The sequence below is a fragment of the Undibacterium sp. Di26W genome, assembly GCF_049340265.1.
Lineage (GTDB): Bacteria > Pseudomonadota > Gammaproteobacteria > Burkholderiales > Burkholderiaceae_D > Undibacterium.
Window position 1 is genome coordinate 1 of the sequence record NZ_JBMPOR010000004.1, and the last position, 56714, is coordinate 56714.

Below are 56714 nucleotides of genomic sequence, written 5' to 3' on the forward strand. Positions count from 1 at the left end.
ACGAAACACTGACAGTCAACAGCGCAGGCGCCAACAACTTCATCGGCACACTGAACCTGCCAATGGACACAGGCTCTGCTGGTAAAGTCATCATCACAGGCAACACCAACCTGAACCTGGGTTCTACCACCAACGTCGTCAACGCAGCGGTTGGCACGATTGAATCCGTCAACTACCAAGGCGGCATCCTGCAAGCTGCAGGTCGTCTGTCCACAGTAGATGCATCCGCTTTCACCGGCAACCTGTTGATCAACCTGGGCAACGGCATCTTCACCACTGGTAAAGCAGACACATCGGGTCAAACCCAGGACGTCTCCATCATCGGCGGCAAAGGTGCTGACACCTTCATCCTGGCTGACACCGTCGAAGCGGGCGACAGCATCACTGGTGGCGATGGTAACGACACACTGATCGTGGTCAATGGCGGTAACGTCACAGCCACCTCCAGCGTCATCACCAAAGTTGAAGCCGTGCAAATGTTGTTGAACAATGCATCACAAGCCATCGACTTCAGCAAACTGCCAGATGTCACCGGCGTACTGGTTCGCAACGTCTCCAACACCAATGCAGTTGCTCCACTGGATTCCGCACCAGTAGCGGGTACGTCCATATTTGCCCTGAACAAACTGACTGTAGCGCAAGCCGCCAACATCTCCATCCAGCACAGTGACACAGGTTCCAACGGCATCGGCCAAAGTCAACTCAATGCCCGTCTGGCCACAGACACCGGCACTAGCGACACCGTTGCCGTGACCATCGTAGAAGGCTTGAACACCGATCCACGTTTCAACTTCACCCTGACTACAGGCGCAGCTGAAAACCTGACCATCGTTGATGCTGATTCTGAAAGCAACACTGTTGCCCTGGGTAGCGTTGCTGCGCACACAGGCACCGTGACGATCGGTACTGCAGCTGGTACAGGTAAAGCAGGCGGCTTCATCAACTTCGATACAACCACAGCTGGCGCCAATGGCGGCCTGACACGTATCGACGTCACTGGTGCAGCAGCAGCAGACATCACAGGTGCAGTTGACCTGTCCCTGACAGCTGGCCAAGTCAAACTGGTTGCCGCAACCATCGATGCCTCCGCAGAACTGGCCAACGTCACTATCCGTGTATCTACCAACGTAGCAGCACTGAATGGCGCACAAAAAATCACCATGGGTGCCGGTAACGACACCGTGATCTTCGATAACATCCAGGACACACGTGCTGGTCTGTCTATCTCCGACACCGTAGCCGGTGGCGCAGGTACAGGCGACACGCTGGTGATCGACGGTGATTTGACAGGTGCTAACCTGGGCGACACCATCGCTCTGGGCGCGTCTGAATGGACCAACGTTTCTGGTTTCGAAACCATCCGTCTGATCGGTACTTCCAACAACGCTGGTACTGCCGGTGCTGGTAACTACCGTCTGACATTGACCGATGCCCTGATCGCTGCCAACAACAACGGCGGTGTACTGGCCATCGTGAATGACAACGATACAGCCAATGATGCCAATAACACTGCTGACACAGCGGGTACAGGTATTGAAAGTGCAGCCGTTATCGATGCCCGTACCCTGAGCGCCACAAGCCGCTTCAGCTACAACGGCGAAGAAGGTGCATCCCGTACAGCTGACCGCATCATCTTCACTGATGCCAACTTCAATGGCTCCCACGCTATTGACGGCGGTGCTGTGGACAACAACACCACCAACAACACGTTTAAAAACGACGACGTCATCGAACTGCGTAATGCAACTAACGCATCCATCGGCGACTTCAACGGCATCAAAAACATCGGTAACATTGAACTGACCAACGACACAGCGATCACTCAAGTGTCCCAAATCCAGTTGAATGACACCATCGTTGATGCCCTGGTTGACAGCTACCAAGCGTCTAACAACACCACGCATATCGAACGTCTGACGATTCGTGCGATCGACAACATCAACGTTACTGGTGCAACAGTTGGCGTGTCCATCGATGCAGGTGCCTTGACAGACAAATCTGCACTGGACGTCACACTGGCCCGTGGCGCCAACTTCCTGAGCCTGGGTGCTGGTGCTGACCGCGTTGTGCTGCTGGGTAACTATGTTGCCGGTACCTACGCTACAACAGAAAACGGTGTGAACGTGAATGCACAATCTACAGCAACTGCTGTAGCACGTGTAGTGACAGACACTATCAACCTGGGTGGCGGTAACGATACACTGGTCACTTACGGTGCGCTGAACCTGGCAGGTGCTACATTGTCCGGTATTGAAACCATTGCAGCGAACTCTGCTCTGGTCATCACGGCTTCTCAGTACGCTGGCCTGGTCGCTGCTCGTACAGCATTGAGCCTGAGCACACCAGTGATCACTTTCAGTGGCAGCATGGTGCATCAACTGACGATCGTTGATGATATCGTTGGCGCCAATAACATCGATCTGTCCCTGATCTCTGTTACAGGCGGCTCGTTGATATTTGACGTAGTCAATCAGTCCAATGCAACGGGTGGTGGCGTGAACAACACGACCACATCCAACGCAGTGACAGTTTCTGGTGGTGCATCCGCTGGTGCTGGTACAGTCGGCCTGACGCCAACGAACGGCGGAAATGCTGCCCTGACTTCGCCTAACACATTGACGAACGGTGTTGATCTGTTCAACAATGCAACACTTGGTCTGTTGAATGCAAACTTCGGTGGTATTGCTTACGCAACGCCAACCATCAATGCAGCAACCACATTGACTACAACACAAGCCAACTTGACGGTTAGTGATGTGATTAATTTCGGTACAGCAACGACAGATACACTGGCATTCACTGGTGCGGTAACAGCGTTGTCAGTGGTGACTGGTAACGTTATCAATGGCGTCGCAGTAGGTGGTGTGGAAGTTCTGCAACTGGATAACACGATCAACTCTGTTACCATGACGTCTAATAATAACGCTGCGTTGATAGTGAACGGTGGTTCAGCATCTGACGCGGTTACATTTGTTGGTGGCGCTAACGGTACAGTCACCGTTAATACTGCTGCTGGTAACGACGTAATCACTTTGACAGCAACTTCCGTTGCCACTGAAACTCTGAACCTGGGTGACGGCGACGACACATTTAACTCTGTGACATTCGGTGCAGCTACTGTTAAAGCTAACGGCGGTAACGGTATAGATACTTATGTATCTACTAAAGCAGCTGGCTTTACTGATGCGGATGCAACACTGTTGAGTAACTTCGAAATATTGAATGTTGTCGGTGGTTATACTCACAATTTGGATACTTTTGCAGCAATCGCAGGTTTCCGTACTGTACAGCTGTCTACAAATGCAGTGACTACAGTAAGTTCCTCCCTGGCATATAAGGCAATCGCTACTGGTTTCACTGTCAACGCAGCAGCTTTGGCTCCAGATACAGTCGCGTTGACTTTGGCTGCAACCAATGGCGCAGCACTGAATGTGACTAATCTGTCTTCCAATTTGATTGCGACTGGCGAAACTGGTACGTTGTCTGTTGCTTTGGTTGATAACACAGTTGACAATGCGTTCAGTGTAGCTACCGGCAACGGTGCTGTTACATTCACTGGTGGTCATGCAACTGACACAGTGACAGTGACAGGTACAGCTTCCTCTATCAATGCAAGCGGAGCAGTATCCAAGTTCAATATCACTGGTGGTGTAGCGAATGAATTGATTGTTGGTGGTTCTGCTGCCGATACAATCGCTTCTGGAGCTTTCGTTACAACAATCACTGGCGGTGCCGGTGTTGATTTGATCACATTGACTGCCGGTACAGCACAGACAGTAGTCTTGGCAAATCTCGCAGTTAATGCCGATCAAATCACAACCTTCACTGCAGGCGAAGATAAACTGCAAGTCTCCAAAGCCTTGTTTGCTGGCTTGACTTCTGTTGTCGGCAATGGCTTCTCTGTTGCAGCTGAGTTCGTTGCTGCTGCTGGCGGTGCTGCTGTTGGTACCAATGCACAATTTGACTACAACACCACAAATGGTGTTCTGTCTTATGATGCAGATGGTACTGGTGCTGGTGCTGCAATTGTTGTTGCAACCTTGAATGGTTTCCCAGTAATAACAGCTGCCGATATCGTTATTGTTGCTTAATAACACAGGTAGTTAAAACGTGTTGTGACCTTAGCTACTTTTTAGGCAACATCAAAAAGTAGCTGAGTAGTGACACAAATTAAGGCCCATCTCCTTTAAAGGGATGGGCCTTATGTTTATTGAGAACGTGTTGGGCTTTGGTCCCTTTAGGGACGATAAGTAAAGACGTTAAAAATAAACATGCGCTCAGCGCTTGAAAATTATTAAGCGCGCCCTTATTTGTTAGCGACGATCTAGTAAAACATCTAGAGTGCGCGAGTCAGCAACAAGTGAAGTGATCAGCACCAATGCAGTGATTTATTTTGCAGTGCTAGCCATTTTAAATGTGAGTATATTTTTTGGAGTTGTAAAAATGTTTCTAAATGCTCAAACCCTGGACAAGACCCTGCATGGCTCTTTACGCTTTCAACCCGCAGCCGATTTTGCGTTTGCACGTAGCTTGGCTACTGCACCATTGGCTCCAATAGAAATTGCAGAAGCAGCCGAGTTTTACCCTGTTCTGTTCACGCCTAATGGCTTGTTGAATGCGGTTGCGGTTCTCGGCTTAAGAGAGCGTAATGTGTTCCTGAATGAAAAAAATCAATGGCTCGGTACCTATGTACCGGTACATGCACGTCGTTATCCATTCATTTTGGGTCGCGTTGGCGATACGGACGAGTATTTGCTGGCGGCGGATATGGATGCGCCGCAATTCAATACCACAGAAGGCGAACTGGTATTCACAGACAAGTCTGAACTGAATCCTTATTTCGATAAAGTGATTGAGTTGCTCAACACGTATGAAAAAAACCTGCGCGAAGGCCGTGCGGTAATGAACGAACTGGAAACAAGCGGCGTTCTGGCCTCCAAAGACCTGAGTTTCCGCGAAGGCCATGAAGTACATGTGATTGGTGGTTTCCGTGTGGTTGAACGCGAAAAAGTCATGGCCCTTGACGATGCGACCCTGGCACGCTGGGTACGTAACGGCCTGATGGCCTTGCTGGAGCTGCACTGGGCTTCTTTCCGTCACCTGCCGAAAGTGGCTCTGGCTTCTTCTCGCCCAGACCAGGTTCAATAATTGACATGTTGTCGTGAGTGACGTCAAAATGGGGCAAAGTTTGCCCCATTTTCTTTGGCTCAATGCTCTCAAATGAATAGTTTGAAATTACTCCATGTTGGCTGCGGGCCGCAAAACAAGGCAGGAACTACACCGTATTTCCAATCCGATGACTGGCAGGAAGTGCGGTTTGATATTGATGTAAGGGTAAACCCGGATATACAGGGCACACTGACCGATATGAGCGCGGTGGCGACCGGTTCCATTGATGCTGTCTACTCCTCACACAATATTGAACACCTGTATCCGCATGAAGTCGCTGTCGCCCTGAAAGAAATATTACGTGTGCTGAAGGATGATGGTATTTTCGTCGTCACTTGCCCGGATTTAATGTCAGTCTGCAAGCTGGTTGCCGAAGACAAATTGCTCGAACCCGCCTATATTTCACCTGCCGGACCGATTTCACCGCTGGATATCCTGTATGGCCACAGAGCCGCCATGGAAAAAGGTAATCTGTACATGGCACATCGCTGCGGATTTACCCAAAAAGTATTGATGAATGTCCTGGCTGGCGCAGGTTTCAAAACCGTAGTCGTTGCCTCACGCGCAGCAGCGTTTGATTTGTGGGCGGTTGCCAGCAAGAATGCCAGACCGATCTCTGAAATGGAAAGTCTATTGCGCGCCCAGCTGAAATAAGCGGCTCTGCATAGGTCGCGATGCGAAAAAATCCTGTCCTGCGAGACGTCCCCGAGGAGTCATTAACTCCAGGGATATCTTGGGAACTGCAAGCTATGCAATAGTGCATGGATGTTCTGGCTATGTTTTTCGTGACTGATAGCGGAAATGCCAGGTCGAACCAGAAATGGCATATTCATGACCATCATTTGCGCCCGGACGGCGTGCTGAAAGCATGCAAACGCCTACCTATCTGCAATCGGTGCAGGCTAGATTGACCTGGTTTTCAGCATAATCACTGAAGTCAATGCGCTGTTTGACGTTTATAGTGTGATAATCAAGTTTGTTCGTTATCCTGCCTATCCGCACCATGAAAATACTGTTTGTTCATCAAAACTTCCCGGCTCAGTTCACCCATCTGGCACCAGCGTTAGCGGCCGATGCGTCGAATGAAGTCCTGGCCCTGACGTTGCAGAAAAACGCTCCAGCGTTATGGAATGGCGTGAAAATCGTTTCCTATCAGGTGGCGCGCGGAACGTCGAAAGAGATTCACCCCTGGCTGGCAGACAGTGAACCCAAGGTCATCCGTGGCGAAGCGGCCATGCGTGCTGCCCTGCAATTGCGTGAAGCAGGATTTAGCCCCGATATCATCATTGCCCATCCGGGTTGGGGCGAGAGCTTGTTCCTGAAAGAAGTCTGGCCGAATGCCAGAATGGGTGTCTATGGCGAATTCTTTTATCACCCCAGCGGGGCCGATGTCGGGTTTGACCCGGAATTTCCCACAGACTCCATCGATCAGGTATGCAAGGTCCGGCTCAAGAATATTAACAACCTGCTCAATATGCCACTGGCAGATGCGGCCATTTCACCGACACACTGGCAAGCCAGTACCTTCCCCAGTTCATTCCGGGAGCGTATCAGTGTCATTCATGACGGCATTAATACCGATTTGATTGTTCCTGATCCGGGAGTATCCATGAGCCTGGGTAATGGCCTGGTCCTGACTCGCGATGATGAGGTGATTACCTTCGTCAATCGCAACCTGGAGCCGTACCGCGGTTACCATATCTTCATGCGCGCCTTGCCACAGATCTTGGCCGAACGTCCTAATGCCCGGGTCTTGCTGGTGGGAGGCGATGACGTCAGCTATGGTGCCAAATCCGCTACCGGGCAATCCTGGAAAGATATCTTCTTCAATGAAGTGAAGCACCTGATGCCAGAAACAACACTGAAGCGCATTCACTTCCTGGGCATTATTTCTTACCAGCACTTTATTCCCTTGCTGCAGTTGTCACGGGTGCATGTTTATTTGACTTACCCTTTTGTGCTGTCATGGAGCTTGCTGGAAGCCATGAGTGCCGGTTGTGCCATTGTTGCATCCGATACACAACCTCTGCGCGAAGCAATACATCACGATGAAACTGGTCGCCTGGTGAATTTCTTCGACGTTGCAGGGCTGGCAAAAGAAGTGTGTGACTTGCTGGACCAGCCTGATGCCAGACAAAGGTTGGGGGCCAGTGCAAGGCGTTTTGCCCGGGAATTTTATGATTTGCAGCGCGTTTGCCTGCCCGCACAGCTGGAATGGGTGCAGCGCCTGGCAACCGAAACAAAAGTTAACAATGCTGTGGATATATCGGAACAATCGCTGGTAAACACGGCCGGAATTGAGTTAAAATAAATCTATAGCCAGCAAGACCATTAAGAACTCGCGCCCCACAACGGATATTGTGGGGCGTTTTTTTATTTGGTGTCCGACTTCTACCGCATAGGCGCTACCCCTTCATCACATGAAATTATGCATGGTTTCTGTGACTCTGATCACAAAAATGTCGAATATTTTCTCTCGGAAATAGCCTGTCTATGGTCGTTCTTTACATTTCCCCCTTCTTTTTTCAAAAAAAATAAAATGGCAGGATGTGGGAGTATGTCGCTAATTTCGTTGGAAATTATCTATATACAGGGGGGGGTATATGAAATTTGCAAAGAAGCGCCAACAAAACACATTTAAAATCAAATTTACTTGTGTTACGCTTTCGAAAAATGTGATGTAGGTCACATTTAATTGATTTGTGAACAGGGATAATGCGGCCTTGTCTTGAAGCGCACTATAGTGACATGTAGTGACCGTGCATCTTCATCGTGGCATCAGGCGGTATCCCAATTAAATTGGCTGTTTTTAGCACTTGAATGTGCAAAGAATACAAATGATCTCGAAACTTAAAGCCCCACAAACTGAAATTGCACAAGTCTTGATGACTTTCAGGAGTGCATTTAGAACCGTTGGCATTTTCAGTGCCATCATCAATTTACTGATGCTGGCGCCATCCCTGTATATGTTGCAGGTATATGACCGCGTTTTGCAAAGCCGCAATGAAATTACTTTGCTGATGTTGACCATGTTGATGCTGGGTGCCTATGCATTGATGAGCGCGCTGGAATATATCCGCAGCTTCGTCGTGATACGCCTGGGTGCCAAGCTAGACATGCAAATGAACAAGCGTGTGTATACCGCAGCGTTTGAACAAAACCTGAAACGTGGTGGCGGTAATGCCGGCCAGGCTTTGCAGGATTTGACGCAAATTCGCCAGTTCCTGACTGGTAGCGGTTTGTTCGCCTTCTTTGATGCACCCTGGTTCCCAATTTACCTGGCGGTCATTTTCATGTTTGACGTCTACCTCGGTTTGTTCGCTCTGGGTGCGGTGATCATCATGGTGATCCTGGCGTATGCCAATGAAGTGGTGTCCAAAAAACCTCTGGCAGAAGCGAATGCCATGGCGATTATTTCCAGCAATCTGGCCACCAACAACTTGCGTAATGCAGAAGTGATTGAAGCCATGGGCATGTTGCCTAATCTGATGTCACGCTGGTTCAAATTGCATGGCCGTTTCCTGCAATTGCAGGCAGAAGCCAGTGAAAAGTCCGGCATTATCACCGCGATCAGTAAATTTGTACGTGTTTCGGTACAGTCGCTGGTACTGGGTTTTGGTGCGCTGCTGGTAATCGAAGGCAAAATGTCACCAGGTATGATGATTGCCGGTTCCATCCTGCTGGGTAAGGCAACCGGTCCTATCGATCAATTGATCGGTGTTTGGAAACAATGGAGCAGTGTCAAGAGTGCCTATGACCGTCTGAATGAATTGCTGGGCGCAAATCCTGCTCGCAAGGCCGGTATGGATTTACCTAAACCACAAGGTGCCCTGTCTGTTGAAGGCGTCACAGCAGCGGCTCCAGGTTCTACTGTGGTCGTGTTGAAAGGTCTTGGTTTCGCATTGCAACCAGGTGATGTACTGGGTGTGATCGGCCCTTCAGGTTCTGGTAAATCAACACTGGCACGATTGCTGGTGGGTGTGTGGCCTGCCGCTGTCGGCAAAGTGCGTCTGGACGGTGCCGATATCTATCAATGGAATAAAGACCAGTTGGGCCCGAATATCGGTTACCTGCCGCAAGACATTGAACTGTTTGGCGGTAGCGTCGCAGAAAACATTGCCCGTTTTGGTGATGTGGATTCAGAAAAAGTCATCCTGGCGGCCAAGCGCGCCGGCGTGCATGACATGATCCTGCATTTTCCTCAGGGCTATGACACCCGCCTGGGTGACGGTGGTGCAGGTTTGTCAGGTGGCCAGAAACAGCGTATCGGCCTGGCGCGTGCCATGTATGACGACCCTTCGCTGCTGGTTCTCGATGAACCGAATTCCAACCTCGATGATGTCGGTGAACAGGCACTGGTGATGGCGGTTAACGATTTGCGTCAGCGTGGCAAAACCATCGTGCTGATCACCCATCGCACGACCATCCTGGGTGCTACTACCAAATTGCTGCTGTTACGCGATGGCGCTGCCCAGGCTTTCGGCCCACGTGATCAGGTATTGGCTGCACTCAATCAGGCTAATCAGCAGCAGTTGCAACAAGCACAGCAAGCGCAGGCGGCAGCGCAGCAGCAGGCAGAAGCACAGCAGGCGCAAGCTCAGGGCGGTCTGCAGTCTGCAGCGTCGGAACCTCCGGCAGATACACAAGCAAGAATTGATGCCAGCGTCCTGGCACAAACGGATGCTACAGCGGAACAGGAATAATCATGAAAAACGCACTGGTTAAGAAAAACATAGTCACCGATGTGGCAACCCGGCCTGTAGAAGTGCTGGAAGTGAATACGGATGCACGTAGCTACTCTCGCCTGGGATGGATCATCATCCTGGTTGGCGTGGTCGGCTTCCTGTTGTGGGCATCGCTGGCCAAGCTGGACAAGGGCGTGCCGATGAGCGGTAACGTGGCTGTGGCATCCAGCCGCAAGGTCATTCAGCATCAGACTGGCGGTACCGTGGATGAGATCCTGGTCAAGGATGGTGATGTGGTTCAGGCTGGTCAGGTTTTATTGAAGATGAACAACGTCAACGCCAAATCTGCGGCAGAAATCGCCCGTGTACAATTGTTCACGGCGCAGGCCATCGAGGCACGTCTGACTGCCGAGCGCGAAAATGCCAAGGCCATCCGTTTCCCTAAAGAACTGGATGAAGCCAAGAATGATCCGCGAGTAGCCAGCAATATGCTGTTGCAGCAACAATTGTTCACTACACGTCAAATCTCCATACAAAGTGAACTGGGTGCGCTGGATGAAAACATCAGTGGCCTGAAGTCGCAGTTCAAAGGCCTGGAAGAATCCATGGTCAGCAAGAAGCAGCAACTGGTGTTCCTCAAAGAACAGCTCGACGGCATGCGTGATCTGGCCAAAGATGGTTATATTGCCCGTAACCGCCTGTTGGATATGGAGCGTACTTATGCCCAGGTGAATGGCAGCATTTCTGAAGACATAGGCACCATGGGCCGTGTATCCCGTCAGGTGACTGAAATTACCCTGCGCAAATTGCAGCGTCAGCAAGACTATCAAAAAGAAATCCGCACCCAGTTGTCGGATGTGCAGAAAGAAGCAGAATCCCTGCAAAACCGTTTGACTGCGCTGGATTTTGATCTGGGCAATGTCTTCGTCAAAGCACCGGTAGCAGGCACCATCGTTGGTTTGAATGTATTTACCCAGGGTGCGGTAGTGCCTAGCGGCTTCAAATTGATGGAACTGGTTCCGCAAGATGACAAGCTGATTGTTGAAGCGATGTTGCCAGTAAATCTGGTTGACAAGGTACACAAAGGCCTGAAGACAGAGCTGATTTTCTCTGCCTTCAATACCAATACCACACCGCATATTCCCGGCATCATTACTCAGGTATCAGCTGACCGCACTGTCGACGAAAGAACCGGCCAGGCATTCTACAAAGTACGTGCTGAAGTTGCTCCTGAAGGCATGAAGCTGGTTGCAACCCTGAACATCCGTCCGGGTATGCCAGTAGAATTGTTCGTCAGCACGGGTGACCGCACGATGATGAATTACCTGCTGAAGCCAGTGATTGATCGTGCCAAAACCGCGATGACGGAGGATTGATCATGACTACATCCAGGATGCGTCTTAAACTGGTTGCGGCTGCTTGCGGTATCTGCCTGTTGTCTGCCGGTTCGGCGTCGGCGATAGGCCTGATGCAGGCGTATGAATCAGCTCTGGTGAATGATCCGACCTACCGCTCGGCGGTGTCGGAAAACATCGCAGGCAAGGAATTCAGGAAGATAGGCCGCGCTGGCTTACTGCCTACCGTGCAGTATAACTATGGCACGGCCAAGAATAAGGCTGAGATTACCCAGCCTAATCCTTATGTATCGATACAGCCTGGTGTTCCGACTATCACCAATAACTATGATTACACCAGCCTGACGAATACGCTGTCCTTGCGCCAGACCTTGTTCAGTCTGGATACGACAGCTCGTTACAGGCAGGGTATTGCCCAGACCAATTACAGCGATGCGATTTTTACCGCACGCAGTAAGGATCTGATGATACGTCTGGTTGCTTCCTACGCCGATGCCAAATATGCTGAAGACCAGGTAGAACTGTTCCGCGCACAGCGCAATGCCTATGCAGAACAGAAACGCATCAATGAACGCATGTTTGAAAAAGGTGAAGGCACCAAAACAGACATGCTGGAAACCCAGGCCAAGCTCGATGTTGCAGAAGCACAGGTGATTGAAGCGCAAGACAATCTGCTGACAGCACGTAATACCCTGGCAGCCATCGTTGGGGCGGAAGTGACGCAGCTTGACGGTTTGCGTCCGGATTTTCATATCATGTCAGTGGTACCCGCCAGTTTTGACGAGTGGATGAATATCGCGAATGAAAGCAATCCTGAAATTATTGCCGGTAAATATTCGATCGAAGCTTCTGAAGAGGAAATCAACAAGAGCAAGGCTGGCCATTCACCACGCCTGGAATTGAATGCAAGTTACAACCGTTCGATATCCGACAGTCTGGTCAACCGCAGTCAGGATCAGACGGTCAAAAGCATTGGTGTGCAACTGGTCATTCCTTTGTATTCGGGTGGTTACGTGAACGCGATCAGCAATCAGGCGGTCGCCAATCGCGACAAGGCCAGGGCTGAACTGGATGCAACACGCAACAGGATTTCCATCGAATTGCGCAAGCAATTCAACGCCATGCAGACGGGTGTCAACAAAATCGAGGCCTTGCAGAAATCAGTCAACTCGGCAACTTTGCTGGTGGAAGCGACCAAGCAAAGCGTCAAAGGGGGCGTGCGTATCAATCTGGACGTACTGAATGCAGCACAGCAACTGGTGGCAACAAAACGTGATCTGGCGCAAGCAAAATATAACTACCTCATCAGCTTCCTGAAATTGCGCGTGGCTGCAGGTAACTTGACGATGGATGATTTGCAGACTGTATCAGCTTACTTTTCACCTATGAATTAATCCTTGCTCGCCAGGTTCACCAGATCAGCACGGCCTGGCTTGGCAAGCAGCAAATAAAAAACGCAGCTAACAAGCTGCGTTTTTTTTATGCCAGCCTTGATTAACCCGCCAGTTTCTTTTTCAGTAATTCATTCACCTGGGCCGGGTTGCCTTTACCCTTGGTCGCTTTCATCGCCTGGCCGACCAGAGAGTTGAACGCCTTTTCTTTACCCGCGCGGTATTCGTCGACAGATTGCTGATTGGCAGCCATGACTTCGTCGATGATTTTTTCCAGCGCACCAACATCAGAAATCTGCTTCAGGCCTTTGGCTTCAATCACCTGATCTGCCAGATTGGCATCCGCTGTCGGTGCCTGCCACATTGCAGAAAACACTTCCTTGGCAATCTTGTTAGAGATCGTGCCGTCGGCAATACGCTGCAAAAGCACGGCCAACTGCGCTGCCGTTACCGGGATGGCGCTGATGTCCAGGCCTTCGCGATTCAGGGTTGCTGCCACATCACCCATCATCATGTTGGCGGCTGGTTTGGCTTGTGCTGCACCGGCGATGGTCACCACGGTTTCAAAATAAGTGGCCATGCCTTTGGATTGCGTCAGCACAGTGGCATCATATTCGGGTAAACCATATTGCTCGATAAAGCGCTGGCGCATGGCAGATGGCAGTTCCGGCATGGTGGCCCGTACTTGTTCTACCCATTCGCGGCTGATCTTCAGTGGTGGCAAGTCGGGATCAGGGAAGTAGCGATAATCCATCGAATCTTCCTTGTCGCGCATCTTCACGGTAATCTTTTTATCCGGGTCGTACAGGCGCGTTTGTTGAATGACCTTGCCACCATCTTCAATCAATCTAATCTGGCGGCGCACTTCATAATTGATCGCCTCTTCCAGGAAGCGGAAAGAGTTCAGGTTCTTGATTTCGCAGCGCGTGCCAAATTCTTTTTGACCAACCGGGCGTACAGAAACGTTTGCATCGCAGCGGAAAGAACCTTCCTGCATATTGCCATCACAAATGTCCAGCCAGGTGACCAGCGAATGCAGGGCCTTGGCATAGGCAACCGCTTCAACGGCGCTGCGCATGACCGGTTCTGTGACGATTTCAAGCAAAGGTGTGCCGGCACGATTCAAGTCTATGCCTGTCATGTTCTGGGCTGCGCCGTGCGTGGATTTGCCGGCATCTTCTTCCAGATGGGCGCGCGTCAATTCGATGTTCCTGAATTCCGTCTTACCATCTTTTTCAAAGACGCAAGGGACAAACCCACCTTGCACCACCGGGATTTCAAACTGGCTGATCTGATAGCCTTTTGGCAGATCAGGATAGAAATAGTTTTTACGCGCAAAGATGGATTCCGGCGCGACAACAGCACCTACCGCCAGGCCAAACTGTATGGCTTTTTCTACCGCGCCCTTGTTCATGACCGGCAATACACCAGGCAAGGCCAGATCAACCGGGCTGGCCTGGGTATTCGGTTCGGCACCAAACTGTGTCGACGAACCGCTGAAAATTTTTGAGTGGGTCTTGAGTTGAGCATGTGTCTCAAAACCGATAACGACTTCCCATTGCATAATAATTCCTTGTCTTGTTGCCTGATGTTGCCTGCTATTTACCGGTGTAAGAAACTGGGTAGGAAACCGGATAAGAGGCGCATCAATTAATTTTATTGATCATACTTGCAACTGCCGGTTTTCACATCCACCGTCAGTGCTGAAAAATTCTTGCGTGAACCACACAGCGTAGGGCAACTGGGCTTGATATGCAGCGCATCGCCTTCCTGTTCCAGACGTATGCTGCATTGATAACCGCGGTCAAAATCATAACCACGCTTAGTCCTGGCTGCCATCGCATCCTTGAGTCTGATACGCCAACCCTTGTCTGTCAGTTCTGCTTCCAGTCCATCGTTCATGTCGATACTGCATTCATGGCCGTGATTGGTGCGAAAAACTGATGATTCCCATTGAAACTCGGTGATCTGCGTACCGTTTAACTGGAAACGTGCCTGATCACTCAGTATCAGACGTTCACCAACGCCATCTTCCAATTGGGTCAGAGTACAGACTACGCGGGTATCCAGCACCTGTGCCGATGCCAGATTGCATAGCAGGTACATGGCACCAGCCAGGAGGAATTTCAAGTTCATTGCGGTGCGCGGGCATGCCAGTCTGTCGCCTGCTGGAACTGGTGCGCGACATTCAATAATTTCGCTTCATCGAAATAATTACCGATCAATTGCAAGCCGACCGGGCGTTTCGCATTTTTTTCACCTTGTCCAAAGCCGCAAGGGATGGACATGCCGGGCAAGCCCGCCAGGCTGGTCGATAAAGTGAAAATGTCCGCCAGGTAGTTGGCCACAGGATCATCCGCCTTGGAACCCAGGTCCCAGGCTACTGTCGGTGCCACCGGCCCCATGATGACATCGCATTTCTCAAAGGCCGCAGCAAAGTCTTGCGCGATCAGGCGGCGTATTCTTTGTGCCTGCAAATAATAGGCATCATAGTAACCATGTGACAGCACATACGCACCGACCAGGATACGGCGCTTGACTTCGGCACCAAAACCTTCAGCCCGCGATTTTTTGTACATGTCTTCGAGGTTTTCGTAATTTGCCGCGCGATGACCATAACGCACACCGTCAAAGCGGCTCAGGTTCGAAGACGCTTCTGCCGGTGCAATAACGTAATACACAGGGATGGACAACTCGGTTTTCGGCAGGGAAATTTCCACCAGCGTTGCACCCAGTTTTTCATATTCTGCCAACGCAGCGCGTACGGCCTGTTCCACATCCGCTGCCAAGCCTGCAGAGAAAAATTCTTTCGGCACACCTATGCGCAGGCCTTGCAGCGACTTGTTCAGGTCACGGTTGAAATCTTCCTTTTTACGTTCCAGCGAAGTGGAATCCCTGGCGTCGAAGCCTGTCATGGCATTCAACAAGATGCCGCAATCTTCAGCCGTCTGGGCGATAGGGCCACCCTGATCCAGGGAAGATGCAAAGGCGATCATGCCATAGCGTGATACGCTGCCATAGGTAGGCTTGATACCTGTCACGCCGCAAAACGAAGCCGGTTGACGGATGGAACCACCGGTATCGGTCGCCGTGACAGCAGGTGCCAGGCGTGCAGCAATCGCTGCTGCCGAACCGCCGGAAGAACCACCAGGGACGGCAGTCTTGTCCCAGGGATTTTTTACCGCACCGAAATAGGAATTTTCATTCGATGAACCCATGGCAAATTCATCGCAGTTCAGCTTGCCCAGGGTGACCGTGCCAGCCTTGTTGAACAGATCAACCACGGTAGCATCAAAAGGGCTGACATAATTTTCCAGCATGTGTGAACCGGCAGTTGAGCGCCAGTCGCGCGTCACGAAAATATCTTTGTGCCCGATAGGGATGCCAGTCAGTGTCGTAGCATCGCCAGTGGCCAGGCGTGCATCAGCCGCAGCAGCTTGTTTTAATGTCAATTCCGGATTGACATGCAGGAAGGCATTCAGGTCACTGGCAGCAATACGTGCCAGGTAATGTTGGGCCAGTTCAGTGGCAGATACCTGCTTGCTGTGCAGCAGGGCGGATAATTGCGAAATAGTCTTGGTATGCATAAGTGAATGTAAGGCTTATTCAGTCTCAATAACCTGGGGTACGAGGTAGAGGCCATCCTGGATGGCAGGCGCGGGTTTCTGGTAGTCTTCGCGATGATTGCTTTCGCTGACCACGTCTTCACGCAGGCGCAATGCCAGCTCTGGCAACAGCGCCGCGATTGGGTGGCTCAGCGGGGCAACGCCGGTGGTATCAACGGCTTTCAATTGCTCTACCAGCGAAAAAATGCCATTCAGTTTTTCCAGGGTGGAGATTCGCTCCGCTTCTGAGGTTTCTATTTTTGCCAGATTGGCAATTCTTATCACATCTTCAAGTGTCAGCGACATAGGTCAGGGGCGCAAAGCTGCGCGAAAAAGAGTATCAAAAAATACAAAAACCGATAGTCAACAGAAAGCTGAATTTTTGGTGTTGATATCGAATAAATTTATACAGATTATAAGGTAGAATGCCGGGTTAATGCCCCAAATGCCTCGCTAAAATCCCTTAACTTGTTCAGATAGTCGCTTGGACAGATGACGGCAGGCAGGTGACAGGTGAGCCTGGGGCTAAAAGTTCGGTAGCGCGTTCCTTCAAAACATGGGCGTGCCCACAATCAGTTAAATACAGGACAATACATGTTTGGTTTTTTACGCAGTTATTTTTCAAATGATCTGGCGATCGATCTGGGAACAGCCAACACGCTGATTTATGTTCGCAGCCAGGGTATCGTACTCGACGAACCGTCCGTTGTGGCAATACGCCAGGAAGGCGGCCCTAACGGCAAAAAAACCATCCAGGCGGTGGGTAAGGAAGCCAAGCAGATGCTGGGCAAGGTGCCTGGCAATATTGAAGCCATCCGGCCGATGAAAGACGGCGTGATTGCCGACTTCACCGTCACCGAGCAGATGCTCAAGCAATTCATCCGCATGGTGCACGATACCAAATTTTTCAAACCTTCGCCGCGCATCATCATTTGCGTACCTTGCGGTTCTACCCAGGTTGAGCGTCGCGCGATTCGTGAATCGGCACTGGGCGCGGGTGCTTCCCAGGTCTACCTGATTGAAGAACCGATGGCGGCGGCGATCGGTGCCGGCTTGCCGGTGTCTGATGCAACCGGTTCCATGGTGGTTGATATCGGTGGCGGTACGACCGAAGTCGGTATCATTTCCCTGGGTGGCATGGTCTACAAAGGTTCTGTACGCGTTGGTGGTGACAAGTTTGATGAAGCCATCGTCAATTACATCCGCCGCAATTACGGCATGCTGATCGGTGAGCAAACCGCAGAAGCAATCAAGAAAGCGATCGGCTCGGCTTTCCCCGGTTCCGAAGTCAGGGAAATGGAAGTCAAGGGACGCAACCTGTCCGAAGGCATCCCGCGTTCTTTCACCATTTCCAGCAATGAAATTCTGGAAGCCCTGACAGACCCGCTCAACAACATCGTATCCGCCGTTAAAAACGCGCTGGAACAAACACCGCCAGAACTGGGTGCAGATATTGCCGAAAAAGGCATGATGCTGACCGGTGGCGGCGCACTCTTGCGCGATCTGGACCGTTTGCTGATGGAAGAAACCGGCTTGCCAGTCATCGTGGCAGAAGACCCGTTGACTTGCGTGGTGCGCGGTTCTGGCATGGCGCTGGAGCGCATGGATAAACTGGGTTCGATTTTTTCATACGAATAAAAACAATCGCATGCGGGCGCGACAGCAGATTGAAAATCTGCTTTGCTCCCGGTGCCATTGCCAATACGTGAATACGTGATAAGAGCCGCTACTGCGGTTCTGACCAACTGAAAAAACCTCGATCAGGCTATTTCTGCTTATAAAAACTGGTTAACACTGGTTATTGAGACTCACCGGTAAAGTATGGATTACAGCCCACCACCACTCTTCAAACAAGGCGCGTCTGCCCGCGCCAGAGTGGTCTTCTTCGCCGTCCTGGCGATTTTTCTTCTGGTTGTCGATTCCCGTCTTAAATCACTGACTTTGGCCAGGCAAGTACTGGGTACCGTGCTTTACCCTGTGCAGATGATAGCGGTCATGCCGCGTGATACCGTCAAGCGGGTTTCCGATTACTTTGTGTCGGTGACTGCGCTGGAAAAAGAAAATGCCCAACTGCGCCGGCAACAGACACAAAATGCCGATACCATGCAACAGACTGGGCAATTGCTGGCGGAAAATAACCGTTTCCGCAAATTGCTGGAAGCGCGTGAACGCCTGCCCGTTAAATCTATCATGGCCGAGATCATTTATGATGCCCGTGACCCATCTACCCGCAAGGTGATTATCGATCGCGGTATCAAGCATGGCGTGGCACTCAGTCAGCCTGTGATTGATGACCTCGGTGTGGTTGGCCAGGTCACCAGAGTGTTTCCATTGACGGCAGAGGTCACTTTGCTGACGGATAAGAATCAGGCCATACCGGTGCAGATCATCCGCAATGGCTTGCGCAGCGTTGCCTATGGACGTGGGCAATCCAGTTACCTGGACATGCGCCTGACCGCCAATGCAGATATACAAAATGGTGATCAACTGGTGACTTCCGGTATCGATGGTGTCTATCCGGCTGGTCTGGCGGTGGCCAAGGTGGTGCAGGTGGAAAACAAGGCTACCACTACCTTTGAAAACATCCTGTGCGTTCCCGCTGCTGGCATTGACCGCAACAAGCAGTTACTGGTGCTGATGGTATCCATGGACAATCTGCCACGCCCTGATACAGAAGATGTGCGTGCCAAGAAAGAAAAACTGAATCGCAAGGTGACGCGTGATGCCGCCGCACCGGTTTCCGATGTGCGTCCGGTCGATCAGCCTTTCAATCAGCCGCCCAAGGATGCACCGGCCAATCCGGTTAAAGATGTACCCGTCAAGGATAGTCCGGTCAAGGATGCGCCACTCAGCCAGCCAGGCAATCAGCCTGCTAACCAGCTAGCTAACCCTACCAAAGACGTGGCCGTTAAAGATCAGCCAGTCAAAAATGCACCTGTCAAAGAAAGCCCGCCGGCACCCAGCAAGGAGAAAGGACAATGAACAGTCCCCATTACATACTGTTACCAGTCAGCCCAGTCTTCATTGCACTCAGTTTTGCGGTTGCTTTTTTCCTCAATTTCCTACCCTGGGGTAGCTGGATAGGGATACCGGATTTCGTTGCCCTGGTACTGGTGTTCTGGACCATTCATCAGCCGCGCAAGGTAGGCATAGGCGTGGCATTTGCCATGGGCTTGCTGATGGACGTGCATGACTCCGTCAATCTTGGTGAAAACGCATTGGCTTACACTTTGCTGTCGTATTTTGCGATCATGATACACAGGCGCGTGTTGTGGTTTCATCCGCTGACCCAGTCGCTGCATGTATTCCCGCTATTCCTGTTTGCCCAGGTAGTGCAGGTGACAGTACGCCTGCTGGTGGCGCCGAATGCCCATTTCCCTGGCTGGATGTATTTCCTGGTCAGTATCGTGACTACAGCCTTGTGGCCAGTCGCTACCCTGCTGTTGCTGGCACCGCAAAAAAGGGCGATTGATAAGGACGATACCCGTCCCATCTAGTACGGGCGCGCTGGTTCTGCCCACCCAGCATGAGCAACTTGCCGAATCGCATCTGTTAAGTTAGTCCCACATTGACCCTATGACCGAACTCAAGAACACGGAACGCGAATTACATTATTTCCGCATGCGCCTGCTTTTCATTGGTGTATTCGTGTTCCTGTGTTTTGCTGCGCTGATTTCGCGTTTTGTCTGGTTGCAGATCATCAAGCATAATGACTATGCCTTGCTGGCAGATGAAAACCGTATCGATATCGTACCCGTCGTACCCAATCGCGGGCTGATCATGGATCGTAACGGTATCATCCTGGCGCGTAATTATTCTGCGTACACGCTGGAAATTACACCCTCCAAAATCCGCATTGATCTGGATGTACTGATTGATCAACTGGCAGTACTGGTCGATATACAACCCAAGCACCGCAAGCGTTTTCGCAAGTTGCTGGAAGATTCCAAAAGCTTCGAAAGTCTGCCTATACGTACCCGCCTGACCGATGAAGAGGTCGCCCGCTTTACGGCGCAGCGTTTTCGCTACCCCGGTGTCGATATCCAGGCCCGTCTGTTTCGTCAATATCCACAGGGTGATGCGGCATCCCACGTGATTGGCTATATCGGTCGCATCAGCCCCAACGATGCCGAAATTATCGATGAGATGGAAGACGCCGCCAACTACAATGGTACGGATTACATAGGCAAGGAAGGGCTGGAAAAAAGCTACGAAAAAATCCTGCACGGTAATACCGGTTTTGAAGAAGTGGAAGTATCAGCCGGCGGGCGTGCCGTCAGGGTATTGTCGCGATCTGCCCCCACGTCAGGAAAAAACCTGATCTTGTCGGTGGATATAGAGCTGCAAAAAATCATAGAAGAAGCATTTGGCGAACGCCGTGGTGCACTGGTGGCGATAGAACCGGTCACAGGCGACGTATTGGCATTTGTGTCCAAACCCACCTATGACCCGAATCTGTTTGTAGAAGGCATCGATCAGCAAAGCTGGACTGAATTGAACTCCTCGGAAGACAAGCCACTGCTGAACCGGCCACTGACAGGTGCCTATCCACCGGGGTCCACCTATAAGCCCTTCATGGCACTGGCTGCACTGCAACTGGGCAAGCGTACCACGACGCAGGCGATTGCCGATCCGGGTTATTTCACTTTCGGTAACCATACATTTAAAGACGATAAGGTAGGCGGGCATGGCATGGTCGACATGTACCGTTCCATCGTGCAATCCTGTGATACCTATTACTACATGCTGGCGAATGACCTGACGGTGGATGTCATGCATGATTTCATGGCACCGTTTGGCTTCGGGCAAAAGACCGGCATTGATCTGGAACATGAACGCACCGGTTTGCTGCCATCTACGGCCTGGAAGCGTGCGACTTTCAAAAAGCCCGAGCAAAAACGCTGGGTGCTGGGTGACACGATCTCCCTCGGTATCGGACAGGGTCAAAATACGTTCACTCCTTTGCAAATGGCGCATGCCGTCGCGACTCTGGCCAACAACGGTGTGGTTATGAAACCGCATCTGGTCAAAATGACGGAAGACCCACAAAGTCGTCAGCGGACGTTAACCGTGCCCAAGGAAAGTTATAGAATTCCACTCAAGCAGGAAAATATTGATTTCATCAAAAACGCCATGGTGGGTGTGACCAAGGAAGGGACATCGGCAAAAGCATTTATGAATGCCGAATATGTGTCCGGTGGTAAAACTGGTACGGCGCAGGTGGTCGGGATCAAGAAGGGCGAAACCTATAACGCCAAACGCATCACTGCACGTCATGTGGATCACTCTCTGTATATCGCATTTGCCCCGGCCGACCAACCCAAGATCGCCATCGCGATTATTGTGGAAAATGGTGGTTATGGCTCGGAAGCGGCAGCCCCTATCGTACGCAAGGCGCTGGATTATTATCTGCTGGGAAAACGCCCGCAGGACAAGGACAGCAAAGACCCTGTACCGCCACCAAAATCCCAAAGTGATATGGCCCTGTACCGTTCCGATGCAGAAATAAAAACACCTGCCGAACCAGACCCGGGGCCGAAGCCCGGTGGCGAAACCAGCGGCAATAAGGATTGATCATGCAAAAACGCGGTATTAACTGGCATTTTGTCCGCTCGCACATTCTGGTATTTGATGCGACGCTGGCGATTTTGATTTTCCTGATCATGTCCATCGGCATCGTCACGCTGTATTCGGCCGGTATTGATTTCCCTGGGCGCGTGGAAGATCAATTGAGGAACATTCTGGTTTCCTTCATCATCATGTGGATAGCTGCAAATGTGCCACCACAAACCCTGATGCGCTTTGCCATTCCAATCTATACCTTTGGTATCGCCCTGTTACTGGCAGTGGCAGCCTTTGGCCTGGTCAAAAAAGGTTCAAGGCGCTGGATTAACGTCGGTATGACCATACAGCCTTCCGAAATGATGAAGATAGCCACACCGCTCATGCTGGCATGGTATTTCCAAAAGCGCGAAGGGGCTTTGCGCTGGCGCGATTTTGTCATTGCCGCCGTCATCCTGGGCATACCAGTGGCCTTGATTGCCAAACAGCCTGATCTGGGAACGGCCATGCTGGTTGTCGCCGCCGGTTTTACCGTGGTGTTTCTGGCAGGGCTGTCCTGGAAGTTTCTGCTGTCGCTGGGTGTTGCTGCCGCCCTGATTATCCCGACGGTGGTCTGGCCCATGATGCATGACTATCAGCGTGACCGCGTCCTGACCATGCTGGACCCGAACCGGGATCCGCTGGGCAAAGGTTTTCATATTATCCAGTCCACCATTGCTGTCGGGTCGGGCGGGTTGCATGGCAAGGGTTTTCTGAAAGGTACCCAGGCCCATCTGGAATTCATACCCGAACATACGACCGATTTCATTTTTGCCGTTTTCTCCGAAGAATTTGGTTTTGTCGGCAATGTGATACTGGTCAGCCTGTATTTTCTATTGATCTTACGTTGCCTGATGATTGCGGCAAATGCACCCACCATGTTTGCACGTTTGATGGCTGGTGCCGTGACCATGATATTCTTCACCTATGCCTTTGTGAACATGGGCATGGTGAGCGGCATCGTGCCTGTGGTCGGCGTACCCTTGCCATTTATGAGCTATGGTGGCACCGCCCTGGTCACCTTGGGTATGGGTCTGGGTATCATGATGAGTGTGCAGCGTAACCGCAAGCTGGTGCAAACATGAAAACAGTCTGGACGCAAAAAATTCGACAGAGCAGCCTGCTCCTGGTCAGCCTGGCCAGCCTGATCTTGCTAGCGGCCTGCGGTAGCGCACCGAAACAACATGTCATCATCGCCGATAATCAGCGTCCAGCTACCAGTACCAAACCCGCTAGCGGCAACCAGGCTGCTGCCGCGCCCAAAGCCAATTCCGGAAAAGGTGCCTATTACAAGGATGACGGCCCCGGCGATAACCCGCCCGAAGGGCTGGAAAACACGATAGACCCGGTACCCATGGTGGAAGATTTTTCCCGTTCGGGTAATAAACCCTATGTGGTATTTGGCAAAACCTACACTCCGATTGCAGACAACAGCACACCCTTTGTACAACGCGGCATAGGCAGTTGGTATGGCAAGAAATTCCATGGGCAGAAGACATCTTCCGGTGAGCTGTATGACATGTATAAAATCACTGCTGCTCATCCTACTTTGCCGATTCCTTCGTATGCACGGGTCACCAATTTAAATAACGGCAAGCAGATTATTGTACGCATCAATGACCGAGGCCCCTTCCACGCCACCCGCATCATTGATCTGTCATACACCGCCGCGCTGAAACTGGATGTCATCGGCAAGGGTAGCACCCAGCTGGAGGTGGAGCGTCTGTTGCCTGCTGATATAGAAAGAATGGCAGAAAACCGCAAGAACCAGCCGCCAGCAAGACCGGTGACTGTGCTTGCCGCCGCTATGCCGACACCGGTGCCGGCGAGGGAAGAAGCCCTGGCCCGACCGGCAGAAAAAACACCCGGTATGAGCATGGAAGAATTGCTGGCCGCGCAGGAAAACCGGCCAGTAGAAAAATTGCCGGCAGCAACAACTGCCCCGGTGGCATCAACAGGCAGCGCCTATTACATACAGTTTGGTGCCTATGCGATACGGGCCAATGCCGAATCCATCATGAGCCATCTGAAGGGCAGGGCAACCAGCCTGCTGCCGGGTTTTGATATCGTCCGGCAGGGTAGTCTTTACCGTCTGGTCAGCGGCCCATTCAATAGCCGTTCCGAAGCCAACGCCGCGATTGCCCAGGCCAATGAGCTGGGCGTGGGTCGTCCCATGGTGGTACAGCGCTAGTGTAGTGTTGCACTAGGACCTGCAGGGAGTTGGTTCAGTTTTTTTCATCATCCTGCTTCATTTCCAGTGCCAGTTGATACAAGGCGTTTTTCTTTTGCCCCGTCAATTGCGCGGCCAGTGATGCCGCCTGTTTGACCGAGCATTCTTCCAGCAGGATAGTCAATACGCGCCGGGCTTCCGCCTGTTGATCCTCTTCTATCACCGCAGCAGCTTCGATCAGGATCACATATTCACCTTTTTCGCGATGGCTGTCAGCCGCCAACCAGGCTGCGGCTTCACTTAGTGGGCAACGGTGGATCTCCTCAAAAAGTTTGCTGACTTCACGTGCCAGCACGATACGTCGTGTCGGGCCAAAAATCGCCAGCATGGCTTGCACTGATTCGATGATGCGGTGTGGTGCCTCATAAAAAATCAGGCTGGCAGCCACATTACTTACTTCGCGCAGCATGCTCTCGCGCTGGCCTGCCTTGGCGGGCAAGAAACCGACAAAATAAAACCGGTCATGGATCAGGCCGCTGGCCGACAGGGCGCTGATGGCGGCCGAAGCACCCGGCAGAGGTGTTACCGGCAGCCCGGCCAGTTTGATCGCATCAACGATTTTGGCACCAGGGTCGGATACGCCTGGCGTACCGGCATCTGATACCAGGGCGATGCGGTCCCCTGCCTGCAGGCGTTGCAGGATTTTTTCTGCCACTTCACGTTCATTGTGTTGATGGGCTGCGATCAATGGTTTGCTGATGCCATAACGCGTCAGCAATTGCGCCGTATTGCGGGTATCTTCGCAGGCAATCGCATCGGCCAGCGACAGCAAATGCAGGGCACGCAAAGAAATATCCGCGACATTCCCAATTGGCGTGGCGACTACATATAATGTACCAGCCGGATAATTTTGCCGGGTTACCGTTTCTATGATGTTGGCACTTGTGAACAGTGCATTTTCAGTCGTGGTCATGCGTGCGCGTTCCTGTGCAAGAGGGCAGTTGTTGCAACATGCTATGGCCCGTGGTGACGGGCCGCCGAACATTGCAACAGCTTCTGTTTATTAAATCAATTTATCAGGATTGTACGCCAATGAGACCTACCCTGACCGCCCAACCGCAAGCTGACCAGCCGCAGGATGACCGCCGTACCAGCCGTCGTCGCAGTGGCGATGAAGCCGAAAACCAGGCACTGCTGTATTTGCAAAAAGCGGGCTTGAAGCTGGTGCTGCAAAACTTTTCCTGCAAAGGGGGAGAAATTGATTTGATCATGCTGGATGGTGCAACACTGGTGTTTGTCGAAGTCAGAAAGCGCAGTTCCATGCAGTTTGGTGGTGCCGTGGCCAGCGTCACGCCAGCCAAGCAAAGACGCATGGTGCATGCGGCGCAGGTGTATTTGCTGTCAAAAAAATCGCAGGCGGCCTGCCGTTTCGATTTGATCGCGATGGATGGTGACAGCATCAACTGGCTGAAAAATATTATTGTCGCCTGAAGAATGGGGGAAAATGGCGACAAGTGTCACCAACAGACAGTAAAACATCGTTTCTGCCTGATATGTTGAACGAATATCCTTACTCACCATGGATATCCCCATGCCGCAGCGTGGTGCTCAGGTCCTTGAATTTGCGATAATTGCTTGGTCAGGCCCGGCCTGCCGTATAATTTGACGCACTATGACAAACCAACGCATATTGGCGCACTTTCAGGAAAGTGCCGAATTAAAGATGAGGGCAGCTGCCGAATTGGCCCTGCCTATTTCACAAGCCGTGGAACTCATGTTCCTGGCATTGTCTAACGGTAACAAGATACTCGCCTGTGGCAACGGCGGTTCGGCCGCGGATTGTCAGCATTTTGCTGCTGAACTGGTAGGACGTTTTGAACGTGAACGCCTGCCCTTGCCTGCCATGGCGTTGACAACCGATACATCCATACTGACTGCTGTGGCGAATGATTACAGTTTTCAGGAAGTGTTTTCCAAGCAGGTACAGGCATTCGGGCAGTCTGGCGATATCTTGCTGGCCCTTTCCACTTCAGGCAATTCTGCCAGCGTGGTCAATGCGGTCAATGCTGCGCTTGAACGGGATATGCGTGTGATTGCGCTGACTGGCAAGGGTGGTGGTGAAATCAGGAATATCCTGACTGAGGCAGACGTACATATATGCGTACCGCATGAGCGTACTGCGCGCATACAAGAAGTTCATTTATTGGCCATACACTGTTTGTGTGACGGCATAGATGCCGCATTATTTGGAGGTGATGTAGATGAGTAAAAAAACCTGGAACAAGTTTGTCCGTCCCATGGCGACGCTTGGGCTGTGCTTTGCTGCCGCCATGAGCCTGCAGGGTTGCGTGGAAATGGTGGTTGGCAGTGCGGTAGTCGGCACCTTTGCCGCAACTGACCGCCGCACTTTTGGTGCGCAGACCGAAGACAAGGCCATTGTGATCAAAGGCGAGACCCGCATTCCGCGTCTGCTTGGAAAAAATGGCCATGTCAACGTCAATTCATTTAACCGTCGCGTCTTGCTGACCGGTGAAGTCGTGGATGAAAATGCCAAGGCCGCAGCAGAGCGCGAAATGCAGGCCATAGACGGCGTTGTTTCAGTCATGAATGAACTGCAGGTTGCCGGCTCCTCAGACTTCGCTGCACGTTCCAACGATACCTTGCTGACCACCAAGGTCAAAGCGACCTTCGTTGACAACAAGGAATTGCAGGCGAATGCCATCAAGGTCGTGAGCGAGGCCGGTGTTGTTTATCTGATGGGCAGGGTAACCCAGCGTGAAGGTAGCCTGGCTGCCGATCTGTCCAGCAGTATCAGTGGAGTTCGCAAAGTGGTGAAAGTGTTTGAATACATCAGCGAAGCGGAATGGAAAGAATATCAGGTCACGCCTAACAAGATGGAAAACAAGACCGAAAACAATAATTAATTGAATTTGTAAGCAAGCAAGACCGACATGTTGTCGGTTTTGTTTTTTTGAAAGGAGGCGCAGTGTTCTTGCTGTAGTGCATGAAACTGCGCCGGCAAATCTTTCTGCCCACATGCCCCTGCCCTTCATCTTTGACAGGAGAAATCATGTTCGCATTGGTATCGCTGGTCGTCGGCGCCCTGCTGGTATTTTGGGTGATCGGCGTCTACAACCGCCTGATCTTGGCACGCAATCATTTCAAGAATGCTTTTTCACCTGTTGATGCCCATCTGAAACAACGTTATGAGCTGATACCAAACCTGGTCGAGGTTGCCAAAGGCTATATGAAGCATGAGCGCGAAACGCTGGAGGCAGTCATCATGGCGCGCAATCTGGCTGTGACCGCAATTGACAAGGCCAGTGCAGATCCGTCTAAAGCCAAGGCAGTACAGCAACTGGCTGCTGCCGAAGTGGCACTGATCGCCGCCTTGGCAAAAATGTACGCGCTGTCCCAGTCGTATCCTGATCTCAGGGCCAACCCGCACATGGTGCAGTTGAGCGAAGAGCTGAGCAATACGGAAAGCAAGATCGTGTTTTCACGCCAGGCCTACAACGACAGCGTCATGCAGTACAACATCAATATCGAACAGATGCCTGGCTCGGTGATTGCAAAGCTGTTCTTCTTCCGTGCCGGCGCGTTACTATAAGATCGTAAACACGAGCAATGCGCGCTATTCATTGCACCACAGCTGGTGGCTCAGGTACGGCCGACGATGGACGCCGTCGCCATCAATTCATCAATCAGTGCCAGCAAAATCTTGCCTGACATGCGATGTGGTTCCAGCACCGGCAAGGGAGAATATTTCAGCAGGATGGAGGGATTGATTTTTCCCATGTTTGCCTGACCCATGGTCCAGCCTGAATAGCGGCGTTCAAGGATTTCTTCATAGTCGAGCAAGATCACATCCGTGTGGCGAGGGTCGCGCAGAATATGGCCATACAGGGTGTTGACCGCGTCGCGGCCACCTTCCAGCACCTGCATGAAGACCTGGTCGCTGTGACAGAGCACACCGGTGATTCCAAATTGTGGATTGTGCAGACGTGACTGGCCGACGATGGATTGCACCATGTCGCAGATTTTATCGTCAACAGCGCGGCTGGCATAAAGTAGGCGTACTAGCATGGTCAATCCCGGTTAGCGTTTGATCAGAGATAAAAATTCACGGCGCAGATTCGCATCCTTGAGGAAGGAACCATGCATCACACTGTTAATCATGGCCGTTTCCATGTCCTTGACGCCACGCCAGTGCATGCAAAAGTGATCTGCTTCCATCACCACGGCCAGGCCATCGGGCTGCATTTTTTCTTGCAGGGTGTCGGCCAGTTGTACCACGGCTTCTTCCTGTATTTGCGGGCGGCTCATAACCCATTCGGCGATGCGGGCATATTTCGACAGGCCGATCAGGTTTGAATGCTCATTCGGCATGACCCCTATCCAGACCTTGCCGATAATCGGGCAAAGATGATGCGAGCAAGCGCTGCGTACCGTGATCGGGCCGATGATCATCAATTCGTTCAGGTGCGAGGCGTTCGGGAATTCAGTGACGGAAGGCATGGGCACATAGCGCCCCTTGAACACTTCCTGAATAAACATCTTCGCCACCCGTCTGCCGGTATCCTGGGTGTTGTGATCGCTTTCGGTATCAATCACCAGGCTTTCCAATACGGCACGCAATTTTTCTTCCACTTCTGCCTGCAATTCCTCCATTTCGCCTGCTTCGATGAAACGGGCGATATTGTCGTTGGCGTGAAAGCGCGTTTTGCTGGCCGTGATACGTTCACGGATGCGCTGTGAAACAGGGACGTTGACAGCTTTGTAAGCGAGGGGCGTATCGTTGGACATGCTGAACTAACCAGATATAAAAGGCTTATGGTAACTGAATTGCCGGATCGGCGTCGTTGGCCTGGTCCCGCAGGGCTTCACGCTCGGCCTTCCATTGAGGCAGGCATTGCGCACAAAAACAACTGGCGTCGGCGTTCAGTTTACCATCAGGCAAGCTGCTCAGGGCGATCGGCGGCAGGGCCGTACACCAGCAAGGCTGACCAGTTTGGTCTGCCATTGCACAGGTAAACGCCGTCTGGCAACGTGGACAAATGCTCATTCGCCGCCATCCTGCTTGCCAGTCTCTGTCGATGACAAGGTCCGCAAGGCAGATTGCCGCATGGCTGTGCGCATGAAAGACATTTGCCCATTGAAACTGGTGCAATAATCGCATATGGCCAGATGCATTTTCAATTTGCTGCGTTCGGACAGGCTCAGTCGCCTGTCCATGCCTTCCGAAATAAGCTGGTGTGCCTGTTTGCAAGCGATAAATAATGACATGTGTTTTCCTCTGCTACTTGTGGCCGAACCAGTTCAGGTCCAGGCATTCACGCAACCGCAGACGTGCGCGATACAGCACTACCCAAAGATTAGACGTGGTCAGTTCCAATTCCTTACAAATTTCTTCTGTCTCCAGTTCCAGCCACTCGCGCATCATGAAAACCCGGGCAGTTTTGGCTGGCAAGTTTTCCAGACAGACTTCCAGTACGCGGAAAAAGTCTTTTTGTTGTAAAGCTGCTTCCGGTGCCCCCCAGCCGGAAGGGGTACCGATCACGTGACCATTGGCATTAAATAAACTGTCGATCAGGTCGTCTTCGGATTCATCTTCTTTTGTTTCCAGCGGTTTCTCTTTTTTCAGGCTGCGCAGGTGGTCAATGATCTTGAACTTCAGTATGCCGGTGACGTAGGTGCGCAATGAAGAATTACCGGCAAAGCTGTCCGGTTTTTCTAGCACTGCTAGCAATGTTTCTTGCACGGCATCTTCTGCAGCGCTTTCATTTCGCAGTTGCAATTGTGCAAAGCGAAACAGGCCGGGACGTAAAATTTCCAGCTGTTGGTGCAGATCTGTTATGGATGGCATAAGTTTCGTAACTGAATTGAAAAAGCTTTCGCTGCAATTCCTGTAAAATTCAGGTTAGATAAAATAACCTATTTTTCAGGACTTTCACAAAATTGTCCCCGTAAGAATCTGTTTACGATCTGTAGCGAGCGAGTGTGCGTGCATCAGCGGGGTGAAGAGCCGCGCAAAAAGCGGAATGTACTTTAGTACATGAGCATTTTGAGCAGCGCATGAGCCCCGATCACGCTCGCGCTTAAGATAGAAAACAGGTTCTAAGACGTAGTAGCGACGACAACAGTAGCATTGGTCGACCGGGCGCTGCAACACAACTGGGGCGATTTTCTGAAAGTCCTGCTCATCATCTCTTCAGGATACCGTCATATGAGTGATTTGAATGCTAACACGGCAGAAGCGCCTGCAACCGAAGACAGACTGGCAGGCGTAGAACCTGCCATCAAAGCCGAAATCCTGGCGGAAGCCCTGCCGTATATCCGTAAATTCCACGGCAAAACCATCGTCGTCAAATACGGCGGCAATGCGATGACGGAAGAACGCCTGAAACATGGCTTTGCCCGCGACGTTATCCTGCTCAAGCTGGTAGGCATGAATCCTGTCGTGGTCCACGGTGGTGGCCCGCAAATCGACAATGCCCTCAAGAAGATGGGCAAGCAGGGTACCTTCATCCAGGGTATGCGTATCACCGATGAAGAAACCATGGAAGTGGTTGAATGGGTACTTGGTGGTGAAGTCCAGCAGGATATCGTCATGTTGATCAATCACTATGGCGGTCAGGCCGTGGGTTTGACCGGTAAAGACGGTGGCCTGATCCGTGCCCGCAAGATGATGATGCCGGATCGTGAAAACCCGGGTGCCATGCTGGATATCGGTTTTGTCGGTGAAATTGATGCAATCAACCCGGCGGTGGTCAAAGCGCTGCAGGATGATGCCTTCATCCCCATCATTTCACCCATAGGTTTTGGTGAAGATGGCCAGGCTTACAACATCAATGCCGACCTGGTTGCTGGCAAGATTGCCGAAATCCTGAAGGCTGAAAAGCTGATCATGATGACCAACATCCCCGGCGTAATCGACAAGCAGGGCAATCTGGTCACCGATTTATCTGCCCGTGAAATTGATGAAATGTTTGCCGATGGCACGATTTCCGGCGGCATGCTGCCGAAAATCTCGTCAGCGCTGGATGCTGCCAAGTCAGGTGTGAACACCGTGCATATCATCGATGGCCGCATCGAACATTCGCTGTTGCTGGAAGTGTTGACCGAGCAGGCTTTCGGTACCATGATACGCAGCCATTGATGGGCGGATTGTCTGTAGGCGGAGTGTCAGTCTGATGCGAAGACGCTCCGCGCCCCTGTGGCTGTTTGATCTCGACAATACCCTGCACAATGCTTCGCACGCGATTTTCCCGGCCATCAACCGCAATATGAATGCCTTCCTGGCACGTGTGCTGGGCGATGGTGAAACACCGGCAGATCCTGAAAGGGTGAATGCCATACGGCAGGAATACTATGCGCGCTATGGCGTCACCATGCTGGGCATGGTCAGGCACCATGGCGTCAGGGCCGATGAATTCTTGCATGAAGTGCATCATTTTGATGACCTCAGCAGCATGATACGGCATGAACGTGGCCTGAAAAAACTGCTGCGTCGCCTGCCAGGCAAGAAAATCCTGCTGACGAATGCGCCCCGTGCCTATTCTGGCCGCGTGCTGCGTCACATGGGCCTGCATCGCCATTTTGATGCCCATATACCGGTAGAAGCCATGCGCGTGCATGGCCAATTGCAACCCAAGCCTTCGCGCCCCTATCTGCGCAAGCTCCTGGCCACCTATGGCAAGCGGGCGTCCGACTGTGTTTTGGTGGAAGACAGCATAGAAAACCTGCGTGCCGCCAAGCAGGAAGGGCTGCGTACGGTGTGGGTAACTGGTTACACTCCGGCCCATCAACTGAAAAAATCTGCTGCTTGTGCCGATGTGAAAGTAAAATCAGTCATGCAACTACCGCGCCAAAGCTATCGCCTGTTTGCGCGCTGATCCCCTCTGTTTTGCTTCAAATGCCGTAGAACCTTCATTTTTTTGCTGTTTCTGACACAGAATGCTGGCAAGGGGATTGCTTAGCTGCAAGTCAGTCTTTAAAATCCGCTGCGGTAGCGGTGACATGTTGCCTGTTGGAATCTGATCTCCGGCATTTATTAATTTACTTCATACTGATAAAAACATGGCAAGCACCAAACCCGGCGAAAGAAAATTACAAATCCTCCAGACGCTGGCGGCCATGCTTGAGCACCCCAAAGGTGAAAAAGTCACCACGGCTGCCCTGGCAGCCCGGGTCGAAGTATCAGAAGCGGCGCTGTACCGGCACTTTGCCAGCAAGGCCCAGATGTTCGAAGGCTTGATCGAATTCATCGAAGCCTCGATTTTCGGGCTGATCAACCAGATTTGCGAATCCCAGGACCAGGGCTTGATGCAGGCCCAATCAATCTGCGGCATGTTATTGAATTTTGCCGAAAAAAATCCCGGCATGACCCGTGTCCTGATTGGCGATGCACTGGTGAATGAAGATGAACGCCTGCAATTGCGCATGAACCAGCTGGCTGAAAGACTGGAAATGGCATTTCGCCAATCCCTGCGTCTGGCCGTCAGCCAGGGATATCTGACGGAAGCCGAAGTGCAGGCACGAGCCAACCTCTTGTGCAGTTTTGTGATGGGCCGCTGGCTGCGCTTTGCCAAGTCCGGCTTCAAATTATCGCCGACTGACCTGGCTCCCATGCAAATTGCCCTGTTGCTGAGCTGACCCTGTGGGCAGTGGCTGCTGGGGTGATTGACCTCGCGCTGTGGAAGCCCATCTTTGTTGACGTCCCGCTGTTGACGTTTCGCTGTTGACGTTCATTTAGTGCTGGTGCCATACTCGGTCGTAATGGTGTCCTGCAATCTGCGGGACCGTCACGCAGTCTGCTAATCGCCCATGAAACTGCCGGTTCGACCAGGACACTTATTCTTGTGGCGCGGATATGCACTGGTTATTTCGCCGGGCATCGATTCCACGCCGCATGCGCATTTTGCCTTGCAACTCAGCTACGGCCTGGACCGGTCATTCCGGGCGCGCCTGTCACCCGACGAGCCCTGGACGGAAACCCGCAGTGCCTGTTTCCTTGCCAACCGTATGCACCAGATTGATAGCAATGGCGGCATGCTGGCCCATCTTTTCATTGAATTGCCACGCACCAGCCAGACCGATTTTACCGATCTGCAAGCGGCATTTGGACAGCATCCGGCCTTTGCCGCTATCGCCGCGACACTGGCAAACCAGGCCGCCGCGCTCGATATGCAGGGCGCAGAGGTCCTGCGTCTGGCGTGGCAGGCATGCGCATTGCCGGACAGTCTGCTGACGACCAATTATGATACCCGCATCAGTCAAGCGCTGGCCCATATCCATAGGCAACGTGACGGGCTATGCACTGGTGCCAGTCTGGCGCGCCAGGTGCATTTGTCTGAAAGCCGCTTTACCCATTTATTCCGGCAACAGACCGGCATGACGCTGTCGCGGTATTTGCTGTGGTCACGCATGCTGGATGCAGTTGCTTTTGTCGCGGAAGGGCAAAACATGACCGCCGCCGCCCATGAATCCGGGTTTGCCGACCTGGCCCACATGAGCCGTACCTTTCGCAGCATGATGGGAGTCGCACCTTCAGAATTGCACAGGATGGCGATTGCGTTCAAGCGCGATGCTGTTTGATGCTTTAGTCTGGACCGTGCACATATGCAATGCCACACGGCCGGGCTGATCTGAACGTACTGGCTGGTGCGCATCAATACAAAATCAGGACTTACGAAAAATTGGCCCAGCAAGGCGTGGCGACGAAGGCAGTACTTTAGTACACGGCTCCTAGGAGAGGAGCCACAACGCAGCTGGGGCGGTTTTGCGTAAGTCCTAAAAATTAAAGGAGATCATCATGGAACCAGGCAGCGCCCCACACACACCTCACACCACACAAGCCAGGCAGATAGACCTGTTACTGTCGAAATACAGCGAAAGTCACTTGAACCCGACCAATGAACTGATACATTGCGTCTGTGTACCCGCCATCGTTTTATCTTTCCTGGGGCTGATCTGGGCAGCGCATCCACTGGCTGCCTTGCTGGTGACGGTCGTGTCGCTGGTTTATTACATGAGTTTGTCTGTCAGTTTTGCTATTGGCATGCTGGCCATGTCAGCCAGTATGTTGTGGGTACTGTCGCAACTGCCACAGCAATGGATGTGGCAAATCTCGCTGGGGATTTTTGTGGTGGCCTGGATAGGGCAGTTCATCGGCCACAAAATAGAAGGCAAGAAACCTTCCTTCTTTGATGACCTGCGTTTTTTACTGATAGGCCCGTTGTTTGTATTGGGTGTTTTATTTCGCCGCCTGCGTATCGCTTATTGATGGAATTTTGACGGACGGTCAGAATTCCTGATGCTGGATAGGTGGTGACGCCTTCGGCAGGTCGCTGCTGAACAGCCGCCAGGTATTGCGGCCTTCTGCTTTTGCTGCTTTCAAGGCGACATCTGTGTTATGCAGGAACAGGCGTTGTTCTTTGGCATGCAGGGGGCAGCAGGCCACACCAATACTGGCGGTGATGACGATTTGCTTGCCACGCAAGGTCATGGGCTGATGGATGGCCTGCACCAGGCGCTCGGCCAGGGTCTTGACCACCTCCAGATTACCAACCTGCGGCATGATGACGGCAAATTCATCGCCATCTACCCGGCACAGGGTATCGGTGTTGCGCAAGACAGCGCACAAGCGGCTGGCCATGGTTGTCAGGATCAGGTCGCCGGCATCGTAACCAAAACTCTCGCTCAAGCCCTTGAAGTGATCGAGATCGATAAACATCAGCGCTGCCAGTTCATCACTGGCGACGGCATCGTCCAGGCAATTGGTCACCAGCCGGTGGAAATAATGGCGATTCGGTAACTTGGTCAGGCTGTCATGATTGTTCAGGATGGCCAGGCGGCTGTCAGCTTCGCGGCGCTCGCGGGCTTCGCTTTGCATATCATTTTCCCAAGCCTCCATGCGTGCCAGCACCAGGTTGAAATGCATGTTCAGGCTACCAAAATCATGCTCGGGGTCTTGCGGTGCGCGCAGGCTGTAATCACCCAGAGTCGAGACTTTCTCCGCGATGACAGTCAGGGCCAGGATGGGGCGCAAGTCCTGTAACTGTTTTTTCGTCAGCCAGTAGGCTGCTGCGACCGTCATCAAAACAGCAATCAAACCACCGGCCAGTAAAAAGCTCAGTATATGCTGACGTAGCGGCTGGCTACTGCTGTATAGCAACACCTGGCCAATCACGGCACTCCCATTGGTGATAGGCGCAATAGCCATGAAATAGCCAGAACGGTATTCAGACTGGTGACGCCTGACCAGGGAAACGGCGCTGAACTCATTGGTCTTGATCAATTGCCCCTGTATATTCCAGGCCAGTATGGCCTGGCCGTTGCGGTCATACACCGTGGCACTCTGCATGTCCTGGGTATTGGTGGCATTTAACAGCCTATTCTGCAACTGGCGGGTGTCGCCGCTTGCCATCGCATCGGCCATATTGCTGGCCAGCGTGTCGGCCTTATAGATGGTTTCTGCGCGTATGCTTGCCTGCATCAGGTAGGTGGATACCCCCAAGGTCAACAACAGCACGACCAGCATGGAGATTGCCATCGTGATCAGATTCTGGCGAAATATTTTTTTTGCCAATGGCAACCTGAAAAAAGCATTTTGCATGGATGGGAAGATAGACCGAATTTGTGCAGGGGAAATCATCAATGAGCGACTATACCTTTGTGGCAGGGCAATGTCATATAAAAATGGTGTCTCTGCTAATCACAATCTTTAATATTGGCAAGCTCTCGCAGGTCAGGCTGAAAAAGCAGGACATGCACAAGTCTGCGTCTGCGGGTAAACTGCGCCTCATCTCTTCATTGGCCTGAAAAAGCGTGTCAGATTTTCCCAACAATGTTTCATTGCCCTTTCCTTTGCCGCTGGCTGGGGAATGTTTTGCCTTGCTCGATGATGCCAAGGCCGAGACTGCCCAGTCACGCCTGTACACTGACTTACAAGCCAGGCTGTTTTGCCGTTCGAAAGAAGAGTGGCCCGGTTTATGGCAGGATACCCAGGCCGCCTTGCAACAGGGCTGCTTTGCCGTTGCCCTGTTGTCGTATGAAACCGGGGCGCAGTTACAGGACATTGCACCTCGTGACAGGCAGATGGGGCAAGCGGAGCAGGCATTTTCGCAGATATTGCTTTTTCGCCACTGCCATGTACTGACATCGGCACAGGTACAGGATTTCTTGAATCTCCAATTGGTGACTTGTGCACCTGCAACTGGCGACGTGTCCGATATCGCCGGTATTGCCGCGGTCCGCGCGAATGTTGATGCAGCACAGTTTGATGCCGGGATAGCCAGTGTGCTTGCCTATATCGCAGCTGGTGATACCTATCAGGTGAATTACACTTACCGCCTGCATTTTGACAGTTATGGTTCACTCCTGACCTTGTACCAGCGCTTGCGGCAGCGTCAACCTGTGCCCTATGGGGCGCTGATTTGCCTGCCAGACGGCGAGGCTGTCCTGTCGTTTTCACCGGAATTATTTGTCCGCCATCAGCAGGGGCAATTGCTGGCCAGGCCCATGAAAGGCACTGCCGCAGCCAGTGGTGATGCCGATGAAGACCAGCGTCTTGCCGCCGCATTGGCAGCCGACAGCAAAAATCGCGCTGAAAATCTGATGATCGTGGATTTGTTGCGCAATGATCTGGGCCGCATTGCTGCTACCGGGTCCGTCAAGGTACCGGCCCTGTTTGAAGTCAGCCGCTTTTCCAGCGTCTTGCAGATGACATCGACGGTGCAGGCTGAATTGCGGGAGGGGCTGGGCCTGGGCGAGATACTGACTGCGCTATTCCCCTGTGGTTCGATTACCGGTGCACCCAAGCGCCGCACCATGCAGATCATACGTGAACTGGAAAGCGAGGCGCGTGGTTTATATACCGGTGCCATAGGCTGGTTTGATCCGCCGCAAGCGCCTGCCAGTCTGGGGGATTTTTGTCTGTCGGTACCGATACGGACTTTGCAATTGCAGGCACCGGCAGCGCAGCAGATGACAGGTGTACGCCGTGGCGTATTGGGAGTCGGTGCCGGCATCGTGTATGACAGCGAGGCCCAGGAAGAATTTGCTGAATGCCACCTGAAAGCCAGTTTTTTAACCGGTTTGCCAGCACAATTTGAACTGTTTGAAACCATGCATGCCAGTCGTGCAGATGGCTGTCGCCACATTGATCGCCATTTGCAACGCCTGCGCGCGTCAGCCAGCTATTTTGGTTTTTCCTGGGATGAATCCCTGATACGGCAGCGCATAGAGGAGGCCTGCCAGCAATTGCCGCCAGCGCAGGCTTGTCGTTTGCGGCTGGCAATCAATGCGAAGCTGGACATCAAGTTGAGCAGCGGCGCGTTAACCCCGCTGCCAGCCAGACCAGCTGTCATGTTGGCGACCACAACAACGCGCCACGACGACTTGTTTTTACGCCACAAGAGCAGCGTACGCCAGCAGTACGACGCTGCCTGGCAGGCAGCCGAACAGCAGGGCGCGTTTGATATGCTGTTCTTCAATGAACACGGTCATCTGACCGAGGGCGGGCGCAGCAGCGTACTGTTGAAAAAAAATGGAAAATGGCTGACGCCGCCTGTTAGCGATGGTGTATTGCCGGGCATTATGCGCGCCGTCTTGCTGGATGACCCGCAATTTGGTTTGCGCGAATCCAGCCTGGTGCTGGACGATGTATTGATGGCCGAAAAAATCATGCTGTGCAATGCCCTGCGTGGTGCCTTTGAAGTTGAATTGTTGCGCTGATTATTAACAGATCAAGTCAAATTCAAACCAGGTACAAACGCAGCTCACCGGAAAAGACCAGCCCGCAGCGGTGTCATATCTTGCATGTTGGAAACATAAGAAAAAACTGCCAAAAACGGCTTATCTGAAGTATAAAGAGTGATTGCCGCCTGTGCCAGGTTGTGCCTGCACGTCAAAATTGGCCCTGCTGTTGTGCCTGGACATAGGAAAGGTTACACTGAATAAAAATTAACCGACCGATCGGTCGGTTAATGGTATTCCATAAACAAAAAACAAGACAGGAGACTATCCATGAAGAAACGATTCGCACTGGCTGCTTTGCCAGTTATGTTGTCGCTGGTATTGGCAGGTAGTGCTAATGCGCAGATCAAGGTGGGCGTGAATGTATCCGCTACCGGCCCTGCTGCTTCCCTGGGTATCCCCGAAAAAAATACCTTCGCCCTGTTGCCAAAAGAAATTGCCGGCAAGAAGGTGGAATATATCGTGCTGGACGATGCGTCTGATACCACGACCGCCGTCAAAAATGCACGCAAGCTGATCGCTGAAGACAAGGTCGATATCCTGATCGGTTCTACCATCACGCCAAATTCACTGGCCATGATCGATGTCGCCGCTGAAAATGAAATTCCCATGATTTCCATGGCAGCGTCATCGGCGATCATTTCACCAGTGGATTCAAAGCGCTTCTGGGTGTTCAAGACCCCGCAAAATGATTCACATATGTCGACGGCCATTACCGGCCACATGAATGACAATGGCATCAAGACTGTGGCTTTTATCGGCTTTGCCGATGCTTACGGTGAAGGCTGGTTCAAGGAATTTTCCAAAATCGCCGAACTGCGCAAACTGAAGATCGTTGCGAATGAACGCTTTGCCCGCAATGACACTTCAGTGACCGGGCAGATCCTGAAAATCATGGCGACCAATCCGGATGCTGTGCTGATTGCCGGTGCCGGCACACCAGCAGCCTTGCCACAGAAAACCCTGAAAGAGCGCGGCTATAAAGGCAAGATTTACCAGACCCATGGTGTGGCCAACAATGATTTCCTGCGCGTCTGCGGCAAGGATTGTGAAGGTACCTGGTTGCCAGCCGGCCCCTTGCTGGTGGCTGAGCAATTGCCTGCCGATAATCCAGTCAAGAAATCTGCCATGCGCTACCTGAAAGCCTATGAAAAAGAATACGGTGCCGGCTCGGTTTCCACTTTTGGTGGCCATGCCTGGGATGCCAGCCTGTTGCTGGAAACCGCAGCGACAGCGGCTTTGAAGAAAGCCCAGCCTGGCACCAGAGAATTTCGTGCTGCCTTGCGCCTGGCACTGGAAAACATCAGCAACCTGCCCGTCTCACACGGCATCGTTAACATGAGTGACACTGACCATCTTGGTCTTGATCAGCGTTCACGTGTCATGGTGCAAATCGTCAATGGCAAATGGAAGCTGTTCGGTCAGGCCAACTGATCTCTGCATGTCTGAAAGAAGGGAGCTGCGGCTCCCTTTTTATTCGGCATGTGGACTGAAAAAAAATATAGTAATAGGACTTACGCAAAATCGTCCTGGCAAGGCTATCGCTTTAAGAAACCTCCCTTGCAGGGGAGGTTCGTTATGTCGGCAGGCAACATGTTGCCTGAAACCCCGACTGTACCTTCAGCGACGACGACAGTACTTTAGTACACGGCTCCTAGGAGAGGAGCTGCAAAGCAGCCAGGGCGGTTTTGCGTAAGCCCTGATCAGGTAACACCAAAGAAAGTCAGGTATTCATGGATTTTTCAATTGCGGCCATACTGGCCCAGGATGGCATTACCAACGGTGCCATCTATGCCCTGCTGGCATTGGCGCTGGTCTTGGTATTTTCGGTCACGCGGGTTATTTTCATACCGCAGGGTGAGTTCGTCGCCTTTGGTGCGCTGAGCCTGGCCGCCATCCAGTCTGGCAAGTTTCCCCAATCTGCCAGTCTGTTGCTGGGCTTCGGCTTGTTATGCATGATGAAGGAAACCTGGTTTGTCCTGCGGGCCGCGCAGCCAGTGGCCAACGCCGGCAAGAGTCTGCTGTTCAGCGCGGCGCGGCTGGTGCTGGCACCTTTGTGTATCTGGCTGCTGGCACGCAATGTGTCGGCCCAGGAATGGCCGCTGTTTGCGCAGGTTGGCCTGGCATTGGCGATCGTGATACCGATGGGGCCGATGATATACCGGCTGGCTTATCAGCCACTGGCCGAAGCCAGCACGCTGGTGCTGCTGATTGTGTCTGTCGGCGTGCATTTTGCACTGACCGGTTTGGGATTGGTCATGTTTGGTGCTGAGGGCTCGCGCACCACGGCTTTCAGCGATGCCCGCCTGGAAATCGGTGCCATGCAGATATCCGGTCAAAACCTGGTAGTGATAGGGGTGTCGGGTTTGCTGATCGCAGCCCTGTATTTTTATTTTGAACGCAGCCTGTCTGGCAAAGCCTTGCGTGCTACGGCTGTCAATCGCCTGGGTGCGCAATTGGTGGGAATAGGAACCATCAAGGCCGGACGCCTGGCATTTACCCTGGCGGCTGCCATGGGTGCACTGTGCGGCGTACTGATCGCCCCGGTGACGACGGTCTATTACGACGGGGGGTTCCTGATTGGTCTCAAGGGTTTTGTCGGGGCCATCGTCGGTGGGCTGGTCAGTTATCCGGTGGCTGCGGCTGGTGCCTTGCTGGTGGGCTTGCTGGAATCCTATTCATCGTTCTGGGCCAGCGCTTACAAGGAGGTCATCGTATTCACCCTGATTATCCCCGTCTTGTTGTGGCGTTCGCTGAACAGCAAACACAATGATGAGGATGAAGAATAATGAAGACACTCATCCAACATGGCAAATGGGTATTGCTGGTACTGATACTGTTATTCCCGCTGATGCCGGTACCAGAATTCTGGATCACCCTGGCCAACTATATCGGCCTGTATGCCATCGTCGCACTGGGGCTGGTGCTGTTGACCGGTGTCGGTGGCATGACTTCATTCGGGCAGGCGGCCTTTGTCGGACTGGGGGCTTATTCCAGCGCCTATCTGTGCACGGCATTGGGATATTCACCCTGGCTGGGTTTGCTGGCAGGCCTGCTACTGACCATGGTGGCGGCATTGACCATAGGCATGATCACCATGCGTCTGTCTGGCCATTATCTGCCACTGGGTACCATCGCCTGGGGCCTGTCGCTGTTTTTCCTGTTTGGCAATATGGAAATTCTAGGCAAATACGATGGCTTGAACGGCATCCCGGCAATTACCCTTGCCGGCTTCAAACTGGATAGCGGGCGCAGCATGTTTGCGCTGATCTGGGTCATCCTGCTGCTGGCGATCATCGCCATCCAGAACTTGTTGCAATCCCGCCCTGGGCGCGCCATACGCGCCTTGAAGGGGGGGGGTGTCATGGCCGAAGCCATGGGTGTCAACACCGCGAGGATGAAGGTCATCATCTTTGTGATTGCCGCCATGCTGGCGAGTATTTCCGGCTGGCTGTACGCCCATCTGCAACGTGCGGTGAATCCTACGCCTTTCGGTTTGAATCAAGGCATTGAATACCTGTTCATGGCAGTGGTGGGTGGTGCCGGACATGTCTGGGGCGCCTTGCTGGGCTCCGCCTTGCTGACCCTGTTGAAAGACAAGTTGCAAAGCATCCTGCCGGTCTTGCTGGGCGCGAACGGTAATTTTGAAGTCATCGTGTTCGGTGTCTTGCTGATACTGCTGTTGCAAAGGGCGCGCGATGGCGTATGGCCTTATCTTGCGCGCTGGACCAGGCGTGTTTTTGCTGCCTGGCTGCCAGAAGACCAGGGCATACAAGTCAAGCCGGGGGCGGCCGTCCTCAACACGCGCACCAAGCCTGTGGCCAATACTGTCATTCTGGAAATTGACAAGGCCCGCAAACAGTTTGGTGGCCTGGTGGCCGTCAATGACATGCAGTTCACTGTCAGTGCCGGGCAAATCGTCGGTTTGATCGGCCCGAATGGCGCGGGCAAATCCACCATGTTCAATCTGGTGACCGGGGTATTGCCATTGAGCAGTGGAGCCATCCGTTTTTATCGCGACGGCCAGTTGCGCGATATCGGCAACCTGCCATCGCGCGAGATTGTCAAACTGGGTATCGGCCGTAGCTTCCAGCATGTGCGTTTGCTGGCCAACATGAGCGTGCTGGAAAACGTCGCCATCGGTGCCCATTTGCGCGCCAAGGGTGGCGACGTGATGGAAGTGATGTCCAGTATTTTGCGTCGTGACAGCAAGATAGAAAATTCCCTGCTGGCAGAAGCGCAGCGACAACTGGAAAGGGTGGGCCTGGCCCACCTGATGCAGGAAGAAGCCGGCAGCCTGGCACTGGGGCAGCAGCGCATACTGGAAATCGCCCGCGCCCTGTGCTGTGACCCGACACTGTTGTTGCTGGATGAACCAGCAGCCGGTTTGCGCTACAAGGAAAAACAGGAACTGGCAGAATTGCTGCGCAAATTGCGCGGTGAAGGCATGAGTATTTTGCTGGTCGAACATGACATGGATTTTGTGATGAATCTGACCGATCATCTGGTGGTGATGGAATTCGGCACCAAGATCGCCGAAGGCTTGCCGCAAGAGGTACAACAGCATCCGGCCGTGCTGGAAGCATATCTGGGTGGGATAGACTGATGACGACGCCAATTTCTACAGACTCGCCGGCAGCGCCGGCCATCCCGGTGACTTCATCGAGCGAACCCGGCTTACTGCAGACCCGGGATTTACAGGTTTTTTACGGCAAGGTTGAGGCTTTGCAAGCCGTCAACATACAGGTGGATGCCGGACAGATCGTGACAGTGATCGGTCCCAATGGTGCCGGCAAATCCACCATGCTCAATGCGATTGCCGGTGCATTGCCGGCGAATGGCAGCCTGCGCGGGCAGATACTTTTATCTGACAAAGATTTGGCCGGTGTCGCCATAGAAACCAGGGTTGCTCAGGGCATGTCACTAGTGCCGGAAAAGCGCGAATTATTCGCCAGCATGAAGGTGGAAGATAATCTGCTGCTGGGCAGCTATCGTCGTTACCAGGCTGGTGAAAAAAATTATGCAGACCAGTTACAGGTCGTGTTTGATTTATTCCCGCGCCTGAAAGAAAGACGCAATCAGGAAGCCGGTACCCTGTCGGGTGGTGAACGCCAGATGCTGGCACTGGGGCGCGCCTTGATGGCCAAGCCACAATTGCTGATGCTGGATGAACCCAGCCTTGGCCTGGCGCCTTTAATCGTCAAGGAAATTTTTCACATCATCCAGCGACTCAGGCAAACTTGCGTCGCCATTTTGCTGGTCGAGCAAAATGCCCGCGCAGCGCTGCAGGTAGCAGACTATGCCTATGTGCTGGAAACCGGACAAATCGCTTTGCAAGGGCTGGCGGCTGAACTGGCGAATGATCAGCGGGTGATTGATACCTATCTGGGCTTAGCAAAAAAAGCGCATTGAAGAAGGAGTATTTCGTGATTTCGCATGTGTTCATAGGCATCCGTGATTTTAAGCTCGCGTTCGATTTTTATTCAGCACTGATGGTCGAGCTTGGCCTGGTGCTGAAATTTAGTGATGCAGAAAAGCCCTGGGCAGGCTGGGTGGCCAGCGGGCAGCCCCGTCCGTTATTCGTGATTGGCTTGCCATTTAATGACGCGCCAGCCAGTGCCGGTAACGGCCAGATGATTGCGTTGCTGGCAGCATCACGTGAAACAGTCCGGCGCTGTCATGCGGTCGCCATGGCACATGGTGCCATCGACGAAGGCCAACCCGGTCTGCGTCCGCATTACCACCCCCATTATTATGGCGCGTATTTTCGCGACCCTGACGGTAACAAGCTGTGTATCTGCTGCCATCATGCGGAAGAGGATGGCGAATAAAAACGCGATCCGACGGATTGGTTTATTTTTTAAATGGCTGAGAAGTTTGGATGCCAAGCTGAAGTCAAGCATGATGTTCCATTTTTGACGAGTGACCAGATGAGAGTTCTGTTTTGTTTTGCCGCGCTGCTGTTGACAGCCTGCGCATCCAGTTCTGGCGTCATGCCGATAGGTAAGGATACCTATATGGTATCGCGTCAGGCAGCGACCGGATTTTTCGGGTCTGGCACACTAAAGGCAGAAGCTCTTCAGGAAGCCACGCGGTATTGCGAAAAACTGGGTCAATCTTTCCAGCTCGTCAGCACCCAGGAAGTCCGCCCGCCTTATATACTCGGGAATGTCCCCAAGGCTGAAATACAGTTCACGTGTCTCAGGCAGACAATGCCGACAATGCCGCCGATGCCGGGTTGAACCAATCCCAGCTGAAAAAGCCTGCATGATGCGGCTTGCTTCAGCTTTGATCTTCCATCCATTTTTTCAAGCCATTCACCCAGGTCGCTGCTGGCAGTTTTGTGGCCAGGCGTATTTCTGTTGCGCGTTCATACAGGTCATCGAAATCAACTACGGGGGCCTGTTTGAAAGCGATGGCGACGGTGTTGGCGTCATGCACCAGCGGTAACCAGACCACGGCGTCAAAGCTTGCTTCCAGTGCGGCGATGTTGGCTGCACAACTGGCTTCATAATTTTGCGGATTGCCGAACAGGTTCACAGTCAGCATGCCATCTTGCTTCAGACAGTCAGCGCAAGCTTGATAGAAAGCCGGGCCGCCGAGTGCCGGTGCTGCTGCGGCGGCGTCATACAGATCGATTTGCAGGATGTCGATGCTGGCATGATTTTTTTCATTGCTGACGTACAGCATGGCATCCATTTCCAGCACTTGCAGACGTTCATCATCGGCAGGTAGTTTGAAATCCTGATGGCAGGCTTGTATCACATTTGGATTCAGTTCTATTGCCGTGACCCGTGCCTGTGGAAACTGGCGATAGCAAAACTTGGTCAGTGATGCCGCACCCAGGCCCAGTTGCACGATATGTTGTGGCGTTACGCTGAACAGCATCCACATCATCATTTGCTGTACGTATTCAAGCTCAATCTGGTCAGGCATTGCCAGGCGCATGGCACCCTGTATTGCCTCGGAAGACAGATGCAGGTTGCGGACACCGCGAAATTCAGTGAAGGATACTTCTGGGTGGATGATGGTGGGCCGCATGGCCGCCTGGTTGGCGGCATACAGATCGCGGGCTTTACTGGACTTATTCACTGGATCCATTCAATTGGAGGTCACTTTCGGCCAGGCATCGATGCCTTCGATGGCCACCATTTTTTGCCAGCTGGGGCGGGCGATGATCAGGTGTGCCAGCCGGTTCAGTGCGGGCCATTCCGTCGCCGTGCGTGGCATATTGCGTGACCAGCGCATCAGCATGGTCAGATGCAGATCAGCGCCAGAGAACGTGTCACCAAGCAGGTAGGGACCATGCTGGCTCAGGTGCTGTTCAAGCTGGTCCCAGATCGCAGCAATGCGTTTTTGCAAGGCTAGCCGCGTGACTTCCGTATGCTCTTCATAGCCCAGTTCGGCCGGATAAAACCAGGCACGGAAAGCTGTCTGCAGGCTGGTGCTGATGAACACTATCCATTGACGCCACTGATCGTGCTCTATGCTGCCAATGGCGGGCATCAAACCGGCTTCCGGGTGGCGTTCGGACAATAACATCAGCAATGCTGCGGATTCCAGGTAAGGGCGATTATCGAAGACCAGGGTAGGCACCACCCCGTTCGGATTCAGGCGCAGGTAAGCGGGATCTTTCTGCTGTTTTTTTTCTACATCGACCAGTTTCAGTTCATATTCTGCGCCGATTTCCAGCAAGGCCAGGTGGACGATCATGCTGGCAGAGCCGGGGCAGTAATACAGTGTGTACATGGGTTTCCTTCAAAGCGACATGGGTAGAGGAGTCAGTGCCAGAAGCATGAGGTGATTCAGGCAGCATGATGCTGACCGCAGACAGTGCAGGCAGGGTTCTTGCTGATGCCTATACTGGTCCATTCCATCTGCAAGGCATCAAGCAGCAGCAGGCGGCCGCTGAGCGGTTTGCCGATGTGCATGATGAGCTTGAGTGCTTCTGCCGCCTGGGTGCTGCCTATGATGCCAACCAGTGGTGCAAACACGCCCATGCTGGAACACAGTACTTCTTCAAACACCTGGTCGGGCGGGAACAGGCAGGCATAACAGGGTGATTCGGGCTTGCGGCTGTCAAAGACGCTGATCTGGCCATCAAAGGCAATGGCAGCACCCGACACCAGTGGCACAGCATGTTTGACGCAGGCGGCATTGACTGCATGCCGGGTGGCGAAATTGTCGCAGCAATCGAGCACGATACTGGCCTGGCTGACCAGTTCTTCCAGTCGCTCGTGTTCAGCTCTTTCCTGGAGTGCCATGATGTGAATGTCGGGATTGATACCCTGCAGGCTCAGCTTGGCTGAGGCGACCTTGGCCATGCCCACCCGTTCTGTCGTGTGCAGGATCTGCCGTTGCAGGTTGGTCAGGTCCACACTGTCATTGTCGACGATGGTGATACTGCCGACACCGGCGCTGGCCAGATACAGTGCAGCCGGGGACCCAAGGCCGCCGGCACCGATGATGAGGGCGCGTGCTTCAGTGATTTGTTGCTGGCCTTCTATGCCTATCTGGTCAAGCAGGATATGACGGGAATAGCGTAAGAGTTGCTGGTCGTTCATCGTAGTAAAAAAGGCCGCTGCGTGCGGCCTTTTTGTCAGGGTTTATTTTTTCTTGCTGTCGGTTTTATGTTCGGGTTTGTCTGCTTTATCTGATTTGTCCGATTTATCTGACTTGTCCGATTTGCCACCTTTTTCAGCGTCCTTGCCTGTGTCTTTGGCATCTTTGCTGTCCTTGCCATCCTTATCGGCGACTTTGGCTTCAGTGACTTTAACTGGCAGGCCCTTCAAGTGATTCAGTGCCTGGGCCAGCTGGAAGTCTTCTGCGCCACCATATTCCAGCGGCTTGCTCTTTTTCGCCAGGGCGATCAGACGCTGCTCTTCTTCCGCTTCATCGACTTTAGGGCGGGCGACTTCTTTTTCCTTGTCATTGGTCAGATGTTTTTGCAAATCGGCTTCACGGGCACGCAGGCCATTGAAACCATCACCGTCGGCGGTTTCTTCCACGTTCAGGTCGGGGACTATACCCTTGGCCTGGATGGAACGACCATTCGGCGTGTAGTAACGGGCCGTGGTCAGCTTGACTGCTGTATCGGCAGAAATCTGGCGTATGGTTTGTACCGAGCCTTTACCAAAACTCTGGGTACCCAGAATAGTGGCACGCTTGTAATCCTGCAGGGCACCGGCCACGATTTCAGACGCAGAAGCCGAACCAGTATTGATCAGGACCACCATAGGTACGTTTTTTACCGCTTCAGGCAGTTTTGCCAGCGGGTCACTCAAGGTGCGTCCCGAGTAAAATTCGCGCCTTGCGTAGAAGGTTGCCTTGGAATCAGGCAACTGACCATTGGTGGAGACCACTGGCACGTCCTTCGGCAGGAAGGCCGCAGAAACACCGATAGCACCCGGCAAGACACCGCCCGGATCATTGCGCAAATCCAGGATCAGGCCCTTGATGGCCGGGTCCTGTGCGTACAGGGTCTGGATTTTCTTGGCCATGTCTTCGACCGTCGGCTCCTGGAACTGGGCGATCCTCACCCATGCATAACCAGGTTCGACGATCTTGGCCTTGACGCTTTGCTGTTTGATGAGCTCGCGCACGATGGTGACAATAATCGGTTTGTCTTCCGTCTTGCGGGCAATCGTCAGCGTAATCTTGGTATTCGGTTCGCCGCGCATTTTTTTCACGGCTTCGTCCAGCGACAAGCCCTTGACTGGCAGTGAATCCAGACGGGTAATCAGATCACCCGGTTTCAGGCCGGCACGGTAAGCCGGTGAATCTTCGATAGGGGAAATGATTTTGACATAGCCATCTTCCATACCGACTTCGATACCCAGGCCGACAAATTTGCCCTGTGTACCTTCTTTTAATTCTTTAAATGATTTCTTGTCCAGATAGGCGGAGTGCGGATCCAGCGACGCCACCATGCCGGTAATGGCTTCAGTCAGGAGTTTGTTGTCTTCCACCGGTTCGACATAATCTGATTTGATCAAACCGAAGACATCTGCGAGCTGCCGCAATTCTTCTACCGGCAAAGGATTACCCGTGGTTTTTTGAGCCACTGCGGAAAACTGCATGGAAACCGCTACACCCGCTACCATGCCGAGGCCAATTAAACCGAAATTCTTGAATTTGCTGCCCATGATTCACCTAAAGCCTATTTAACGACGATCCAGTTGAGAGGATCAAATGTACGCCCTTGATGACGTACTTCAAAGTATAAACCTGATTCTTCAATGCCGCCGCTGTTTCCAGCGCTGGCAATCACATCACCTGCTTTTACGACATCACCCACATGTTTCAATACTGCCTGGTTGTTGCCATACAGACTCCAGTACTGGCCACCATGATCAACGATGATCATATTGCCATAGCCTTTCCACCAATCGGCAAAAATTACCTTGCCAGGGGCGATGGATTTGATCTCTGCGCCCTCGCTGGCTTTGATGAACATGCCTTTCCAGCTTGGCCCGTCGGCACGCTTGCTGCCGTATTTGGCCACGATTTCACCTTTGACCGGCAAGCGCAATTGACCCTTGAGCTTGTCAAACTCACCCGGCGGCGGTGTTTCTGCCTTCGCCTGCCTTGGTGGTTCGTCGGCATCGATCGCATTAGGATTGATGATTTTTGCCGGCTTCTTGCCCTGTGCTGCCTGTCTTGCTCTTTCTTTCTGTGCTGCTGCAATTCTTTCCTGGCGCTGTTTTTCTTCCAGCGCTGCCTTGGCTGCATCGGCCCTGGCCTGTTCTTCTATGACTTTATTTAATTGTGAGACCAGATTGCCCAGTCTTTGTTCATCTTTTTCCAGGCTATCAGCCTGTTTTTTTTGTACATACAGTTTTTCTGCCAACTGACTTAATAAAGTGGCATGCCGTTTTTTCTCTTTTTCCAGTGCCGACTTGTGGCTTTTTTCTTCGTCGGCGATTTCATCGAGTTCCGCCTTGGCTTCCCTGGCATCATCGGCATTTTTTTCTGCTGCTTTCAGGCTGACACGCAGGGCATCGATCATTTTGGCCTGGGTTTGCGATACATAGCTCATGTATTGCAATTCGCGGTTGATGCGGTTGGGGTTGTCGCCAGACAGCAGGAGTTTGATGCGGTCACTGTCACCGCGCATATATTGACGACGCAGGAAACTGGATAACTGGTTTTTTTGTTTTTCAACTTTGGCCGCGAGACGCTGTTGTTCATCGGCCAATTGTTTGACTTTTCCTTCGGTTTCGCTCTGCTCGGTCTGCAAATCACGCAGCGAGCGATTCGCTTCGGAAATTGATTTTTCTGATTCTGCCAGGGCGTCACTGGCATTGTCTTTGGCTGTTTCCGTCTTGTTGATGTCGTTTTTTAGTGACTTCAGGCGGTTTTGCAACTCCAGGCGGTCGGCTTCCGCCTTGCTTTTTTGCACTGCACGGGTATTGCTGGCCGCCATGGCAAAGGCTGCCATGCCCGTCAACGACAGACATAGCACGATGCTCAGCAGGGGTTTCAGCGACTTCTGTGTAAGTGGCATCAAATGCTTATTTGGATTTACCCTGGCTGGCGACGGCCTGCAAAGCCGCTGCAATGGCTGCCTGGTCACCCAGGTAATAATGCCTGATCGGCTTCAGATCGGCATCCAGTTCATACACCAGGGGTTGGCCGTTGGGGATATTCAGGTTGACGATGTCGTCGTCGCTGATGCCGTCCAACATCTTGATCAGGGCGCGCAGGCTGTTGCCATGGGCGGAAATCAGGATGCGTTTGCCGCTGCGGATGGCTGGTGCAATGCTATCGTTCCAGGCTGGCATGACGCGGGCGACAGTGTCTTTCAGGCATTCGGTCAGCGGAATCTGGCTGCGTTCCAGACCGGCGTAACGCGGGTCATTGAACGAGGTACGCTCATCATTTACATCCAGTGGCATGGGTGGGGTGTCATAGCTGCGACGCCATACCAGCACTTGCTCGTCACCGTATTTGGCCGCTGTTTCAGCCTTGTTCAAACCTTGCAGTGCGCCGTAATGCCGTTCATTCAGACGCCAGTCGTGGATGACGGGCAACCACATCATATTCATTTCATCCAGTGTACCCCAGAGCGTACGGATGGCACGTTTCAGTACCGAGGTGTAGGCCAGGTCAAAGCTCAGACCGGCTTCTTTCAACAGTTTGCCGGCCTGGGTCGCTTCGGCGACGCCTTTTTCCGTCAGGTCAACATCGGTCCAGCCGGTAAAGCGGTTGTCCAGATTCCAGGTAGATTCGCCGTGGCGCATGAAAACGATTTTGTACATAGAGTGTGCGAGAAAATGAGATAGGTGAGATAAGTGATTTAGTATGCATCTGCGGCATCTATTTTATAATGACGCGCTTCTGATAACCATTCTTACTACTGGAAACCTGTGAAATTCATTCTTGATAATATCTTTTTGATAGGTATTGCCCTCATTTCCGGTGGAGCCCTATTGTTCCCGGCTTTACAGAAACGTGGTGCCAAAGTATCGCAATTGCAAGCCACCCAATTGATAAATCAGGGAAAAACCCTGGTATTGGACGTGCGCGACGCTGAAGAATTTGCGACTGGGCACCTGCCCAACGCGAAAAACATTCCTCTGGCAGAATTAGACAAGCGCCTGAAAGAAATCGAAAAATCGAAAAACAATGCGGTCATTACCGTTTGTGCACGTGGTGTACGTTCAGCCAGTGCTGCGGCCTTGTTGACCAAGGCCGGTTTCGGACAGGTTGTCAGTCTTGAAGGCGGTATCGATGCGTGGAAAACGCAAGGCTTGCCGACAGTAAAGTAAGCAGGAGAGAATGATGAAACCCCATGTAGTCATGTATAGCACGGCTGTTTGCCCGTATTGCAATATGGCAGAGCGTTTGTTGAAATCCAAAGGGATTGATGACATAGAGAAGATCCGTGTCGATCTGGATCCTTCCATACGCGAGGCGATGATGCAGAAAACCGGGCGCCGTACCGTGCCACAGATCTACATAGGGGATACCCATGTAGGCGGTTTTGATGACTTATCGGCACTGGACCGGGCCGGAAAACTCGATCCACTACTGAATCCGGAAGGCTAAAACGCGAAATTTGCCGGATTTTCTACGGGTTTTTCAGGTAAATTGCTGTTTTTGCAGACTACTTGCTACAATAGCGCGCCGCGACCTTGAAATGGCTGTAAATGACCTTATCTGCCAGTCTCGCTGTTCATTATTAATCTTTTAGAATATTAGAAAGTTTCACATGTCTGACGAAAATCTGCAGCCCGTATTCCAAATTCAACGCGTATATCTGAAAGATTTGTCGCTTGAACAGCCAAATTCCCCATCCATTTTCCTGGAACAGGAAGCGCCTGGTATCGAAGTATCCGTTGATGTCGGCTCTGAAAAGCTGGCGGATGGCATCTACGAAGCGACCGTCACCGTGACTGTCACAGCAAAAATCGGCGAAAAAGTGGCTTTCCTGGTAGAAGGCAAGCAAGCCGGTATTTTCGAAGCACGCAATATTCCTGAAGACCAGCTTGATCCATTGCTGGGCATCGGTTGCCCGAATATCGTTTATCCTTACCTGCGTTCCAACGTCGCGGATGCGATCACACGTGCAGGTTTCCCACCTATCCACCTGTCCGAAATCAATTTCGAAGCCTTCTACGCACAACGCCTGGCGCTTGCTGCTGAACAAGGTAATGCAGATGCAACAGCCGAAGCACCAGCAACCATCCAGTAATTGAAGCAGCCTGATCCGGTGAAAGCTGGATCAGCTTGATGAAGGAAGCCCATGCAACGCCTGATTACGACCCTGCCCTTGATTCTGCTTGCCCTGACGGCAGGTGGTACAGCACAGGCGCTGGAATTTCGTTCTGTCGGTGCGTCCCCGGTCATCATGTATGATGCGCCAGGGGCCAAAGGGGCCAAATTGTATGTTGCACCGCGTGGCATGCCGGTGGAAGTCGTGTTTACATCGGGTGCCTGGAGCAAGGTAAGGGATATGTCCGGTGACATGAGCTGGGTCGAGTCCAAGGACTTGATCACGCGACGCAGTCTGGTGGTGCGGGTTGCCAATGCCAAGGTACGCGCTGCCGCTGATGATGCCGCTGCGCTGGTATTCAGTGCTGACAAGCATGTCTTGCTGGAAATGGCTGAACCGGTGAGTGCTGGCTGGGTCAAGGTCAAGCACAAGGATGGCCAGATCGGCTTCGTTAAAATCAACGAAGTCTGGGGTCTGTGACCGGACCTGCCAACACGCTTTAATACCGGGGACAGCATGCTGTCCTTTTTTTACATCCGAAATTCAGCAGTTTGAAATTTCAACTTTGCAGCGTGGTCAGGGGATAGTATGAATATCAGCGTATTGGGAGCAGGTGCCTGGGGTACTGCCATGGCCATGGCTTTTGCGGCAAAAAACCAGGTCTTGCTGTGGGGCCGTAATCAGCAGGCAATCGCTGCCATGCAGGCGGAACGTCAAAACACGGCCTATTTGCCAGGTTTTGCGTTTCCAGCCTCCCTGCAGGTAACGGCAGATTTTTCTGCAGCCCTGGCGCATGCTGCCGGGCCGGACAATTTGCTGGTGGTGGCGACCTCGGTATCTGGTTTACGCTCTACGCTGGAAGCCTGCTTGCCGTATCAGGCCAGCAATATTGTCTGGCTGTGCAAGGGTTTTGAAGAAGCCAGCCAGTTGCTGCCGCACCAGGTGGCGCATGCAGTGTTGGGTGACAAGATGGCTTTTGGTGCCCTGTCAGGCCCATCCTTTGCGCAGGAAGTCGCACAGGGCCTGCCTTGTGCTTTGACCATCGCTTCCACTTCTGCCACGCTGAGTCAACTGGTGGTACAGGCTTTGCACGGGAATGCCGTGCGGGTGTATTCCAGCGACGATATGATCGGGGTTGAGGTTGGCGGTGCGGTCAAAAATATCATGGCCATCGCCACCGGTATGGTTGACGGTATGGGGCTGGGCCTGAATGCCCGCGCGGCACTGATCACCCGTGGCCTGGCCGAGATCAGCCGCCTTGGGGTGGCACTCGGTGCCCGGGCGGAAACCCTGATGGGATTGACGGGTGTCGGTGATCTGATACTGACCTGTACCGGTGACTTGTCACGTAACCGCAGGGTAGGGCTGGCGCTGGCACAGGGTAAGTCGCTGGAAAATATCGTGCAGGAGCTGGGTCATGTTGCCGAAGGTGTGCGTTGTGCCCAGGCGGTACGCGGGTTGGCACGCCAACTTGGGGTCGATATGCCCATCACCGAAGCAGTAGCAGGTGTGCTGTTTGATGGCGTATCGGCACAGCAGATGATGAGCCGTTTGCTGGCACGGGATGCCAAGCAGGAAAGCCATTGATTCAATAACGGCGTCGGTATTCTGGAAAGCGCAGGACTCTGCTAATCACTGAATCTGGCACCTGATGCTTGCGCAAAAAATCCATGGCCTTGTCCAGCCCCAGTATTTCCAGGTAATGAATCCCCAGATCCACCATGAACCGGGTCAGCAGATCACGCCTGCGCAAGAGCTGCTTGCGCTTGCGTTGCATTTTCCGGCGCCGGTTCCCTGACATGTGACTACCTCTACTGATACGGATGTTTCAGTGTAGAACGGCAACACCTGCAGGGGCGGATTTTTGACATAGCTTAACAAAAAAGACCAAGTCCGCCTTGGTCTCTGTCTGTCGTCGGCCACAAGAGACCCCGGAATGCTGGGTCCAGATCAGCTTACTTGATATTGCTGGCAGCCACGAAAATGGCGACCAGTTGCTCCAGACCTTGCTGATCGTCGCGGCTGAATCTGTCCAGGCGTGGGCTATCGATATCAAATACACCAAATAATTCACCATCCTTGATCAGCGGGATGACGATTTCAGAATTCGATGCCGAATCGCAGGCGATATGGCCGGGGAAGGCATGGACGTCAGACACTAGTACCGTGCGTCTTTCGGCTGCTGCCGTGCCACAGACACCACGTTTGAACGGGATGCGGGTACAGGCGACCTTGCCCTGGAAAGGGCCGAGCAAGAGTTCATGCGGGAATTCCGCAGTCGGTTTGCTGGCGTGCGTGCACAGATAAAAACCGGCCCAGTTGAGGTCACTGATGCTGTTGTAGATAAAGGCAGAAAACTGCGCCGCATTGGTAATCAGATTGCGCTCGCTTTCCAGTATGCTGGCAAGCTGGCGCGACAGCATGGAATAGTCGGGTTGGTCGCTGGTGGTCGGGCTGGCAGTCGGGCTCGCAGTCGGGCTGACAAACATGGTGTTTCCTCTTTTTGAAAGGGATTATTTGTTCCCTGACTTGTCTTTGCGGGTGGCGTTGACAGCAGGGAACGGTAGTTGATTTTGCACAGCCAGGCCACGATGGGCCGGCGGCGTTTGCTTGATGTGCTGCCGGGTACGATAGACAGCTACCTGTGCGGGTTCAACGCGGAACTGCATGCGTTGTCGTGTTGTCAGCGCCTTGTTTGCCATGTTGAACCCCTGGGTTTGTAAATTAAAAATTACAGCACGTAGCGCGACAGGTCTTCATTCACCGACAGGGCTTCCAGGCGCTCATTGACATAGGCGGCATCAATGACAACGGTCTTGCCGCTATTCTGGTGTGCATTGAACGAAATTTCTTCCAGCAGCTTTTCCATCACGGTGTATAGGCGACGGGCACCGATGTTTTCGGTGGTTTCATTGACCGCATACGCGATGCCAGCCAGACGTTCTACCCCTTCCGGCGTGAAGTCTATCTGCACGTCTTCGGTCGCCAGCAGTGCCTGGTATTGACGTGTCAGACAGGCGTCGGTGCCGGTCAGGATGCGTTCAAAATCAGCGATGGACAGTGATTCAAGCTCCACGCGGATAGGGAAGCGGCCTTGCAGTTCCGGTATCAGGTCAGACGGTTTGGCCAGATGGAAAGCACCCGACGCAATAAACAGGATATGGTCAGTCTTGATCATGCCGTATTTGGTGTTCACGGTGGTGCCCTCGACCAGTGGCAGCAAATCGCGTTGTACGCCAGCGCGTGAAACTTCCGCACCGCCAGTTTCAGAACGTGAGGCGATCTTGTCGATTTCATCGAGGAAGACAATGCCGTTTTGTTCTACATTGCGAATTGCTTCCTGCTTCAGTTCTTCTTCATTGACCAGTTTGCCTGCTTCTTCTTCAATCAGCAGCTTCATCGCTTCCTTGACTTTCAGCTTGCGTGATTTCTTGCGGCCACTGCCCATGCCCGAGAACATGGTCTTGATCTGCTCGGTCATTTCTTCCATGCCGGGTGGTGCCATGATTTCCATATGGGCCACGCCTTCGGCTACTTCGATTTCAATTTCCTTGTCATCCAGCGCACCTTCACGCAGACGCTTGCGGAAAGTCTGGCGGGTAGTATTGTCCGCCGGTGTTGCTTCGGCTTCATTTGGCTGAAAACCGAAATCACGCGCTGGTGGCAACAGGATGTCGAGTACCCGGTCTTCTGCCGCATCTTCGGCACGGGCGCGTACTTTGCGGGTGGCAGCTTCACGGGTTTGCTTGATGCCTATATCTACCAGGTCACGGATGATGGTATCAACATCACGGCCCACATAACCCACTTCAGTGAATTTGGTGGCTTCGATCTTGATGAAAGGGGCGTCGGCCAGCTTGGCCAGGCGACGCGCGATTTCGGTTTTACCGACACCGGTCGGGCCTATCATCAGGATGTTCTTGGGGGTGATCTCATGGCGCAGCGGTTCCTCTACCTGCTGGCGACGCCAGCGGTTACGCAGGGCGATGGCAACGGCACGCTTGGCCTTGGACTGGCCGACGACATGTTTATCGAGTTCAGAGACGATCTCTTGTGGGGTCATGTTCATTGCTTATTCCAATTCATTCCAGTGTTTCTATGGTGTGCGACAAGTTGGTGTAAATGCACAACTCACCGGCGATAGTCAGCGATTTCTTGACGATGTCGACGGGCGACAGGTCGGTGTTTTCAAACAGGGCGATTGCTGCCGATTGGGCAAATGTACCGCCCGAGCCAATTGCACCTATGCCCTGATTGGGTTCCAGTACGTCGCCGTTGCCGGTGATGACCAGGGTAGTGTCTTTGTCTGCCACCAGCAGCATGGCTTCCAGGCGGCGCAGCATGCGGTCGGTACGCCAGTCTTTGGCCAGTTCTACCGAAGCACGCATCAGGTGACCCTGGTGTTTTTCCAGTTTCGATTCAAAACGCTCGATCAGGGTAAAGGCATCGGCCGTGCCGCCGGCAAATCCTGCCAGTACCTTGTTGTGATACAGCTTGCGTACCTTGCGGGCGGTGCCCTTCATGACGATATTGCCAAGGGTGACCTGACCATCGCCGCCAAGGGCAACCAGATTGCCGCGTCGCACCGTCAGGATGGTGGTGCCGTGAAATTGTTCCATATGAACCTCATTGATATTCGCTACGCCTGCTGCAAATGCTCAGGCCGGATGGGCTGAAGGCGGATGCCGGGCTGGATTGCCCGTTTTTTTGAAAATGGGGTGTTTTCGTGGAATTACAAGCGTTGTAGTCAGCGTTACAGTTAGCGTACAGTACAGGCAAAGCCGCAGCCGAATGAGGCTTCCTGCAGATGCAGGTAGTTCATTCAGTCCAAGCGCTTGCTATTCTGGAAACTGCTTTAGTGTTTGCGGACGATGATGCTGGCAATATTCTTCAGGCCCATGGCGTGGAATAGCATCATGACCAGATAATTGACGTTTTCAAAGCGTATGTTCATGCCGCTTTTGCCGGCGATAGGGGCCAGGCCATTCAGCAATTGTGCCGAGGCACCAAACTCTACCCGCTCCAGTCGTGAGCAATCGAGTATCAGCGGATTTTGGCTTTCCGCCTGTTCGGCGATGCCTTGCAGCAGGAATTCGGTCTTGCCTTCCACCACTTTAGGCATCAGGAAGCTGTCAGAAGCGGTTTCGTCCTCGTTATTGATTTCCGGGAAGGAACTAGTGATATTGTTTTTCGGTGCTTCGAAAGAAGGCGGCGAGACTTCGAAAGTGATGCAGTAATCCATACTGACTTCTTCGAAGGCTTG

General features: G+C 52.6%; 58 protein-coding genes (1 of these 58 running past the window's edge). 35 read left to right on the forward strand and 23 right to left on the reverse strand.

Features of this window, described 5'->3' with window-relative positions:
- From ACO0LM_RS06120 to ACO0LM_RS06150, 7 genes are all read left to right on the forward strand, one after another.
- The coding region (locus ACO0LM_RS06120; RefSeq protein ID WP_423035274.1) for a beta strand repeat-containing protein at nucleotides 1-4091 on the forward strand (4091 nt) is incomplete at its 5' end.
- 352 nt (nucleotides 4092-4443) lie between these two features.
- The gene (locus ACO0LM_RS06125; protein ID WP_423035276.1) at nucleotides 4444-5148 is read left to right on the forward strand and encodes a SapC family protein; all 705 of its coding nucleotides are present in this window, start codon (nucleotides 4444-4446) and stop codon (nucleotides 5146-5148) included.
- Nucleotides 5149-5229: 81 nt separating this feature from the next.
- Nucleotides 5230-5823 (forward strand): class I SAM-dependent methyltransferase, encoded by a 594-nt coding sequence (locus ACO0LM_RS06130; RefSeq protein ID WP_423035278.1) that lies wholly within the window; start codon nucleotides 5230-5232, stop codon nucleotides 5821-5823.
- Nucleotides 5824-6172: 349 nt separating this feature from the next.
- On the forward strand, nucleotides 6173-7480 hold the full coding sequence (locus ACO0LM_RS06135) for a glycosyltransferase family 4 protein (protein ID WP_423035280.1): 1308 nt from the start codon (nucleotides 6173-6175) through the stop codon (nucleotides 7478-7480).
- Between the two features lie 526 nt (nucleotides 7481-8006).
- Nucleotides 8007-9872, forward strand: coding sequence for a type I secretion system permease/ATPase (locus tag ACO0LM_RS06140; protein ID WP_423035282.1), 1866 nt, complete (start codon nucleotides 8007-8009; stop codon nucleotides 9870-9872).
- 2 nt (nucleotides 9873-9874) lie between these two features.
- Nucleotides 9875-11230, forward strand: coding sequence for an HlyD family type I secretion periplasmic adaptor subunit (locus ACO0LM_RS06145; protein ID WP_423035284.1), 1356 nt, complete (start codon nucleotides 9875-9877; stop codon nucleotides 11228-11230).
- Between the two features lie 2 nt (nucleotides 11231-11232).
- Entirely contained in the window at nucleotides 11233-12603 is a 1371-nt protein-coding gene (locus ACO0LM_RS06150) for a TolC family outer membrane protein (RefSeq protein ID WP_423035286.1), read from the forward strand.
- 100 nt (nucleotides 12604-12703) lie between these two features.
- Here the strand turns inward: ACO0LM_RS06150 and gatB are convergent, their stop codons facing one another.
- The 4 genes from gatB to gatC all read right to left on the reverse strand — a co-directional run bounded on the left by gatB (nucleotide 12704) and on the right by gatC (nucleotide 16511).
- Nucleotides 12704-14170, reverse strand: coding sequence for an Asp-tRNA(Asn)/Glu-tRNA(Gln) amidotransferase subunit GatB (gene gatB, locus ACO0LM_RS06155; protein WP_423035850.1), 1467 nt, complete (start codon nucleotides 14168-14170; stop codon nucleotides 12704-12706).
- Between the two features lie 86 nt (nucleotides 14171-14256).
- The gene (locus ACO0LM_RS06160) at nucleotides 14257-14736 is read right to left on the reverse strand and encodes a hypothetical protein (RefSeq protein WP_423035288.1); all 480 of its coding nucleotides are present in this window, start codon (nucleotides 14734-14736) and stop codon (nucleotides 14257-14259) included.
- Nucleotides 14733-16187, reverse strand: a complete 1455-nt coding sequence (gatA, locus tag ACO0LM_RS06165) for an Asp-tRNA(Asn)/Glu-tRNA(Gln) amidotransferase subunit GatA (RefSeq protein ID WP_423035289.1) — start codon at nucleotides 16185-16187, stop codon at nucleotides 14733-14735. The genes ACO0LM_RS06160 and gatA overlap by 4 nt, the downstream gene beginning before the upstream one ends.
- Nucleotides 16188-16202: 15 nt before the next feature.
- Nucleotides 16203-16511 carry an Asp-tRNA(Asn)/Glu-tRNA(Gln) amidotransferase subunit GatC gene (gene gatC, locus ACO0LM_RS06170; protein WP_423035291.1) on the reverse strand — a complete coding sequence of 103 codons (309 nt, stop codon included), beginning with the start codon at nucleotides 16509-16511 and terminating at the stop codon, nucleotides 16203-16205.
- 288 nt (nucleotides 16512-16799) lie between these two features.
- Here gatC and ACO0LM_RS06175 point away from each other — a divergent pair, with 288 nt between their 5' ends.
- From ACO0LM_RS06175 to ACO0LM_RS06200, 6 genes are all read left to right on the forward strand, one after another.
- The gene (locus tag ACO0LM_RS06175; RefSeq protein WP_422983775.1) at nucleotides 16800-17843 is read left to right on the forward strand and encodes a rod shape-determining protein; all 1044 of its coding nucleotides are present in this window, start codon (nucleotides 16800-16802) and stop codon (nucleotides 17841-17843) included.
- A gap of 183 nt (nucleotides 17844-18026) precedes the next feature.
- Nucleotides 18027-19187, forward strand: a complete 1161-nt coding sequence (mreC, locus tag ACO0LM_RS06180) for a rod shape-determining protein MreC (protein WP_423035293.1) — start codon at nucleotides 18027-18029, stop codon at nucleotides 19185-19187.
- On the forward strand, nucleotides 19184-19702 hold the full coding sequence (mreD, locus tag ACO0LM_RS06185) for a rod shape-determining protein MreD (RefSeq protein ID WP_423035295.1): 519 nt from the start codon (nucleotides 19184-19186) through the stop codon (nucleotides 19700-19702). The genes mreC and mreD overlap by 4 nt, the downstream gene beginning before the upstream one ends.
- Before the next feature lie 79 nt (nucleotides 19703-19781).
- Nucleotides 19782-21779, forward strand: a complete 1998-nt coding sequence (gene mrdA, locus ACO0LM_RS06190; protein ID WP_423035297.1) for a penicillin-binding protein 2 — start codon at nucleotides 19782-19784, stop codon at nucleotides 21777-21779.
- Nucleotides 21780-21781: 2 nt separating this feature from the next.
- Entirely contained in the window at nucleotides 21782-22891 is a 1110-nt protein-coding gene (rodA, locus tag ACO0LM_RS06195) for a rod shape-determining protein RodA (protein WP_423035299.1), read from the forward strand.
- Nucleotides 22888-23997: a septal ring lytic transglycosylase RlpA family protein gene (locus ACO0LM_RS06200; protein ID WP_423035302.1), complete on the forward strand. Its 1110-nt coding sequence runs from the start codon at nucleotides 22888-22890 to the stop codon at nucleotides 23995-23997. The genes rodA and ACO0LM_RS06200 overlap by 4 nt, the downstream gene beginning before the upstream one ends.
- Before the next feature lie 34 nt (nucleotides 23998-24031).
- On the opposite strand, the gene rsmI is transcribed toward ACO0LM_RS06200, so the two are convergent.
- Entirely contained in the window at nucleotides 24032-24949 is a 918-nt protein-coding gene (gene rsmI, locus ACO0LM_RS06205) for a 16S rRNA (cytidine(1402)-2'-O)-methyltransferase (RefSeq protein ID WP_423035312.1), read from the reverse strand.
- 119 nt (nucleotides 24950-25068) lie between these two features.
- On the opposite strand from rsmI, the gene ACO0LM_RS06210 reads away from it, so the two are divergent.
- From ACO0LM_RS06210 to ACO0LM_RS06225, 4 genes are all read left to right on the forward strand, one after another.
- Complete coding sequence (locus ACO0LM_RS06210) at nucleotides 25069-25467, forward strand: YraN family protein (protein WP_423035314.1); 399 nt, start codon at nucleotides 25069-25071, stop codon at nucleotides 25465-25467.
- A gap of 181 nt (nucleotides 25468-25648) precedes the next feature.
- Nucleotides 25649-26245 (forward strand): phosphoheptose isomerase, encoded by a 597-nt coding sequence (locus ACO0LM_RS06215; RefSeq protein WP_423035316.1) that lies wholly within the window; start codon nucleotides 25649-25651, stop codon nucleotides 26243-26245.
- Nucleotides 26238-26900 carry a BON domain-containing protein gene (locus ACO0LM_RS06220; protein ID WP_423035318.1) on the forward strand — a complete coding sequence of 221 codons (663 nt, stop codon included), beginning with the start codon at nucleotides 26238-26240 and terminating at the stop codon, nucleotides 26898-26900. Before ACO0LM_RS06215 ends, ACO0LM_RS06220 begins: the two co-directional genes overlap by 8 nt.
- A gap of 146 nt (nucleotides 26901-27046) precedes the next feature.
- The gene (locus ACO0LM_RS06225) at nucleotides 27047-27586 is read left to right on the forward strand and encodes a LemA family protein (protein WP_423035320.1); all 540 of its coding nucleotides are present in this window, start codon (nucleotides 27047-27049) and stop codon (nucleotides 27584-27586) included.
- A gap of 50 nt (nucleotides 27587-27636) precedes the next feature.
- Here ACO0LM_RS06225 and ACO0LM_RS06230 read toward each other — a convergent pair whose 3' ends face one another.
- Genes ACO0LM_RS06230 through ACO0LM_RS06250 form a run of 5 tightly spaced genes read right to left on the reverse strand, consistent with a single transcriptional unit; the run spans nucleotide 27637 to nucleotide 29842 of the window.
- Nucleotides 27637-28062: a BLUF domain-containing protein gene (locus ACO0LM_RS06230; protein WP_423035322.1), complete on the reverse strand. Its 426-nt coding sequence runs from the start codon at nucleotides 28060-28062 to the stop codon at nucleotides 27637-27639.
- A gap of 12 nt (nucleotides 28063-28074) precedes the next feature.
- Nucleotides 28075-28782: a GTP cyclohydrolase I gene (gene folE, locus ACO0LM_RS06235; RefSeq protein WP_422983751.1), complete on the reverse strand. Its 708-nt coding sequence runs from the start codon at nucleotides 28780-28782 to the stop codon at nucleotides 28075-28077.
- A 25-nt stretch (nucleotides 28783-28807) separates the two neighbouring features.
- Nucleotides 28808-29041: a cysteine-rich CWC family protein gene (locus ACO0LM_RS06240; RefSeq protein ID WP_423035324.1), complete on the reverse strand. Its 234-nt coding sequence runs from the start codon at nucleotides 29039-29041 to the stop codon at nucleotides 28808-28810.
- Entirely contained in the window at nucleotides 29038-29262 is a 225-nt protein-coding gene (locus ACO0LM_RS06245) for a zf-HC2 domain-containing protein (protein ID WP_423035326.1), read from the reverse strand. Before ACO0LM_RS06245 ends, ACO0LM_RS06240 begins: the two co-directional genes overlap by 4 nt.
- A gap of 13 nt (nucleotides 29263-29275) precedes the next feature.
- Nucleotides 29276-29842 carry a sigma-70 family RNA polymerase sigma factor gene (locus ACO0LM_RS06250; RefSeq protein ID WP_423035328.1) on the reverse strand — a complete coding sequence of 189 codons (567 nt, stop codon included), beginning with the start codon at nucleotides 29840-29842 and terminating at the stop codon, nucleotides 29276-29278.
- A 360-nt stretch (nucleotides 29843-30202) separates the two neighbouring features.
- Between ACO0LM_RS06250 and argB the strand changes: the two genes are divergently transcribed.
- The 5 genes from argB (at nucleotide 30203) to ACO0LM_RS06275 (ending at nucleotide 34261) form a co-directional block, all read left to right on the forward strand.
- The gene (gene argB, locus ACO0LM_RS06255; RefSeq protein ID WP_423035330.1) at nucleotides 30203-31135 is read left to right on the forward strand and encodes an acetylglutamate kinase; all 933 of its coding nucleotides are present in this window, start codon (nucleotides 30203-30205) and stop codon (nucleotides 31133-31135) included.
- A 34-nt stretch (nucleotides 31136-31169) separates the two neighbouring features.
- Nucleotides 31170-31871, forward strand: a complete 702-nt coding sequence (locus tag ACO0LM_RS06260) for a pyrimidine 5'-nucleotidase (protein WP_423035332.1) — start codon at nucleotides 31170-31172, stop codon at nucleotides 31869-31871.
- 184 nt (nucleotides 31872-32055) lie between these two features.
- Nucleotides 32056-32631, forward strand: coding sequence for a nucleoid occlusion factor SlmA (slmA, locus tag ACO0LM_RS06265; protein ID WP_423035333.1), 576 nt, complete (start codon nucleotides 32056-32058; stop codon nucleotides 32629-32631).
- A 171-nt stretch (nucleotides 32632-32802) separates the two neighbouring features.
- Entirely contained in the window at nucleotides 32803-33573 is a 771-nt protein-coding gene (locus tag ACO0LM_RS06270; RefSeq protein ID WP_423035335.1) for a helix-turn-helix transcriptional regulator, read from the forward strand.
- 217 nt (nucleotides 33574-33790) lie between these two features.
- Nucleotides 33791-34261 carry a DUF962 domain-containing protein gene (locus ACO0LM_RS06275; RefSeq protein WP_423035337.1) on the forward strand — a complete coding sequence of 157 codons (471 nt, stop codon included), beginning with the start codon at nucleotides 33791-33793 and terminating at the stop codon, nucleotides 34259-34261.
- An 18-nt stretch (nucleotides 34262-34279) separates the two neighbouring features.
- On the opposite strand, the gene ACO0LM_RS06280 is transcribed toward ACO0LM_RS06275, so the two are convergent.
- Nucleotides 34280-35530 carry a diguanylate cyclase domain-containing protein gene (locus ACO0LM_RS06280; protein ID WP_423035339.1) on the reverse strand — a complete coding sequence of 417 codons (1251 nt, stop codon included), beginning with the start codon at nucleotides 35528-35530 and terminating at the stop codon, nucleotides 34280-34282.
- Between the two features lie 104 nt (nucleotides 35531-35634).
- Here ACO0LM_RS06280 and ACO0LM_RS06285 point away from each other — a divergent pair, with 104 nt between their 5' ends.
- The 8 genes from ACO0LM_RS06285 (at nucleotide 35635) to ACO0LM_RS06320 (ending at nucleotide 43976) form a co-directional block, all read left to right on the forward strand.
- Entirely contained in the window at nucleotides 35635-35799 is a 165-nt protein-coding gene (locus ACO0LM_RS06285) for a hypothetical protein (RefSeq protein ID WP_423035341.1), read from the forward strand.
- 6 nt (nucleotides 35800-35805) lie between these two features.
- Nucleotides 35806-37713, forward strand: coding sequence for an aminodeoxychorismate synthase component I (pabB, locus tag ACO0LM_RS06290; RefSeq protein WP_423035343.1), 1908 nt, complete (start codon nucleotides 35806-35808; stop codon nucleotides 37711-37713).
- A gap of 291 nt (nucleotides 37714-38004) precedes the next feature.
- Entirely contained in the window at nucleotides 38005-39168 is a 1164-nt protein-coding gene (locus tag ACO0LM_RS06295; RefSeq protein WP_423035345.1) for an ABC transporter substrate-binding protein, read from the forward strand.
- 299 nt (nucleotides 39169-39467) lie between these two features.
- A complete protein-coding gene (locus tag ACO0LM_RS06300; protein WP_423035347.1) occupies nucleotides 39468-40523 on the forward strand; it encodes a branched-chain amino acid ABC transporter permease in 1056 nt (351 codons plus the stop codon).
- Nucleotides 40523-42340: an ABC transporter permease subunit gene (locus ACO0LM_RS06305; protein ID WP_423035349.1), complete on the forward strand. Its 1818-nt coding sequence runs from the start codon at nucleotides 40523-40525 to the stop codon at nucleotides 42338-42340. Before ACO0LM_RS06300 ends, ACO0LM_RS06305 begins: the two co-directional genes overlap by 1 nt.
- Nucleotides 42340-43146, forward strand: coding sequence for an ABC transporter ATP-binding protein (locus tag ACO0LM_RS06310; protein WP_423035351.1), 807 nt, complete (start codon nucleotides 42340-42342; stop codon nucleotides 43144-43146). Before ACO0LM_RS06305 ends, ACO0LM_RS06310 begins: the two co-directional genes overlap by 1 nt.
- 14 nt (nucleotides 43147-43160) lie before the next feature.
- The gene (locus ACO0LM_RS06315; RefSeq protein WP_423035353.1) at nucleotides 43161-43565 is read left to right on the forward strand and encodes a VOC family protein; all 405 of its coding nucleotides are present in this window, start codon (nucleotides 43161-43163) and stop codon (nucleotides 43563-43565) included.
- Nucleotides 43566-43664: 99 nt separating this feature from the next.
- Entirely contained in the window at nucleotides 43665-43976 is a 312-nt protein-coding gene (locus ACO0LM_RS06320; protein WP_423035355.1) for a hypothetical protein, read from the forward strand.
- Between the two features lie 40 nt (nucleotides 43977-44016).
- Here ACO0LM_RS06320 and ACO0LM_RS06325 read toward each other — a convergent pair whose 3' ends face one another.
- The 6 genes from ACO0LM_RS06325 to gpmA are packed head-to-tail and all read right to left on the reverse strand — an operon-like array spanning nucleotide 44017 to nucleotide 49994.
- Nucleotides 44017-44826: a spermidine synthase gene (locus ACO0LM_RS06325; protein ID WP_423035357.1), complete on the reverse strand. Its 810-nt coding sequence runs from the start codon at nucleotides 44824-44826 to the stop codon at nucleotides 44017-44019.
- A gap of 9 nt (nucleotides 44827-44835) precedes the next feature.
- Nucleotides 44836-45483 (reverse strand): glutathione S-transferase family protein, encoded by a 648-nt coding sequence (locus ACO0LM_RS06330; protein ID WP_423035359.1) that lies wholly within the window; start codon nucleotides 45481-45483, stop codon nucleotides 44836-44838.
- A 56-nt stretch (nucleotides 45484-45539) separates the two neighbouring features.
- Complete coding sequence (locus tag ACO0LM_RS06335; protein ID WP_423035361.1) at nucleotides 45540-46298, reverse strand: HesA/MoeB/ThiF family protein; 759 nt, start codon at nucleotides 46296-46298, stop codon at nucleotides 45540-45542.
- Between the two features lie 42 nt (nucleotides 46299-46340).
- A complete protein-coding gene (locus ACO0LM_RS06340) occupies nucleotides 46341-47879 on the reverse strand; it encodes a S41 family peptidase (protein ID WP_423035363.1) in 1539 nt (512 codons plus the stop codon).
- A 14-nt stretch (nucleotides 47880-47893) separates the two neighbouring features.
- Nucleotides 47894-49240: a murein hydrolase activator EnvC family protein gene (locus ACO0LM_RS06345; RefSeq protein ID WP_423035365.1), complete on the reverse strand. Its 1347-nt coding sequence runs from the start codon at nucleotides 49238-49240 to the stop codon at nucleotides 47894-47896.
- 7 nt (nucleotides 49241-49247) lie between these two features.
- Nucleotides 49248-49994, reverse strand: a complete 747-nt coding sequence (gene gpmA / locus ACO0LM_RS06350; RefSeq protein ID WP_423035367.1) for a 2,3-diphosphoglycerate-dependent phosphoglycerate mutase — start codon at nucleotides 49992-49994, stop codon at nucleotides 49248-49250.
- A 108-nt stretch (nucleotides 49995-50102) separates the two neighbouring features.
- Here gpmA and ACO0LM_RS06355 point away from each other — a divergent pair, with 108 nt between their 5' ends.
- From ACO0LM_RS06355 to ACO0LM_RS06375, 5 genes are all read left to right on the forward strand, one after another.
- Nucleotides 50103-50504 (forward strand): rhodanese-like domain-containing protein, encoded by a 402-nt coding sequence (locus ACO0LM_RS06355; RefSeq protein ID WP_422983704.1) that lies wholly within the window; start codon nucleotides 50103-50105, stop codon nucleotides 50502-50504.
- Between the two features lie 13 nt (nucleotides 50505-50517).
- Entirely contained in the window at nucleotides 50518-50784 is a 267-nt protein-coding gene (gene grxC, locus ACO0LM_RS06360; RefSeq protein ID WP_423035852.1) for a glutaredoxin 3, read from the forward strand.
- 163 nt (nucleotides 50785-50947) lie between these two features.
- Nucleotides 50948-51430 carry a protein-export chaperone SecB gene (gene secB / locus ACO0LM_RS06365; protein ID WP_422983700.1) on the forward strand — a complete coding sequence of 161 codons (483 nt, stop codon included), beginning with the start codon at nucleotides 50948-50950 and terminating at the stop codon, nucleotides 51428-51430.
- Nucleotides 51431-51481: 51 nt separating this feature from the next.
- Entirely contained in the window at nucleotides 51482-51931 is a 450-nt protein-coding gene (locus ACO0LM_RS06370) for an SH3 domain-containing protein (protein ID WP_422983698.1), read from the forward strand.
- Nucleotides 51932-52039: 108 nt separating this feature from the next.
- Nucleotides 52040-53038: an NAD(P)H-dependent glycerol-3-phosphate dehydrogenase gene (locus tag ACO0LM_RS06375; protein ID WP_423035369.1), complete on the forward strand. Its 999-nt coding sequence runs from the start codon at nucleotides 52040-52042 to the stop codon at nucleotides 53036-53038.
- A gap of 1 nt (nucleotide 53039) precedes the next feature.
- Here the strand turns inward: ACO0LM_RS06375 and ACO0LM_RS06380 are convergent, their stop codons facing one another.
- The 6 genes from ACO0LM_RS06380 to ACO0LM_RS06405 form a co-directional block, all read right to left on the reverse strand.
- The gene (locus ACO0LM_RS06380; RefSeq protein WP_423035371.1) at nucleotides 53040-53228 is read right to left on the reverse strand and encodes a hypothetical protein; all 189 of its coding nucleotides are present in this window, start codon (nucleotides 53226-53228) and stop codon (nucleotides 53040-53042) included.
- A 178-nt stretch (nucleotides 53229-53406) separates the two neighbouring features.
- Entirely contained in the window at nucleotides 53407-53940 is a 534-nt protein-coding gene (locus ACO0LM_RS06385) for a GAF domain-containing protein (protein WP_423035373.1), read from the reverse strand.
- 24 nt (nucleotides 53941-53964) lie between these two features.
- Nucleotides 53965-54153, reverse strand: coding sequence for a hypothetical protein (locus ACO0LM_RS06390; protein WP_423035375.1), 189 nt, complete (start codon nucleotides 54151-54153; stop codon nucleotides 53965-53967).
- Nucleotides 54154-54182: 29 nt separating this feature from the next.
- Nucleotides 54183-55520 (reverse strand): ATP-dependent protease ATPase subunit HslU, encoded by a 1338-nt coding sequence (hslU, locus tag ACO0LM_RS06395; protein WP_423035377.1) that lies wholly within the window; start codon nucleotides 55518-55520, stop codon nucleotides 54183-54185.
- 13 nt (nucleotides 55521-55533) lie between these two features.
- A complete protein-coding gene (gene hslV, locus ACO0LM_RS06400) occupies nucleotides 55534-56070 on the reverse strand; it encodes an ATP-dependent protease subunit HslV (RefSeq protein WP_162043733.1) in 537 nt (178 codons plus the stop codon).
- Nucleotides 56071-56306: 236 nt separating this feature from the next.
- On the reverse strand, nucleotides 56307-56714 hold the final stretch of the coding sequence (locus tag ACO0LM_RS06405) for a hypothetical protein (protein WP_423035379.1). Its footprint extends 987 nt past the window's final position; 408 of the gene's 1395 nt are visible here — the last part of the coding sequence; its start codon lies off the right edge, out of view; the stop codon is at nucleotides 56307-56309.

What these genes read in the sequence shown, in the direction of transcription:
- ACO0LM_RS06125 (WP_423035276.1), top strand. Translation starts at nt 4,444, where the DNA reads ATGTTTCTAAATGCTCAAACCCTGGACAAGACCCTGCATGGCTCTTTA.
- ACO0LM_RS06135 (WP_423035280.1), top strand. Translation starts at nt 6,173, where the DNA reads ATGAAAATACTGTTTGTTCATCAAAACTTCCCGGCTCAGTTCACCCAT.
- ACO0LM_RS06140 (WP_423035282.1), top strand. Translation starts at nt 8,007, where the DNA reads ATGATCTCGAAACTTAAAGCCCCACAAACTGAAATTGCACAAGTCTTG.
- ACO0LM_RS06145 (WP_423035284.1), top strand. Translation starts at nt 9,875, where the DNA reads ATGAAAAACGCACTGGTTAAGAAAAACATAGTCACCGATGTGGCAACC.
- ACO0LM_RS06150 (WP_423035286.1), top strand. Translation starts at nt 11,233, where the DNA reads ATGACTACATCCAGGATGCGTCTTAAACTGGTTGCGGCTGCTTGCGGT.
- ACO0LM_RS06160 (WP_423035288.1), bottom strand. Translation starts at nt 14,736, where the DNA reads ATGAACTTGAAATTCCTCCTGGCTGGTGCCATGTACCTGCTATGCAAT.
- gatA (WP_423035289.1), bottom strand. Translation starts at nt 16,187, where the DNA reads ATGCATACCAAGACTATTTCGCAATTATCCGCCCTGCTGCACAGCAAG.
- gatC (WP_423035291.1), bottom strand. Translation starts at nt 16,511, where the DNA reads ATGTCGCTGACACTTGAAGATGTGATAAGAATTGCCAATCTGGCAAAA.
- ACO0LM_RS06175 (WP_422983775.1), top strand. Translation starts at nt 16,800, where the DNA reads ATGTTTGGTTTTTTACGCAGTTATTTTTCAAATGATCTGGCGATCGAT.
- mreC (WP_423035293.1), top strand. Translation starts at nt 18,027, where the DNA reads ATGGATTACAGCCCACCACCACTCTTCAAACAAGGCGCGTCTGCCCGC.
- mreD (WP_423035295.1), top strand. Translation starts at nt 19,184, where the DNA reads ATGAACAGTCCCCATTACATACTGTTACCAGTCAGCCCAGTCTTCATT.
- mrdA (WP_423035297.1), top strand. Translation starts at nt 19,782, where the DNA reads ATGACCGAACTCAAGAACACGGAACGCGAATTACATTATTTCCGCATG.
- rodA (WP_423035299.1), top strand. Translation starts at nt 21,782, where the DNA reads ATGCAAAAACGCGGTATTAACTGGCATTTTGTCCGCTCGCACATTCTG.
- ACO0LM_RS06200 (WP_423035302.1), top strand. Translation starts at nt 22,888, where the DNA reads ATGAAAACAGTCTGGACGCAAAAAATTCGACAGAGCAGCCTGCTCCTG.
- rsmI (WP_423035312.1), bottom strand. Translation starts at nt 24,949, where the DNA reads ATGACCACGACTGAAAATGCACTGTTCACAAGTGCCAACATCATAGAA.
- ACO0LM_RS06210 (WP_423035314.1), top strand. Translation starts at nt 25,069, where the DNA reads ATGAGACCTACCCTGACCGCCCAACCGCAAGCTGACCAGCCGCAGGAT.
- ACO0LM_RS06215 (WP_423035316.1), top strand. Translation starts at nt 25,649, where the DNA reads ATGACAAACCAACGCATATTGGCGCACTTTCAGGAAAGTGCCGAATTA.
- ACO0LM_RS06220 (WP_423035318.1), top strand. Translation starts at nt 26,238, where the DNA reads ATGAGTAAAAAAACCTGGAACAAGTTTGTCCGTCCCATGGCGACGCTT.
- ACO0LM_RS06225 (WP_423035320.1), top strand. Translation starts at nt 27,047, where the DNA reads ATGTTCGCATTGGTATCGCTGGTCGTCGGCGCCCTGCTGGTATTTTGG.
- ACO0LM_RS06230 (WP_423035322.1), bottom strand. Translation starts at nt 28,062, where the DNA reads ATGCTAGTACGCCTACTTTATGCCAGCCGCGCTGTTGACGATAAAATC.
- folE (WP_422983751.1), bottom strand. Translation starts at nt 28,782, where the DNA reads ATGTCCAACGATACGCCCCTCGCTTACAAAGCTGTCAACGTCCCTGTT.
- ACO0LM_RS06240 (WP_423035324.1), bottom strand. Translation starts at nt 29,041, where the DNA reads ATGAGCATTTGTCCACGTTGCCAGACGGCGTTTACCTGTGCAATGGCA.
- ACO0LM_RS06245 (WP_423035326.1), bottom strand. Translation starts at nt 29,262, where the DNA reads ATGTCATTATTTATCGCTTGCAAACAGGCACACCAGCTTATTTCGGAA.
- ACO0LM_RS06250 (WP_423035328.1), bottom strand. Translation starts at nt 29,842, where the DNA reads ATGCCATCCATAACAGATCTGCACCAACAGCTGGAAATTTTACGTCCC.
- argB (WP_423035330.1), top strand. Translation starts at nt 30,203, where the DNA reads ATGAGTGATTTGAATGCTAACACGGCAGAAGCGCCTGCAACCGAAGAC.
- ACO0LM_RS06260 (WP_423035332.1), top strand. Translation starts at nt 31,170, where the DNA reads ATGCGAAGACGCTCCGCGCCCCTGTGGCTGTTTGATCTCGACAATACC.
- slmA (WP_423035333.1), top strand. Translation starts at nt 32,056, where the DNA reads ATGGCAAGCACCAAACCCGGCGAAAGAAAATTACAAATCCTCCAGACG.
- ACO0LM_RS06270 (WP_423035335.1), top strand. Translation starts at nt 32,803, where the DNA reads ATGAAACTGCCGGTTCGACCAGGACACTTATTCTTGTGGCGCGGATAT.
- ACO0LM_RS06275 (WP_423035337.1), top strand. Translation starts at nt 33,791, where the DNA reads ATGGAACCAGGCAGCGCCCCACACACACCTCACACCACACAAGCCAGG.
- ACO0LM_RS06280 (WP_423035339.1), bottom strand. Translation starts at nt 35,530, where the DNA reads ATGGCAATCTCCATGCTGGTCGTGCTGTTGTTGACCTTGGGGGTATCC.
- ACO0LM_RS06285 (WP_423035341.1), top strand. Translation starts at nt 35,635, where the DNA reads ATGAGCGACTATACCTTTGTGGCAGGGCAATGTCATATAAAAATGGTG.
- ACO0LM_RS06295 (WP_423035345.1), top strand. Translation starts at nt 38,005, where the DNA reads ATGAAGAAACGATTCGCACTGGCTGCTTTGCCAGTTATGTTGTCGCTG.
- ACO0LM_RS06300 (WP_423035347.1), top strand. Translation starts at nt 39,468, where the DNA reads ATGGATTTTTCAATTGCGGCCATACTGGCCCAGGATGGCATTACCAAC.
- ACO0LM_RS06305 (WP_423035349.1), top strand. Translation starts at nt 40,523, where the DNA reads ATGAAGACACTCATCCAACATGGCAAATGGGTATTGCTGGTACTGATA.
- ACO0LM_RS06310 (WP_423035351.1), top strand. Translation starts at nt 42,340, where the DNA reads ATGACGACGCCAATTTCTACAGACTCGCCGGCAGCGCCGGCCATCCCG.
- ACO0LM_RS06320 (WP_423035355.1), top strand. Translation starts at nt 43,665, where the DNA reads ATGAGAGTTCTGTTTTGTTTTGCCGCGCTGCTGTTGACAGCCTGCGCA.
- ACO0LM_RS06330 (WP_423035359.1), bottom strand. Translation starts at nt 45,483, where the DNA reads ATGTACACACTGTATTACTGCCCCGGCTCTGCCAGCATGATCGTCCAC.
- ACO0LM_RS06335 (WP_423035361.1), bottom strand. Translation starts at nt 46,298, where the DNA reads ATGAACGACCAGCAACTCTTACGCTATTCCCGTCATATCCTGCTTGAC.
- ACO0LM_RS06340 (WP_423035363.1), bottom strand. Translation starts at nt 47,879, where the DNA reads ATGGGCAGCAAATTCAAGAATTTCGGTTTAATTGGCCTCGGCATGGTA.
- ACO0LM_RS06345 (WP_423035365.1), bottom strand. Translation starts at nt 49,240, where the DNA reads ATGCCACTTACACAGAAGTCGCTGAAACCCCTGCTGAGCATCGTGCTA.
- gpmA (WP_423035367.1), bottom strand. Translation starts at nt 49,994, where the DNA reads ATGTACAAAATCGTTTTCATGCGCCACGGCGAATCTACCTGGAATCTG.
- grxC (WP_423035852.1), top strand. Translation starts at nt 50,518, where the DNA reads ATGAAACCCCATGTAGTCATGTATAGCACGGCTGTTTGCCCGTATTGC.
- secB (WP_422983700.1), top strand. Translation starts at nt 50,948, where the DNA reads ATGTCTGACGAAAATCTGCAGCCCGTATTCCAAATTCAACGCGTATAT.
- ACO0LM_RS06370 (WP_422983698.1), top strand. Translation starts at nt 51,482, where the DNA reads ATGCAACGCCTGATTACGACCCTGCCCTTGATTCTGCTTGCCCTGACG.
- ACO0LM_RS06375 (WP_423035369.1), top strand. Translation starts at nt 52,040, where the DNA reads ATGAATATCAGCGTATTGGGAGCAGGTGCCTGGGGTACTGCCATGGCC.
- ACO0LM_RS06380 (WP_423035371.1), bottom strand. Translation starts at nt 53,228, where the DNA reads ATGCAACGCAAGCGCAAGCAGCTCTTGCGCAGGCGTGATCTGCTGACC.
- ACO0LM_RS06385 (WP_423035373.1), bottom strand. Translation starts at nt 53,940, where the DNA reads ATGTTTGTCAGCCCGACTGCGAGCCCGACTGCCAGCCCGACCACCAGC.
- ACO0LM_RS06390 (WP_423035375.1), bottom strand. Translation starts at nt 54,153, where the DNA reads ATGGCAAACAAGGCGCTGACAACACGACAACGCATGCAGTTCCGCGTT.
- hslU (WP_423035377.1), bottom strand. Translation starts at nt 55,520, where the DNA reads ATGAACATGACCCCACAAGAGATCGTCTCTGAACTCGATAAACATGTC.
- hslV (WP_162043733.1), bottom strand. Translation starts at nt 56,070, where the DNA reads ATGGAACAATTTCACGGCACCACCATCCTGACGGTGCGACGCGGCAAT.